Genomic DNA, 51,055 nt, shown 5'->3' with positions numbered 1-51,055 from the left:
CGGGCGGCGGTCGACCGGTGGCCCGCGGCCACCGGGCTGGTCCGGAGCCGGGTGCTCACCGCGCTGCTGGACGAGGTGCTCGACGGCGCCGACGGCCCCGCCGAGCTCGCCGTCGAGGTCGCCGGGATCACCCAGCACGACCTGTGCGCGGCCCTCGCCGACGAGGTGCGGCGCGGGCGCCGGGTGGCCCGGCTGGACCGCGCGGCCGGGCTGCTGGTCGAGCAGGCGCTCGACCTCGGCGTCGACCTGCCGCTGATCGGGTTGACCGGGGACACGTGGGAGCTGGCGCTGCTGGCCACCCGCCGCCGGGCGGTCGGCGACGCGCTGGCCGACCAGTGGCGCCGCTCCGGCGGAGGGTGGACGGCGGAGCACGGCGCGCTGCTCGGGCACCTGCTCGTCGCCGACCCCGGGTGGCTGGCGCGGCTGGGCGACGCCGTCCCGGTGGCGGTGCTGCCGCCGGTGCTGCGCTGGGCGGCGCTGCGGATGGACGTGCCCGCCGTCGAGGAGCTGGCCGCCGCGGTGGCGACCGGTTCCGCGGCCGGGCGCGGCTGGGCGCTGCGCGAGGTGGTGTTCGGCTCGGAGCTGCCGGCGTCGGACGTCGACGAGGTCCTCGGCCGGCGGCTGGAGCTGCTGCTGGTCGACGACGGCTGGCCGCGGGAGCTGGCCGAGTCCTTCGCCCGCAGTCGCGGTACCGACGACGCCGCCCCGCGCCGCCGCCGTCGCCGCGGCGACTGAGAAAGGACCTCCCTGCCCCCGCCACTCGCGAGCTCGCGGCGGGACCCTGCAGGGAGGCCGCCCGTCCTCCCCACCCTTCGCAGGCTCGGGGCGGGGCCGGGGACGGGGCCGCTCCGGAGAGGACGTCGGTCCGGCCCGCCGAGGCTGATCAGGGCCAGGGAATGCGGCTGCTGGGACGGCTGTGACTGCGCGGCCCTCGGCCAGGCGCGGGGCGGCCGCCATGTCGAGCTCTCCGCGTACTCTCGGCGCCGGCCGCCCCAGCACCGTGGCCCGCTCGGCGTCGAACTGCGCGGATCGGTCCGTCCGTCAGGGGCGCGGAGTTCCAGGCAGTGCACGTGCCGTTCGGCGGGAGGGGAACCCGGCGTGGACATGGCCCCGCACCCATCGCCGTGCCCGGTCGGCCCGGCCTGAGCATGCCGTCGGAAGGCGCCGTCCTCCAGGACCGCTACGAGCTCCGGTCCCTGCTCGCCACCGGGGGCATGGGGCAGGTCTGGCGCGCCCAGGACCTCGTCCTGGAGCGGCAGGTCGCGGTCAAGGTGCTGCGCAGCGAGTACACCGCCGACCCGGTCTTCCTCACCCGCTTCCGGACCGAGGCGCGGCTCTCGGCGGGGCTCACCCACCCGAACATCGCCGTCCTGCACGACTACGGCGAGGCCGAGGCGGCCGGCGGCGACCGGCTGGTCTACCTGGTGATGGAGCTCGTCGAGGGCGAGCCGCTCTCGGCGGTGCTGGCGCGCGAGGGGCGGCTGCCGCCGGAGCGGACGCTGGGCCTGCTGGGCCAGGTCGCCGCCGGGCTGGCCGCGGCGCACGCGGCCGGGGTGGTGCACCGCGACGTCAAGCCGGCCAACCTGCTGGTCCGCCCCGACGGCGCGGTCAAGGTCACCGACTTCGGCATCGCCTGGTCGGCGTCGAACGCCACGGTCACCCGCACCGGCCACGTCGTCGGGACGGCGCAGTACCTCGCGCCGGAGCAGGTGCAGGGGCAGAAGACCACGCCGGCCGCGGACGTCTACTCCTGGGGCATGGTGGCCTACGAGTGCCTCGCCGGCCGCCGCGCGTTCGACGGCCCCGAGCCGGTCGAGGTCGCCATGCGGCGGCTCTCGGCGGCACCGGACCCGCTGCCGGACGACGTCCCCGAGCCCGTGCGCCGGCTGGTCGAGGAGACCCTCGCTCGCGATCCGGCCGACCGGATCCCCGACGGCGCCGCGCTCGTGGCGGCGGTGGACGACGCCGTCACGGGCCGGACGTCGGCGCGGACGGCGGCGATCCGCGTGCTGCCCGCCGTCCTGCCGCAGCAGCCGGTCACCCGGCCGCTGTCGCTCGGGGCGGTCGCGGCGGCGGCCCCGGCGGACGACGACGTCGACGAGGAGGATCCCGGCCGCGTGCGCCGGCTGCTCGCGCCGGTCGTCGTCGGGCTGGTGGCGACGGCCCTCGTGGGCACCGGGCTGGTCCTCGGGTCGCGAGACACCCCGGCCCCCGCCGCGCCGCCGCCGGCGGCCGCGCCCACGACGAGCGCGCCACCGACGTCCGCGGCACCGAGTCCGACCGTCACCTTCGTCCGGGTGGACGCCGCCGACCACGTCGGACGGCCGGTCGCCGAGGTGCAGGCCTGGCTGACCGGCCTGGACCTCGCCGTCTCGCTGCGCGGCATCCAGACCGCCGACGTCCCCGCCGGCCAGGTCATCGCCCTCGATCCGACCGGCGAGGTGCCGGTGGGCACGACGGTCACGGTCACCCACGCCGTCGCCCCTCCCCCACCCCCACCACCACCGCCGCCCGCCCCCGTGCCGGCTCCGCAGGCGCCGGCCGAGACCGCGACCGGCGACGGGGAGGACGGCGACGAGGAGCGCGGGCGCGACCGGGACCGGGACCGGGACCGGGACCGGGACCGGGACCGCGACGACGACTGACCCCGGTCCGGCTCGACGGGTAATGCGCGTGCGGACGGCAGAGCGGCCTGTTCCACTGTCGCGACCGCACCCGAGAAGCGAGAGGACCATGGAGAAGATCAGCGACCGGCTGCTCAACTGGGCGTCGATCCTCGAGCCGACCACCCGCCTGCAGGCCGAGCGCACCGCCTCGATGCCGTTCATCCACCCGCACGTCGCGCTGATGCCCGACGCGCACCTGGGGCTCGGGGCGACCGTCGGCTCGGTGATCCCCACCGACCGCGCGATCGTCCCCGCGGCGGTCGGCGTGGACATCGGCTGCGGGATGATGGCCGTGCGCACCCAGTTCATCGGCGACGACGTCCGCGGCCGCAACCTGGCTCCGCTGCACGAGCAGGTGTCGCGGGCGATCCCGCTGTCGGCCGGCCGCTACAACAAGAAGCTGCGGGAGAGCGCGGTCGCGCGAGTCGCCGAGCTGCGCGACCTGCCCGGGGTGGCGCAGGCGGACGGGATCGCGCCGAACTGGCCGCTGCAGCTGGGCTCGCTCGGCTCGGGCAACCACTTCATCGAGGTCTGTCTCGACGAGGCCGACCGGGTGTGGCTGTTCCTGCACTCGGGCTCGCGCGGCGTCGGCAACCGGCTGGCGTCCAAGCACATCCGGGTGGCGCAGGACCGCTGCCGCGACATGGACCTGCCCGACCGGGACCTCGCCTACCTCGAGGAGGGCGAACCGGAGTTCGACGCGTACGTCGAGGCGCTGCACTGGGCGCAGCGCTTCGCCGCGCTCAACCGCGAGGAGATGATGGACCGCCTCGCCGAACAGGTGTCGCAGTTCCTGAGCGGGCGTGGCCTCGCCGAGGAGGTGCACCGGGCGCAGGTGGTCCAGTGCCACCACAACTACACCGAGCGGGAGACCCACTACGGCACCGAGGTGTGGCTCTCCCGCAAGGGTGCGATCTCCGCGCGCGCCGGCCAGTGGGGGCTGATCCCGGGCTCGATGGGGACGGCGTCCTACGTCGTGGTCGGCAAGGGCGACGTCGAGTCGCTGACCTCCGCGCCGCACGGCGCCGGCCGCAACCACTCGCGCGGCGCCGCCCGTCGGATGTTCACCCGGGCCGACCTGGACCGGCGGATGGAGGGCATCGCCTGGGGCCGCTCCGACGCGTTCCTCGACGAGCACCCCGACGCGTACAAACCGGTGGACGTCGTCATGGCAGACGCGGCCGACCTGGTGGAGGTCCGGCACACGCTGCGCCAGGTGGTCAACGTCAAGGGCGACTGAACGTCGCAGGGCACCGACCGCCTGCAGCAGCGCTGCCTCGCCGGGCACACCTGCTCGTGTTTAGTCTACTTGACTCGGTGTCGAGTAGACCCGACACTGGCCGGCATGGGACGGACCTCGGCGAAGGGACGGCGCAATGCGGTGCGCGCGGCCCGCACCGCGACGGGGCTCACCCAGGCCGAACTGGCCGGTGCCGTCGGGGTGACGCGGCAGACGGTGGTGGCGGTGGAGGCCGGGGACTACGCGCCCTCGGTCTACCTCGCACTGGCCATCGCTGCCCGCCTCGGCCGCACCGTCGAGCAGTTGTTCGGCGAGCAACCCGTGGCCGACCGGTCCGGGCAGGGGGCCGACGTGGAGGTGGGACCGTGAGCGCGGACGACGACGTGCAGCCCGGAGGCCGGGGCGGCTGGTTCATGCGTGCGGCCGGCGTAGTGGGCGACCTGGGGGCTCCCTTCTACGCGGAGGAGCGCCAGCGCGACGTCTGGAACGAGGCGTGCGCGGTCGGAGTGCAGGTGGCGCTGTGGTCGGGGCTGACCCTCGCTACCGCGATGGTGTGGCTGGGCGGGGCCACCGGCCTGCCGTACGCCTTCGCCGTCTTCGGGCTGGTCTTCGGGGTCACCTCGTGGGTGGTGGTCCTCTACGCCGAGCGGTTGGGTGTCCGCCTGGACAGCGCCGGGCACCTGCCCCGGCTCCGGCTCGTGCCCTACCTCGTGCTCCTCGTCGCGTTCCTCGTCGGTGTGGTCCGGGCCGCGCCGGCGGACGGGTTCCTCGGTGGCGTGGCCCAGGGCGCCGCGGTCGGCGGTGCGGCGGTGACCCTGTGGCTGCTCGCGAGCGGCCTGCGGGCCCGGCGTCGCACCCGGGACGTCCGGGCCTGACCGGAACCGGCCGGCTGGGTGGTGCACGCAGGCGTCCGCGTGCCGTCGCGTCCGGTTGCGGCAATCGCATTGCCCTCCGGCGGGCTCCCGGCATTCGTGTCGAGGTCGCGACCAGGCCTGTCCGTCGACCTGATCGCCGGACGCATCACGGTGACCGGGGATCTCGACCGCGCCGCCGCAGGGTCGTCGGCCTGCCGAGGACGCCGATGACGCCGTGCAGGAGGTCGCCGGCCCGGCCATCGGGCTCGCCGAGCGCGCCGGCGGCCGCGGCCACGTCGCCGGCACGGACCGGAGGACCGGTCGTCGCCTCCTCCTGGTCCTGCGGCTCGTGGGCATCGTCGACGACCCTCCGGCGGCTCGACCACCACCGACCTTCGCGGTCCGGTGTCAGTCGCCTGGCCGTCCGGAGTCAGGGGGACCCGACGAGCTGGGGCCGGTAGCGCTCCCGGGGATGCCGGGGTCGCGCTGCTCCTGGGACATCGTGCCGCCCTGCGCGGCCCGCGGCTCCTCGGCCGGGTCGGCGTCGACCTCGCCGGGCTCCGGGCGCTCACCGGGCAGGACGTCGTCGTCGGGTCGCTGGTTGGTGCCGCCGTACGGGCGTCCGGTCATGTTGCTCTCGGTCATCGCGGGCCTCCTCGTGTCGGGTCCTGTGCAGTACCCGGCCCCGGGGATGGTCACGCGGGCGCGATGACCCGAACCGGCTCGCCGCGGAGGAAGGCCGCGACGTCCTCGACGACCTCGCGGTAGAAGACCGTGTAGGTGTCGCGGGTGACGTAGCCCAGGTGCGGGGTGAGGACGGTGCGCTGCGCGTTGCGCAGCGGTGAGTCCACCGGCAGCGGCTCGCGGTCGTAGACGTCGAGGCCGGCGCCGCCGATGCGCCCCTCGTGCAGCGCCTCGACCAGGGCCGCCTCGTCGACGATCGGCCCGCGCGAGGTGTTGACGAGGATCGCGGTGGGCTTCATGCGGGCGAGCTCGTCGCGGCCGACCAGTCCGCGGGTGCGCTCCGAGAGCACCAGGTGCAGCGTGACGACGTCCGCGGTGGCGAGCAGCTCGTCGCGCTCGACGCGGCGGACCCCGGCCTCGGCGGCGCGCTCGTCGGTGAGGTTGTGGCTCCAGGCGACGACGTCCATCCCGAAGGCCTGGCCGATGCGGGCCACCCGCGTGCCGAGGCGGCCGAGGCCGACCACGCCGAGGGTGGCGCCGGCGAGGTCGGTGCCGACGGTGCGCTGCCAGCCGCCGGCGCGCACCCCGGCATCCTCCGTGGGCACGTGCCGGGCCACGGCCAGGATCAGCGCCCAGGTCAGCTCGACGGGGCCGGTCGGGTGCGCGCCGGTGCCGCAGACGGTCACACCGCAGTCGGCGGCCGCGGCCACGTCGATGGCGGCGTTGCGGGCGCCGGTGGTCACGAGCAACCGCAGCTCCGGGAGCCGCTCGAGCAGGCTGCGCGGGAACGGCGTCCGTTCGCGCATCGCGACGACCACGTCGAACCCGGCCAGCCGCGCGGCGACGGCGTCCTCGTCGTCGAGGTGGTCGGCGAAGCCGACCACCTCCGCCTCTCCTGGGAGGCGGGACCAGTCGGCGAAGTCGGCGGCGACGGCCTGGAAGTCGTCGAGGACGGCGATGCGCAGCACGTCCCCGAGCATGCCGGCGGCCCCCGCCCGATGAAAGCGGGGGTCGCCGTACCGTCAGCGGGGCGTGCTCAGCGCACGGGGCCGCGGCCGTAGCCGCGGCCGCCGCCCCGCTTCTTGTTCTGCTCGCCCATCTTGGCGATGAACTCCTTGATCTTGGCCTGGTTCTGGGGCTTGCGGGCCTCCTGGACGACCTTCGCCGCCAGCCCCGACGCCAGGACCTTCCTCAACATGCCGGCCATGGTGTGTTCCTCCTCTGTTCGGTTGCCCTGGTCGTGCCCGCCAGGGACCCGGTCCAACCACCCGGCTCGCACGGCCGTCCGTCGCCGTGCGGTCACGGTGCGTTCGGCCACTCCGGGGCCGCACGAAGTTCTCGTCGAGCCGCCGACCTGCGCCTTCTCCACGAGATCGGCTCCCCGGCGGGTCCGTTCGCGGAGGTCAACGCGGCGAGTCGGGGCCGTGGCGGCGGGCTGCCCGCACCCCCGCTCCGCCGTGGGGCCGCCCCGGCCGCCCCCTAACCTCGGTCGCCGTCCGGAGGCCCCTCGTCGCCGAATCGTGGTGACACCTCCGGAGACGCCGAACCGGGCGCCGGCACCGTGCCGGTGCCCGGACCGGGGACCCAAGGCAGCAACTGGGGTGGAGCGCGACTCGTCGCGCCGGGCGACTCCTCCGTCCGAACCCGTCAGCTAACCCGGTAGGCGGTCGTGGAGAACAGGAGAACCGTCGTCGATGACGACTGCACGCACGTCCACCGCCCGTCGCTCGTTCCGCGGCATCGCCGTCGCGACCATCGCCGGTGCCGGCATCGCCCTCTCCCCCCTGCCGGCCTCGGCCAACGCGGGGAGCGCGGGCGGTGGTGGTGGCGGCGGTGTCACCGCCACCGTGGCCGCCCCGGCCCCCGCTCCCAACGGCGCCGCCGAGAAGGCCGTCCAGACGGCGCTCGCCCAGGTCGGTGACCGGTACGCGTGGGGCGGCAACGGGCCCGACGCATTCGACTGCTCAGGGCTGACCAGCTTCGCCTACCGCGCGGCCGGCATCGACATCCCGCGCACCTCGCGGGCCCAGTCGAGGTTCGGCACCCCGGTCGCGAAGTCCGACCTGCAGCCCGGTGACCTGGTGTTCTTCTACCACCCGGTCGGGCACGTGGGCATGTACATCGGCAACGGCCAGATGGTGCACTCCTCGACCTACGGCCAGCCGGTCAAGGTCGTGCCGCTGGACTCGATGTACGGCTACAACAGCGCCCGCCGGGTCGCCTGACCGCCGGTCGCCCCGGCCGCCTGCCCGGCGGCCGGGGCACCTCGGGGCGCCTCCCCGGTCGAGCTCCCGCCGGGAGTCAACGACAGGGGTGCGGCGGCTCGTCGGCGGGCTGGAGGCAGAACACCGAGCCGGGCTCACGCGGCCAGGCGTGCAGGAACAGCAGGCCGTACCGCAGATTGAGCATCGCGTCGGGGCCGACGGCGGCGACCAGGTCGACCACCCGGCCGGCGTCGTGGTTGCGGTAGCGACGCAGCTCGGTGCCGCAGGCGACGGTGAGCACGTCGCCGACGGCACCCATGACCACGGCCGGGGCCCAGGCGTCGTCCGGGCTGCCGTCGGACAGCTGGAGCCGCACCGGGTGGACGGCGTGGCCGGCGGCGTAGCTGCTGCAGGTCGCCTGTCCGGACGCCCGACGGCCGGTCCCGAAGGAGGATCCGAGGTCGGGGTCGGGCATGGGGCGCTCCTTGCTCTCACCTGCGGGTCGGGCCCACGGGTGTCCAGGTAAGCACCCGGGAACCGCGTTCGACCCGCGGCACCGTCCGATCGGGCGTGGGCTTCCTCCGTGAGCGTGGGCGACGGCGGGACATGGTGACGCAGCGTGGCGGCGGCCGGGTCGCGGCGGCGCGTCACCGGGTTGCCGGTCGACGTGGACGCCGGTCGTCAGGGACGGCATCGACGTTCTCCGACTGGTCATCGTGGGCGGGGCCGTGGTCTTCGCGGCCGACGGCCGTTGGGAGCGGCGGCGCTGCTCGCCGCGCTGGGGAGCGTCACGCTCGTCGCACGGCTGGTGGACCTGCCGCGGTGGTGCACTCCATCCTGCCGATGCTCACGGCCCCGGTCGTCCACATCGCGTTCCCCGGCTGGACGTCGTCCCGGAAACCCACGACGAGACGCACCTGCAGCACTACGTGGGCATCGGTGCGGTCACCGCCGCCCCTGGGCATCGCCGTCGGGACGCTGTGGGAGCTGTACGAACGGCGGTCGGATGCATGGCTGGCGACGCAGCTCTCGGAGGGCAACGACGGCACCAACGGCGACCTGCTCCGCGACACCCTGGGTTCCCTCGCCGGGGCCGCGTTGCTGGTCGCGTGGGTCCGCTTCGGCTGGGGGTCGGTGCGGCGCATCCCCGGGGTCAACACCCACGAGGACGTCAGCGCCCGACGGGCCGGCCCGCGGTGGGCACCGGGTCGGAGGCCGACGCGCCCGACCCGCCGGAACCACGCCGGACGAACTGCGAGATGCCGAGGGAGGCTCGGGAACCGCGCCACGATGCTCGTCAGGAGGCCGCCGTGGACACCTTTCCCAGCACCTGCTGCAGGATTCCCGCGTGACCCCGCGCATGCACCGCTCCCACCGCGTCGCCGGCGCGCTGGTCGGCTCGGCCGTCGGCGACGCCCTCGGCGCGCCCTTCGAGTTCGGCCCGGCCGGGCAGTTCTCCGCGCGGTTCCCGCAGCCGGCCCGCGGCGTGCACACGGAGATGTGCGGCGGCGGGTCACTGGGCTGGCAGCCCGGCGAGTTCACCGACGACACGCAGATGGCGCTGCTGGTGGCTGCGTCGCTGGTCGAGCGGGGCGGTCTGGACGAGGCCGACCTGTTCGACCGGTTCCGGCGGTGGGCGGCGGCCGACCCGCCGGGCGTCGGCGTGCAGACCCGCGCCGTCCTCGGCTCCGGGCTGCCGTGGGACACCGCCGCGGCCGAGCACTTCCGCCGCACCGGCCGCGCGGCCGGCAACGGCTCGCTGATGCGGACGACGCCGGCGGCCATCCGGTTCTCCCGCGACGGTTGCCACGCGACCATGGACGCCGCGCGCCGCATCTCGGCGCTCACCCACGGCGACCCGTCGGCCGGCGAGGGCTGCGCGGTGTTCCACGAGCTGGTGCGGGTGGCGCTCGACGGCGGCGACCCGCTGGCCGCGATCCCGGCGGCGCTCGACGCCGTGGCCGACGAGCACCGCGATCGGTGGGCGACCGTGCTCGCGTCGGACTGGACGCCGGAGCAGGCGACCGAGTCCAACGGCGCGGTGTGGCCGACGCTCGGCCAGGCGGTGTGGGCGCTGCGACAGGGAAGCTCCGTCGCCGAGGTGCTCCGGCTGGTGGTCGACCTGGGCGGGGACACCGACACCGTCGCCGCGGTCGCCGGCGGGCTGGCCGGGGCGGTGCACGGGATGGGCGGCATCCCGATGCGCTGGTCGTCCGTCCTCCACGGGAAGGTGCCCGGCCACGGGGACGAGGTGTGGCGGCTGGCCGACCTGCAGCAGCTGGCGGCCACGCTCGACGGCGGCGTGCAGCAGAGCTACGACCCCGGGGTGATCCCGCGGATCGGACCGCGGGAGGTCCTGCCCGGCATCTGGGCGGGCAACCTCGACGGTGCCCGCTACAGCGACGAGGACTTCGCCGTCATCTCGCTGTGCCGGCTCGGCGAGCCGTTCCCCCACCGGACGCACCGGATGGCCTACATCGCCGACAACGACCACAACGCCGACCTCGACGACATGCTGGCCGACGTCCTCGACGACATGGCCGCGCTGCACGCCGAGGGCCACCGGCTGCTCGTGCACTGCCACGGCGGCGCCTCGCGGACCGGCCTGGTGCTGCGCGCCTGGCTGGTGCGTGAGGAGGGAATGTCGGTCGAGGCGGCGACGCGCCACGTCGCCGAACGCTGGCCGCACCTGGGGCTGTGGAACGACAGTTTCACCGCCGCGCTGCACCGGGTGCACGCGCTCAGCGCAACGGGCCGAGGCGGTCGGCGAGCTCCCGCTTGATCACTTTGCCGGTCGCGGTCAGCGGCAGGCTGTCGACCAGCCGCACCTCGGGCACCTTGTAGGGCGCCATGTTCTCCCGGCACCAGGCGACGACGTCGTCCGCCGTGTCGGTGGCCCCGGACGCCAGCATCACGAACGCGACGGCCCGCTCCCCGGTTCGTGGGTCCGGCATCCCGAGCACCCCGGCGCCCGCGATCCGCGGGTGCCGGCCGAGCAGGAACTCCACCTCGGTGGGGAAGACGCTCATCCCGTTGACCTTCAGCATCTCCTTGTGCCGGCCCAGGTACGACAGGCACCCGGACTCGTCCAGCTGCCCGCTGTCACCGGTGAGCAGCCAGCCGTCCTGGAGTACGTCGGCGGTGGCGTCCGGCCGGCCCCGGTAGGCGGTGAGCAGCGACGGCGACCGGACGGCGATCTCCCCCTCCTCCCCCACGGGCAGCAGGTGGCCGGTCTCCCGGTCGACGATCACGATGTCCGTGCCGGGAACCGGCAGCCCGCAGAAGATCGGCCGGGCGGTGAGGTCACGGTCCGCCAGCCCGCCGGTGAAGGTGTCCATCGTGTGCGTCTCGGTCATCCCGAACGCCGCCTCGCGCAGGATTCCCGGCGAGCCGGTGACCTGGGTGAACCGCTGGCGCAGCGCGGCGTCGAGCTTGGTCACGAAGGAGACGGCCAGCGGCGTCCGCAGCGAGGACAGGTCGCGGCCGTCGGCCTCGGCGCGGTCGAGCAGCGGGATCCACGAATCCACCGGCGCCACCAGCGTGGTGACCCGGTGCCGCTCGATCAGGTCCCACGCCTCGGCGACGTCCCACCGCGGCATCAGCACGCAGGTCGAGCCGTTCACCAGCGGCAGCAGCAGGGCGGCATCCTCCCCGGCGATCCAGAAGATCGGCAGGAAGACCAGCGAGACGTCGTCCGGTGGGGTGTTCATCGCGGTCAGCGCGCTGGCTGCGGTGTAGAGCATGTGTCGCTGCGTGTGCTCGCAGCCCTTGGGCAGGCCCGTCGTCCCGCCGGTGTAGTTCAGCGCGGCGAGGACATCGAGGTCGCCGGCATCGAGGTCGCCGTCGTCCCCGGGCCCCGGCAGGTCGTCGCGGGCCACGACCTCGGCGATCGCCGTCTCGTCGAACACCGTGCGGACGTCGTCGGTGCGTCCCGACTCGAAGACCTCGCGCAGCGCCGAGGCGACGACGGCGACCTGCGCGCCGGTGTCCTCCAGCTCGTAGCGCACCTCCTCGCCGCGGAACATCGGGTTGACCGGCACGTGCACGGCGCCCGCCTTGAGGATCGCGTGGAAGGCGAGCACGAACTCCAGGCTGTTGCCCATGAAGACCGCGACCCGGTCGCCCGGCCGCACGCCGTCCGCGACGAGGTGCGCGGCCAGCCGGTCGCTCTGCTCGTCGAGCTGCGCGTAGCTGAGCGTGCGGTCGCCGACCACGAATGCCGGCCGGTCGCCGCGCTCGCGTGCCCAGTGCCGCAGGTGCGCGGTCAGGGTGATCTCGCCGAGCGGATACCGGACCTCGCGGGGGACACCGGGCGGCCACACCTGCGCGCGGCGTCGCCGCAGGTCGGCGACGTGCGCGTCGATCTCGGCGCGGAACCGGTCGCTGAGGACGGTCATGGTCAGCTCCCCTCTGTGCTCCCGCTCACGTCTACACCGGCGCCGGGACGCACGAGGCGCTGGGGGTCACGGCTCAGCGGTCAGGAGTCCGGAACGCGCAGCGCGGCCCGGAGGCGCCGACGAGCTTGCGGTCGAGCGTCCACAGCGGCGCCTCGAGCTCCTCGGCCAGGGCGACGAAGGCGGCGTCGTAGGCGGTCACGGTCGGGTGCAGCTCCCAGACGCGGTCGCCTAACGCCTCGAAGGGAAAGACCATCGCCGGCAGTTGCAGGAGGTCCTGATGAGCCAGTGCCGCGACCTCCCGCCCGAGACGCTGGGCGAGGACCGCCCGCCGGAGCACGTTGGATGCCTCGACGTACAGGTGGGCCGGCGCCGCGAGGGCGTTGGCACGCAGGCCGTCCCGCGCCCACGTGCCGTCCGGGCCGTCGTCCACGAGCGCGGCGGCCACCGTGGAGGAATCGACCACGATCGTCACCGGCGATCTTCGTCCCGCAGCTCCAGGATCTCCTCGGCCGGCAGCCGGGTGCCGGTCGCCCGGACCCGGTGCTGGACCCGGTCCCACAGGTCGAGGGGGCTCGGCCGCCTGGCCAGCTCGTTCAGCTGGGCGCGGACGTACTCCTGCAACGACTGGCCGGCGCGGGCGGCGCGGGCCGCCAGCTCGTCGCGCGTCTCGTCGGGGACGTCGCGGATGGTCATCGACACGGGCACGCATGCATAATAGCAGCAATGGCGACAGAGTGCTGCTGCGAGGCTCACCAGGTGTCGACGTTCCGGCGCACCCGCCCGGCCGACCGCGGCGCGTCCGCGACCTCGCGGGTGAGCGTGGCGATCCAGCGGCGGGTGTCGGCGGGGTCGATGACGTCGTCGATCTCCCAGTGGGCGGCGACGTTGAGCCCCGTGCCGTTCTCGTACGCGGCGGCGACGGCTGCCTCGTAGGCGGCCTGCCGCGCCTCGTCGTCCTCGATCGCCGCCAGCTCGCGACGCATGCCGAGCCGGACCGCACCCTCCAGGCCCATCGGGCCGAACTCGCTGGTCGGCCAGCCGACGGCGAACCGCGGCACCTTCAGGCTGCCGCCGGCCATCGCCTGCGCGCCCAGCCCGTAGGCCTTGCGGACGACGACCGTGCCGATCGGGACCGAGAGGTTCGCACCGATGACGAACAGCCGGGAGAAGTGCCGCACGGTCGCCGTCCTCTCCGCCTCGGGGCCGACCATGAAGCCGGGGGTGTCGCAGAGCGACACGATCGGCAGCCGGTGGGCGTCGCACAGCTGCAGGAAGCGCGCGGCCTTGTCGGCGGCGTCGGCGTCGATGGCGCCGCCGAGATGGGTGGGCACGTTGGCGAGCACCCCGAGCGGCGCGCCCTCGACCCGGGCCAGCGCGGTGATCATCCCGGCGCCCCAGCCTTTCCGGAGCTCGAGGACCGACCCCTCGTCAGCGAGGGCGTCGAGGACCGCGCGCATGTCGTAGATCCGCTTGCGGTTCTCCGGCACCAGGTGGCGGGCCAGCCGTGGGTCGGGCGCCGTCCAGTCCTCCAGCGGACCCTGGAAGTAGGAGAGATACCGCTTCGCCGCCGCCACCGCGGCGGCGTCGTCGGCGACGCGGATGTCGACCACGCCGTTGGCGTGCTGGACGTCGATCGGGCCGATCTCGTCGGGGTCGACGACGCCCAGGCCGCCGCCCTCGATCATCGCCGGGCCGCCCATGCCGATGGTGGCGTCCTCGGTGGCGATGACGACGTCGCAGGTGCCGAGGAGCGCGGCGTTGCCGGCGAAGCAGCGGCCGCTGGCGATGCCGACGGTCGGCACCAGGCCGGAGAGCCGGCCGAACAGGGTGAAGGCCATGGTGTCGAGCGCGGAGACGGCCGGGTGGTCGACGTCGCCGGGCCGCCCGCCGCCGCCCTCGGCGAACAGGACGACGGGCAGCCGGCGCTTCTCGGCGAGCTCGAACAGCCGGTCCTTCTTGAGGTGGCCGCGCATGCCCTGGGTGCCGGCGAGCACGGTGTAGTCGTAGGACACGACGACGGCAGGGCTGCGCTCGCGGCCGACCAGGGCGCCGTTGACGTCGGCGAGCCCGCCGACGACGCCGTCGGCGGGGGTCTTGACCTGCAGCTCCTCCCGGCTGCGGCGGCGCTCCTGCGCGGCGAAGACGAGCGGGCCGTACTCGAGGAAGCTCCCCGCGTCGACGAGGTCGGCGAGGTTCTCCCGTGCGGTCCGCCGCCCGGCCGCGTGCCGGCGCTGCACCGGGCCCGGGCGGGCGGCGTCGAGGCCCAGCTCGTGCCGGCGCCGCACCTCGGCCAGGTCGGGTCGCTCGGCGTCGAGGTCGAGCGCTGCGGTCGCCTCCTGCCCCTGCCCGTCGGAGTGCTCGACGGTGGCGAGCAGCTGGCCCGGACGGACGGTGTCGCCCACGGCCACGGCGAGGCGGCGGACGGTGCCGCCGGCGGGCAGGGCGACGACGTGCTCCATCTTCATCGCCTCGAGCACGACGACGGCTCCTCCGGGCTCGACCGTCGTCCCGGCCGGCGCCTCGACGGCGACGACCGTGCCGGGAACGGGTGCGCGCAGCGCGTCGTCCGCGGACTCCGTCGACTCCTCCGGCTCCGCCTCGACGTCGGCGTCCTGCCCGGCGGCGGCGACCAGCGCGGCGGTCTTCTCGTCGACGAGCGTGGTGGTGGCCCGCCCGGCCAGGACGTCGGGGTCGGCGAGCAGCGCACGCAGGAAGGCGGTGTTGGTGGCCACGCCGCGGACGGCGAACTCGGCGAGCGCGCGCCCGGCGTGCCGGAGCGCGTCGGCGAGGTCGCCGTGCCGCTCGTGGACGACGACCTTGGCCAGCAGCGGGTCGTAGCGCAGGCTCTGCTCGGCGCCGACGCGGGCGGCGGTGTCGATGCGGATGCCCGGGCCGCCGGGGATGGACAGCGCGCCGAGCGTGCCGCCGGCGGCCACCACGGTGCCGTCGGCCGTGACGGTCTCGGCGTTGACCCGTGCCTGCACCGCCCAGCCGAGGGGGCGCGGCGGGCCGTCGGTGAGGCCGAGGTCGGCGAGGGTGGCGCCGGTGGCGACGCGCAGCTGCAGCCGGACCAGGTCGAGCCCGAGGGTCTCCTCGGTGACGGTGTGCTCGACCTGCAGCCGCGGGTTGCACTCCAGGAAGACGAAGCGCTCGGGGTCGTCGGCGGCGACGAGGAACTCGACGGTGGCCAGGCCGACGACGCCGGCCTCGCGGGCGAGGGTCGCGGCGGCGTGGTGCAGCTGCGTGCGCGTCCCGTCGGGCAGCCGGTCGGCGGGGGCGATCTCGACGATCTTCTGCCGATGGCGCTGGAGCGAGCAGTCGCGATCGCCGAGGACGGTCACCCGGCGCTCGGCATCGCCGAGGACCTGCACCTCGACGTGCCGGGCGCGCTCGAGGTAGGCCTCGGCGAAGACGGCACCGTCACCGAAGGCCTTCTCCGCCTCGGAGGCCGCCCGGGCGAGCGCGGCCGGGATGTCGTCGCCCGTCCGCACGACGCGGGTGCCGCGGCCGCCGCCGCCGGCGCGGGCCTTGAGCATCACCGCGCCGGTGTCGGCGAGCAGATCGGCGACGGTCGCGGCATCGACGCCGGCCGCGGTGCCGCGCAGCACCGGGACGTGCGCGGCCTCGGCGAGCCCGCGGGCGCGGACCTTGTCGCCGAAGAGGTCGAGGGTGCCGGGTGGGGGGCCGACGAAGGTGAGGCCGGCGGCGGCGCAGGCCTCGGCGAGGTCGGGGTTCTCCGACAGGAAGCCGTAGCCGGGGTGCAGCAGGTCGCAGCCGGTGGCCGTGGCGGCCCCGACCACCTGCGCGACGTCGAGGTGGGCGGCGGGGCCGGCGCCGGGCAGCGCGTAGCTGCCGTCGGCCGCGGCGAGGTGGGCAGCGTCGAGCTCGTCGGTGGCCGCGACCGCGACGCAGGACATGCCCTCGGCCGCGGCCGCCCGGGCGATCCGGACGGCGACCTCTCCGCGGTTGGCGATCAGCAGGCGGTGCGGGTCGGCCATCTCCCGATGTTCGCATGCCTGCGCGACCGTCCTGTGGCGGCGGTCACCCTCGCTCCGAGGAAGCCCGTGGCGCCTCTGACCGAGGGGCGACTGCGCGACGACCACCGGCTGCGGGAACCCCTTCGCCGCCGCGGTGATCGCCGGCGTCGTCGGCGCGCAGCCATCCACCTGAGCGGACGACTCAGGCAGCGAGCAAGCGGTGGACGAGCTGGATCGCGATCGAGCCCTCGCCGACGGCGGAGGCCACGCGCTTCACCGACCTGTGCCGGACGTCGCCGGCCGCGAGGACTCCCGGGACGCTGGTCTCCAGCGCCATCGGACGGCGACCGAGCGCCCGGAGCGCGTCGTCGCTGAGATCCGGTCCGGTCATGACGAAGCCGTCGGGGTCCCGCTCGACCGTCGGGGGCAGCCACTCGGTGTGCGGCCGGGCCCCGATCATCAGGAAGAGGGCGTGGGCGTCGACCGTCTCCTCCTCGCCGTCCGCGCGACGGCGCAGCACCAGGTGTTCCAGCCAGCCGTCGCCCCCGCCGTCGACGACCTCGGCGCCGGTGCGGACCTCGACGTTGGGAGTCGCCTCGACCTGACGGACCAGGTAGTGCGACATCCCGGCGTGGAGCGTCGCGGCCCGCACCACGAGGGTGACGCGCCGGGCGTAGCGGGCCAGGTGCAGGGCGGCCTGCCCGGCGGAGTTCGCGCCGCCGACGACGTAGACCTCCTGCCCCGACACGAGCGGCGCCTCCGAGGCGGCGGCGCCGTAGAAGACGCCCGCACCGTGCAACGCCTCGAGCGCCTCGACGCCGAGGCGACGGTAGCTGGCGCCCGTCGCCAGGACGACCGCGCGACCGGCCACGACCCCGCCGTGGGCCAGGGTCACGACGATGCGCTCGCGCTCCCGCCGCAGGTCGGTGACCCGCTGCATGAAGGCGAAGCGGGCGCCGAAGATCCAGGCCTGCTCGTAGGCGCGGCGGGCCAGGTCCCCGCCGGTGACGCCACGGGGGAAGCCGAGGTAGTTGCGGATCGACGAGCTGGCCGTGGCCTGCCCACCGAGACCACCCGAGTCGACGACCAGCGTGCGCAGCCCCTCGGAGGCGCCGTACACGCCCGCGGACAGGCCGGCGGGTCCGTTGCCGACGATCACCAGGTCGTACTGGTCCCCGTCCGGTTCGACGGTCGTCCCCGACGCCCTCGCGATGTCCGTGTCACTGGGGTCTTCCATGACCTTCCCGTCGGGCATGACGAGGAGCGGGAACCTCCTCTTCCCCGCACCGGCGAGGAGGGCGCGGCCCTCGTCGGAGCCGGCCAGGGAGAACCGGTGGGGCAGCGCGCAGCGCCCGAGCACCTCGCGCAGCTCGTACGCCCGGCCGGACCACGTCTCCCCGATCACGTCGATCGTGTGCGGAGCGCAGCGCCGCGCCTCCGCCCACGCGAGCAGGAAGCCCGAGACCGCTCGATGGAACTGCTCGTCCGGTGGTGGTGACGGCCGCACCAGGTAGTGGTCCATGCGCCCGCGCGCGATCGCCTCGAAGATCGCGTCGCCGGTGCCCGGGTCCCCGAGTCGGCCCCACGGGACGAGCAGGACCCGCTGGGCGTGCGGGAACAGCCGCCGCACCTCCCCCAGCAGGCCCGTCCCGGGTGCACCCGAGAGCACCTCGCCGGCGAGCACCAGGGCGACCTGCTCACCGGCCGCGGCGAGCTCCTCCAGCGTGGTGAGCGCCGCCCTCCCCGACCGCAGGCAGCAGACGCGGTAGTCGTGCGCGTACCGGTTGCGCAGTTCGCGCTCGACGTCGCACAGCTGGCCGGGGTCGTCATCGACGGCGATCAGCCAGGGGCCGCCGGCCCGGGACGGTGTGGTCGTCGGGCGGTCGTCGCCCATACCCTGGAACGTAGGAGCGGAGATCCTCCGTCACCAGGTTCGAAGGTCCCTGCGGACCGGGTCGGCTGCCTCGCTCGTGGAAACGCAGGGCCGGCGGGACGTTTCCGCGGGAACGTCCTCGCAGCCACTCGACCAGGCCGGCTCCTCCAGGTCCGGGGCTCCCCGATCGGCCCGGTTCTCCAGCCCACCTGCACCTCGGTCAGCGACGTCGAGGTCGCGATCAGGCGCACGTGGGCCGGCCGAGCGGGTACGGAGCCGTCGACGCGTCCGAACGAGGGGAACCCCATGCGCGCAGTGCAGTACCGGACCATCGGCGGCGAACCCGAGGTGGTGGAGGTGCCGACGCCGGAACCCGGTCCCGGGCAGGTCCGGCTGCGCGTGACCGCCGCCGGGCTGTGCCACTCCGACTGGTTCGTCATGGGCCTGCCCGCCGAGCGGTTCCGCTACGAGCTGCCACTGACCCTCGGGCACGAGGGCGCCGGGGTCGTCGACGCGCTCGGGGACGGGGTCACCGGCGTCGCGGTGGGCGACCCGGTCGCCGTCTACGGCCCGTGGGGGTGCGGGCTGTGCCACGCGTGCGCACGCGGTGCGGAGAACTACTGCCCGCGGGCGGCTCCGCTGGGCATCCGGCCGCCCGGGCTGGGCGCCCCGGGCGCGCTGGCCGAGTACCTGATCGTGGACGACGTCCGGCACCTGGTCCCGCTCGGCGACCTGGAACCGGTGGCCACCGTCTCGCTCACCGACGCCGGGCTGACGCCGTACCACGCGGTCGTCTCCAGCCTCGACAAGCTGCCCGCGGGGAGCACCGCGGTGGTGATCGGCGCCGGCGGCCTCGGACACGTCGGCATCCAGATCCTGCGCGCACTCACCGGATCCACCATCGTCGCGCTGGACATCAGCGAGGAGAAGCTGGCGTTGGCCGCGGAGGTGGGAGCACACCACGCGCTGCCGTCGGACGCATCCGCCGCCGAGGCGATCCGGTCGCTGACCGGCGGGGTCGGTGCGCAGGCGGTGTTCGACTTCGTCGGCGCCGCGGCCACCGTGGAGATCGCCCGGAAGGCGGTGGCGATGGACGGTGTCGTGCAGCTCGTCGGGATCGGCGGCGGGCTGTTGCCGACCGGCTTCTTCTCCACCCCGATGGGGGCATCGGTCCGCGCTCCGTACTGGGGCACCCGCACGGAGCTGATGGAGGTGCTCGACCTCGCGCGGGCCGGCGCGGTTCACGTCGAGGTCGAGGAGTACCGCCTCGACGAGGCACCCGAGGCCTATCGGAGACTGCACGAGGGCACGGTCCGCGGCCGGGCCGTCGTCGTCCCCGGGAACTGATCCGGGGGACTCCCATGGCCTGGACCGATGACCCGCCGATCCTGCTGCTGGACGTCGACGGCGTGCTCAACGCGGCCCGCGTGGACCTGCCCGAGGGCTGGGAGCGGGGGACGTTCAACGGCTACGTGCTCACCTGGGATCCCACCGTCACCGCCCGGCTGCGGGAGCTGCACGAGTCCGGCCGGGTGGAGATCCAGTGGCTGACCACCTGGACCACGGATGCCGACCGGCTGCTGGCCGAGCCGATGGGCCTGCCGCGCGGACTGGTGACCCACGCCCGCGCCGACGCGGCCCCGACCGGGTTCGCCGGTGCACTCGGCGGCCGGTCGGGCTGGTGGAAGCTGACCGCCGCCCAGGCCGTCGCCGAGGCCGAGCCGAACCGGCGGATCGTGTGGATCGACGACGACCTGGCGGTGCAGGCCGCCGACACCGGTAAGTGGCTGGCCGCCAGTCCGCACGTGCTGGTGGTCGCCCCCGACCTGTTCGTCGGGCTCACCCACGCGCAGCTGGACGAGATCGAGGCCTGGCTGTAATGGAAATCGGCGATTCCCATCGTTCGAGGCGGCCCGCAGGGGCCATGGATCCTCTGAGGGACGTCGACGGGCGGAGTTGACCGCCGACGGGTCCACGGTGTCCGGGGAACCGCCGCGCGCTGTTCGACGCAGTCCGCGCCGGCGGGAACTGATGCTGCGGAGTCCTCCGGCTGCGGGACGACGCGGAGGACCGCGCCGGGAGCAGGTGGGGGCGCGAGGACATGGACGCACTCGGTGCGTGGTGACGTCTACCGCCTCCGGAAGATGCCGGACGGAACGAGCAGCGCGCGCCCGGTTCACGGTCGTCGTCCAGTCCGAGGACCTCCTCCGGTCCACACCGCTCGCCGCGCCGACCTCGCGGTCGGCCCGGCCGCAGGTCTGCCGGCCGTCGAACACGATCGATGACGTACAGACTCAGATGCAGGTCAGACAGACCACCGCCGTCGCGCCCGAGCGCCTCGGGGACCCCGACCCGGTTGTCGTACGGCGCGGCCACCAGTACGTCGACCCGGCCGATCGGTGTACCCCCGCAGATATCGCAGCGAGTATTACCACTCGCGGTAAGAGTAAGCTGCCGCTTGTGCGGATCACGAGCAAGGGACAGGTCACCATCCCGCAGGCCATCAGGGACGCACATGGCCTCCTGCCCGAGACCGAGGTCGAGTTCGTCGTCGTCGACGGTGTGGTCACTCTGGTCAAGGCCGAGTCCAGACGCCCCGACCGGGCTGACCGGGCCATCGCGAACCTCGAGGGCAGCGCTCGAGCCGGCGTGACCACGGACGAGCTACTGGCGTTGACTCGTGAGTGAGCCGGGTCACGCCTTCCTGGTCGACTCCAACGTCCTGCTGGACGTCGCCTCGAGGGACCGGACCTGGCTGACCTGGTCCCGAGCCGCGCTGGCTGCGGCCCTGCGGTCGGGCCCGGTGCTGATCAACCCCGTCGTCTATGCCGAGGTCGCGACCGGGTACGACCGGATCGAGGACCTCGATGCCGCCGTCCCCGAGTCGACCTTCCGGCGGGCTGCGCTCCCCTACCCGGCGGGGTTTCTGGCAGCGCACGCGTTCGCGGCCTACCGGCGGCGCGGCGGTGCGCGACGGTCACCGCTGCCGGACTTCTACATCGGTGCCCACGCAGCCGTGGAGCGACTGACCCTCATCACGAGGGATGCGAGCCGGTACCGGACGTACTTCCCGAAGGTGGAGCTGGTCTCACCCGACTGAGCAGCGTGTCGCCGAGGCCTCGGATACCCCCCGCGACACTCTCGCGCCGACCGTCCTCCGTTGCAGCCGTCGCCGTCCCTTCCGGCGGTCCGGGCGGGGATCCGCCACCACCGTGGTCAGGCGGGAGTCGCACACCTCGGACCCGAGGGACCACTTCCTGCAGTCGAACCGCCTCGTGCCGGTGCGGGTGGTGACGGCCGTCCCAGGTGTCGGGCACTACGGCACGGTCACGACATCACCCCGGTCGTCCACCGGCCGACCTCACGATGGCCGGTCGGGTCTACGGCAGCCACCCGACTCGCGGGTCGATGGCCACCGGAGAACGGTCGCCATCTCGACCAGCCGGCAGAGGGCGTTGACCTGGCGGAGCTGCTCCGGCGTCCGCACCGCGGCGTCCAGCAGCTGCTCGCTCATGGCGAGAACGGCCAGCGCCTTGGCGCGGGAGACGGCGACGTCGAGCCGGTGCAGGTCGTAGAGGAACGAGACGCCGCGGGGCGCGTCCTCGGCCGACGTCGACGTCATCGAGTAGACGACGACCGGCGCCTCCTGGCCCTGGAACTTGTCCACGGTGCCGACCCGCGCGGCGTCCGGCAGCAACCCGCGGATCCGCGCCACCTGGTTGTTGTACGGCGCGATCACCAGCACGTCGTCCGGACCGATCGTGGACCGCTCTCCCGTGGCGTCGACCCAGCCGACGCCCTGCAGCGAGTGCCACAGCTCCGCGACGGCGACCACCTCGTCGTCGGACGCGGCCGCGGCCGGCTTCGTGTGCTCCACGAACCGCACGGCCAGCCCGCTGGCCCAGCCGTCCACCGCGATCCGCTCACGGCCGGCCGCCGACTCCAGCCGCCCCTCGTACGCCAGGTCGGAGACGAACGCGGTCAGCGCCGGGTGCATCCGGTAGGTGCGGTCGAGGAAGACGCCGCGGTCCTCCGGCACGGTGGCGTGCCCGTCGAGCAGGTGCTCCAGCGCGGAGAGCCCCGACTCGCCCGGGTGCACGGCCTGCGTCGGCTGCGCCAGCTGCTGCGGGTCGCCGAGCAGCACCAGCGACCTCGCCGACCGGGCGACGGCGACCGCGTTGGCCAGGGAGAACTGCCCGGCCTCGTCGACCACCAGGACGTCGACCGCCTCGGCCAGGTCCGGACGAGCCCAGAACCACGCCGTCCCGCCGACCAGGTCCGCCGACCCGTCGAGCAGCCGCGCGGCCACGTCGTCGCCGTCCTTCGACCACTCCACACCCGGCGCCCCGCAGGCCTGGGACTCCTCGCACTTCTGCAGCGCCGGCCGCTCGACCGCCCGCAGCACGTTGCCGATCACCGCGTGGGACGTCGCCGTGACGCCGACCTTCTTGCCCGCGTCGAGCAGCGCGCGGATCAGCCGCGACGCCGCCCGCGTCTTCCCGCTGCCGGGCGGCCCCTGCACCGCGAGCACCTCGCCGTCCAGCGCCAGGCCGAGCCGGACGACGGCGTCGCCGGCCTCCTCCCCCGGCAGCCGCCGGGTGTCCGCGGGGACGACGCGGTCGAGGAGCCGCTGCCCGAGACAGGACTGCCCGGCCAGGACGGCGGCCGCGGTGGCGGCGATGGCCGCGCGCATCTGCTCGTCGTTCAGGGGCCCCTCGGGGCCGAGCCCGCGCGGACCCGCCGGCACCTTGGTGCTCTTCACGACCACCCGCCCGGCGACGGGGTCGAGCTCGCGCACCTCGCCGACCCGCGCCCGGGTGTCGACGTCGAAGGCCGGCTTCCCGACCGACAACTTGGCGTCCTGGGGTGAAAAGGTGAACTCGTAGAGCTTGCTGCGCTTCTCGGTGCCGATCTCCACGCCGCCGGAGAGCCCCCCGAGCGCCGTCCGGTCCTCGACGAGCTGCTCGTCCTCGAGGTCGCCGCGGCTGAAGAACTCCCACCAGCCGGGCCGGGCCTCGCGGCGGTGCCACTGCACGAGGTCGCCGAGCAGGTCGTGGCCGCGGTCCTGCAGCTGCTCGACCAGCGCCAGCTCCGCGACCTCGGCGTCCGACCGCGGCGCCGGGACGGCGATCTCGACCACCGTCGGCCGCGGCTGCGGACCGTGCAGCGCCTCCAGCTCGGCCCGCTGCGTCTCCAGCCAGTCGTGCAGCTCGCGGGTGGAGTCGACGTCGTCCTTGTTGTAGTCCTCGATCGACTGCAGGCGGAGCGGGTCGCGGTCGATCAGCCACTTCTCGTACTCGACGACGCTGGACATCGCGTCGGCGACGTCGCCGGTGTGCGCGCGCCCGTAGAAGGCCTCGACCTTCTTGATCGAGTACGACTCCTTGCTGATCCGCATCGACTGCGTCACGACGGGATGGAGGTCGACGAACCGCTCGGCACGCAGCAGCTGGTCCAGCTCCGCCTCGCGGACCCCGTAGCGGCCGGTGAGCCGCTTGAGCGCGCTGACCTCGTAGGCGGCGTAGTGGTAGACGTGCATGCCGGGGTCGGCGCGCCAGGCCTCGACGACGCGGTCGACGAGGTCCTCGACCATGCGTCGTTCCTCGCCGCGGTCGTGCGACCAGAGGGCGGTGAAGCGGCCTTCCCGGTCCCCGAGACCGGCGAGGTACTCCAGACCCTCGCCGTCGCCCGCGAGCGGGTCGCCCTCGAAGTCGAGGTAGAGGTCGCCGGGGCTGGGCTCGGGGAGGCGCAGCAGGCCCTGGGCGGTCTGGGGCGGAAGCAGCGTGCGGGTGGGGACGCCGGCGGCGCGGCCGCGGAGCTGCTCGCGGGCCTGGTCGCGCAGCCGGTCGCGGGTGCCCCGGCCGATGCCGGTGGCCCTGAGCGTGTCGTCGTCGGCGTCGGCGAGGTCGACGAGCGTGGTGACGCCGACGTCGATCAGGGCGGCGCGCTGGTCGCGGCGCATGCCGGCGACGAGGCTGAGGTCGTCGCCGTCGCGCAGCTCGCGCTCGCACCGGGGCTGCCAGGTGCACTGGTCGCAGTGGCTGACCGGGACCGGGGCGGTGGGCGTCGGGTCCTCGATGAACCCCTCGAGCCGGGCGCGGGCGCGGCGGGCGTAGGCGGCGACGTCGACCAGCCGCCACGGGCGGGTCTCGCCGTCCCCGGTGACGACGCAGATGCGCTGCGGTTCTCGTCCCTGCAGCGTCGTGAGCCGGTCGGCGTAGGTGGCCATCTGCAGCAGCGCCGGCACCTTGACGCGGCGGGCGAGCTTGGCGTCGGCGACCTCGTAGGACCAGTCGCCGAGGTCGGACGGCACTGTCGTCTTCAGCAGGAAGTCGGCCTGGCCGCCCCAGGTGCCGTCGAACAGCGTCGCCTGGTGGACGACGTCGACGCCGGCGCGCATCGCCTGGAGCGTGGCGGCCTCGCTGCGGGTGTCGGCCAGCGTCGCGACGGTCAGCCCGGAGGCCTCCAGGGACTCCAGGTAGCGCAGTTCGTGCGCGATGCCGAGGTCGGCGACGAGCACCGCCTGGTCGCTCGCGCCCTCGGCCGGGGGGTCGAGGCGGCGCTCGGCCACCTGCAGGTTGAGCGCGGTGAGGTGGGAGCACTCCTGGTGCCGGGTCAGGTCACTGGGACTGAGGACCAGCCGCCCGTCGACGCGGTACACGGCGTCAGCCCTCGGCGGGCAGGGATGAGTGCGGCAACGTTCCCCCGGGCTGTTGCGGGCAGAGCGCAGCTGACCCTGCCACCCGCACCGGCGTCCGCGGAACTCCCGCGCCGACGGCCCGGCCGTGACCTCCGACGTCGGAGCGCCCGAGGTCGGCCGGAGATGGGGATCAGCTCGCCTCGGCCCGCTCGGACTCGACGAACGCCGCGGCGTGGGTCGTCTGGGTCACCGTGTCGGCGTCCCACGGGACCGTTGGAGAGGACGAGCTCCCCGCCACGCGGACCGTCGTGCTCACCGGGGACCTCGACGCCGTGGTCCGCTCCGGGGCGGGTCCGGAGTGGGATCAGGTCACCGCCGTGGACGCCGGATAGGTCTGTCACCGGATGCTCGGACGAGCAGCTCCCGATCGCCGACGTCGTAGACGATGCGGAAGTCGCCGGTTCGGACCCGCCACTCCCCGGCGCCGCCGACCAGCTGCCGCGCCCTCGGAGGACGGGGTTCCTCGGTCAGGAGGTCGATGGCCGCCTGGACCCGCCGGTGCCCAGGCGGGTCCAGCTTCCGCAGCTGACGGACGGCGGCAGGCGCGAGCCGGACCTGGTAGGTCACGCCATGCCCAGGTCGGCCTTCACCTGCTCCCAGGGCCCGGCTCGGCCGCCGTGTTGCGGAGCTCGGCACGCGCGGCTTCGGCATCGAGGATGTCGGACATGTCCTCGGCCAGCGCCTGCAGGCGTTCGAGGTCGTCCGCGGCGATCACGGCCGCCACCCGCCGGCCGCGACGGCTCAGACAGACCGGTTGATGGGGCGAGCGCGCCTGGTCGACGACGGCGGCAAGGTTCTTGCGCGCCTCGGAGACGCTGCGCTCGCTCAGGTCGGACATGTACGAACGGTATGTCCGCGACGATCCCTGACCGGCGAGTCCGGGTGGCGGGTCGCTCCTCCGGGCCTCGTGCGGAGCGTGGTGGACGACTGCGCGTCGAACGGGTCCGCGTCCGCCGGGGACGTCGAGCTGAAGCAGCCAGAACAACGCCTCGCGCAGTGGGTCGAGGTCGTCCTTCGCCATCAGGACGGCGGCCGCGCGACCGTGGCGGGTGATCGTGACGATCTCGTGCGACTGGATCCCCTGGACGAGCTGCGGCGTGCCGTGGTCGGCGCGCGGGCACTCGACGAGCTCGACGACGCTCCCGTGCCGGACGAGCCGTTCGCGCAAGCGCGGGTGCCCGAGGACGTCCGGAGCCGGGTGCCGAGGTGCGGGAGCTGGTCGACGGGTGCTGCGACGCGCTGCTCGACGCCGAGCACCGGACGGCGGCCCGCCGACTGCCGGCCGCGGTCGCGGAGGGCGATCCGAGCGTCTTCCGCCGCCGCGGCCGGGCGAGGCCGCTGCCGCCGCGATCTGCTCGGCTCGTGGCCACAGCGAACCGTTCAGCAGCAGCTCCGCAGGCACATCCATGGCCGGGCATCCCCCCATCAGCCGCGTACGGCCGTGCCGCAGGAGCAGCCCTGCGGCTTCTCGTGGGCGACGTCTCCGGTCGTGGGGCTGCTCAGGACGGGCCGGCAGTCGGGGTGAGACGCAGGGTCGCTCGCTTCAGCCGGATGATGAGCCGCATCCCACCGGAGCGCGCCAGCTCGTGCTGCCGCGCGCGCAGCTGCTCGCCGAGCTCCTCGAGGCGGTCCTCCCCCAGCGCATGCGAGTGGGGGAACATGCGCTGCTCCTCCTCCATCGTGTGGTGGCGCAGGGTCTTCTCCAGCATGCGGACCTCGGGGACGAACTCGGGATCGTCCACGGCCATGCGCATGACCGTGGCCAGCTGGTCGTCGATCTGGCGGTGCTCGGCGTGCGCCAGCGACAGCAGTGGCGAGACGTTCCGGACCGCGGGGTAGAACAGCTCGTCCTCGATCTGGGTGTGGATCTCCAGCTGCCGCAGGAGCTCGTCGCGCAGCTGCCGCCGCCGCTCGGTCTCGGCGTCCGTGGTCTCCGCCAGGTCGCGGAGCAGGCCGCGCAGCACGTCGTGGTGAGCGGTCAGCACCTCGTCGGCCTTCATCGCGACGCCTCCTCGACCGCCGTGGTCGCCGTCGGTGTCCGCCAGCGTGCCCGGCGGCGCACCTCCACCCGGCCGTCGTGGATGCGGGTGTCGTAGCAGGGCAGCGGCGCGGTCGACGGTCCCTGCGCAGGCTCGCCGGTGTCGAGGTGGAAGCGCGAGCCGTGCCACGGGCAGACCAGTTCGCCGCGGTGCAGCCACCCCTCGCCCAGCGGGCCGCCCAGGTGCGGGCAGCGGCCGCCGACCGCCCGCACCTCGCCGCCGGTCGCCACGAGCACCAGCGGCACGCCGTCGACGTAGACGCCGACGGGCCGGCCCTCCGTGAGGTCGGCGACCTCGGCGACCGGGGTGAACCGGCGGGGGTCCCGCCTGCTTTCGGAGTGGTCGACGCCGAGCCGGTGTCGGTAGGACAGCACACCGCCGAGGTAGCCACTGGCGAGGACGACGGCGTAGCCGGCGGCTGCGGTCAGCCGCGCCCGGGTCGCCCGGCCGCGGGTCCGGTCGGCCAGCGACCAGGTGTAGAGCGCCAGCGCGGTGCCGTTCAGCGTGCCGTGGACCAGGCCGACCCGGCGGGCCTCGTCGTGTGCGTGCTGCCAATCGGTCAGGCCGGTCGCCGCCGAGGCCACCGCGCCGGCGACCCCGAGGCGGATGACGGCCCGCGCGGCCTGCCCGGTGCCGGGGCCTCCGCGTCCGGCGGCGTCCAGACCGTCGAGGACGGCCGCGGCGCCCCAGGAGCCGATCGGCACGGCGACGAGGAACGGGTGCAGCGGGTGGCCGAGCCAGACGCCGTGCAGCACGTCCTGCAGCCGCCGGGCGTACCGGCCGGAGAGCAGGAAGGTCAGCGAGATCGCGTGCTCGACCTGGTAGCCGGGCGCATCGAGCACCTGCCACCGCTCGACGGTGCCGACCGCCCGCTCGAGCAGCGTCCGCACGCTCACCGGTCCGCACCTCTCGGTCGCATTGCGGGCACCTGCCCAGCCGGCGGGCGTCGAAACGGCCGGTCGGCGTCTCCAGCTGCGGTGATGACCTCGGCCCCGCTGTGCGGTACCGGACCATCGGGAGCGGCCCGAATGTGGTGGAGGTCCCCCACTCCGGAGCCGGGTCCCGGGCAGACCCGGCTGCGGACGACCGCCGCCGGGCCGTGCCACTCGGACGGATTCGTCACGGACGTTCCGGCCGGGCGGTACGGCTCGGACGAGGCGCCGGAGACCTACCGCAGGCTGCACGAGGACGTGGTCGCGGCCGCCTCGCCGTCTACGGGAACCGGCCGGGCGGGTCCGCGGCACACCCACTCGTCGTGGGACGACGGAAGCCCGGCGAGTACCCGTACGACTACACCGCCGGGGACGACCGGCGGTTCGCCGACCAGTAGTCGGCGGGGAGCCGTGCGCGCGCACGACCGGATGTCGGGCCACGGTTACCGTCTGGACCATGGAGCACGATGCCGCAGCGCCGTCCACGACCCGGCGCACCGAGGCGGAGGCGCTGCGCAACCTGCCCGCCGTCCTCCAGCTGTGCCAGGCCGGGAAGCTCCGCTGCAGCGCGACCACCCGCCGTCCCTCCGCCGCGACGGTGCGCACCGTCGCGGAGACCCTGGTCGCGGGTGACTTCCACCCCGACGACGCGATCGCCGCCTTCGCCTGGCCGCTGCTGGTGCAGGCCGGTGGGCTGGCGCGGCTCGATGGCACCCGGCTGGAGCTGACCCCGCGCGGCCGACGGGCACTGGGTCAGCCGGCGCACGAGGTGATCGGCGACATCTGGGCACGCTGGCCGAAGCACGCAGCGATCGACGAGTTCAGCCGGGTGGAGGCGATCAAGGGCCAGAAGGCGGCCGGGGCGCTGAGCGCGGCCGGCCCCCGACGCCAGGCCGCGACCGCCGCCCTCGCCTCCTGCCCGCCCGGGGAGTGGCTCGGGGTGGACGACCTCTTCCGGGTGGTCGGGCGAGCCGCGCCACAGCTGTCGATCGCCCGGTCCGAGCGCGCGCTGTGGAAGCTGTACCTCGAGGATCCGGAGTACGGCAGTCTGGGGTACGACGGCTTCCACGAGTGGCCGATCGTCGAAGGCCGGTACGTGCTGGCGGTGCTGTTCGAGTACGCGGCTCCACTGGGGCTGCTCGACGTGGAGTACGTGCCGGCCGAGGGCGCCCGCGACGACTTCCGGCACCTGTGGGGTGCCGACTGGGTGCCGGCGCTGAGCCGCTACGACGGGCTGCTGGCGGTGCGGCTGACCTCGCTGGGCGCCTACGCCGCCGGTCTCGCGCCGACCTACGTCCCCGCCCCGGTGGTCCGCGAGCGGGTACTGCAGGTGCTGCCGAACCTCGACGTGGTCGCCGTCGCCGACCTCGACCCCGGCGACCGGCTGGTGCTCGACGCCTTCGCCGTCCGCACCGCCGACCGGGTGTGGACGGTGTCGATGGCCGGCCTGCTGTCCGCCGTCGACGCCGGCCGGCAACCCGGTGAGTTCACCGACTTCCTGTCCGCCCGCGCCGTGCACGGTCTCCCGGCGGCGCTGCGCACACTGGTGGACGACGTCAACGCGCGCACGCGGCAGGTCCGCGACCTGGGCCTGCGACACGTCCTCGAGTGCGCCGACGAGCAGGTGGCGACGCTGCTGGAGCGCGACCGGTCGCTACGGGGGCTGTGCACCCGGATCGGCGCGCGGCACCTGCTGCTCGACCCGGCCGGCGAGGAGAAGGCGCGGACCGCCCTCCGGAAGCTCGGTCACCCCCTCGGCCCGGCGACGCGCTGACCCGAGGTGGCTGACGCGCTGCCGCGCGTGGAGCAACGCTCACGCCGCTCCACGCCGGCGGCCGGGCCGCCCGTGGCCGGACGTCGCGGCCCCGGTCCGCGCTCGCGTTCTTTTCCCGCGGAATCGCAGCGTCCTCGCGGGGACGACTCCACCACCGCGCTGGGGCGCGGGGGGGTCAGTCCGACGCCGGCGGACGGTAGGCGTGGGCACGGTGGGCGATCCGCACGGCGAGGATCCGCCGGTCGCTCTCGTCCACCTCGATGAGCACCCGGTAGTTTCCCCGCCGCGCACTGCGCAGCCCGGACAGAGCGCCGGTCAGTGGCTTGCTGAGGCGAAGCGGGTTCTCCGGGAGGACCAGGGTGACGAACTCGACGATCGCCATGGCGATGTTGTCCGGGAGCTCACGGAGCTGCCGTCTCGCCGCTGAGGCGACCTCTACCGTGAACGGCTCGGTCACTCGGCGAGCCCGAACTCGGCCCTCAGTTCGTCGCCCGACACGGTGCGCCCTTCACGCTGCTCGGTCCGGGCGTCGTCGACGTCGGTACGGACGTCGGGCTGGGACAGCCAGAACAACGCCTCGCGCAGTGAATCGAGGTCGTCCTTCGCCATCAGGACGGCGGCCTCGCGGCCGTGGCGGGTGATCGTGACGATCTCGTGCGTCGTCTCGGCCGCTTCGACGAGCGCCGACAGCTTGTCCTTGGCCTCACTGAGCGGGATCGACGGCATGGAGGCATTCTAGCCGGGATTTTGGCCAGTTCGCCTTGAGCCGCCGACCTGCCCGGTCGCCGTCGGTGAGCTGCCCCGGGGCCATGGCGGCCAGGCCGGCGAGGCAGGGACGGTGTGGCCCGGCGGTCGCGCAGGGCGCGGACGCCCGGTTGGGCGCCCGGGGCGATCAGCGGGCGTCCGCCTCCGGGTCCTGCCGCGCTGCGGGTGCGGGCCGCTGCGGTCGAAGACCGGGATCGAACCGCTGGGTCTGCTCCAGCTCGCCTTCGTCCGCGGCGGCGTGCCGCGCGATCCGAGGCATGGTGAACTCGGCCGTCTCGTCGAGCAGGTGCTTGCCCACGCGCCGTCCCTCCGTGGTCGGTTTCGCCCAGCGTACGGACGGTGACCGGCCCGTCGCAGGCCTCGCGGCGAAAATCCAGGTGGCCTGGTGCCAGTGGGACGACTGTGGCGATCGGTGCCCCGGCAGGCCGTCGCCACCTCGACCAGCCGGCCCAGCGCATCGACGTGACACGACCGCTCCGGCGTCCGCGCCATGGCGTCGGGCGGCTCCTCACTCATGACGACGGCCGACGTCGTCGCGCCGTGACGGTCGCGACGAACACTCCCTTCGGAAGTGGAGGGTCCTGCGCTCCCGGATGCGCCGGTCGGGCCTCCCGCACCATCGTCGACACGGCCGGACAGGACCGGGTCGGCGAACAGGACGCGCCCACCGCTGCGCAGGCCGGCGAGCGGACGTGAGAACTCGGTCGGCAGCTCGGGTGGCGGCGGAGAGGGCGGCGTCGACTACCCGGGCATGCCGATCACGTAGTCGAAGTTGCCGACACCCACCGACCGCTCCAGTTGCCGCACGACCCGAGCGGCGTCGTCGTGCGGGCCGGCGATGAAGAAGGGTTTGCCGTGCCGGCCGAAGCGGATCGCGCCGGGCCCCTCCCAGGAGCCGAGATGACCGCGGGTGTCGGCGAAGTCCGCCTCCGCGGCGGGTTCGAAGCCCAGGCCGCGGGCGTACTCCACAGCTCCGAGCACCAGGTGTTGCGCCAGCTCCAGCGGCGCCGCCACCGGTCGCTCCCCGAACACGGCGAAGAAGTCGTAGACGATCCTCGGCAACGAGGACCGGTATGTCACGTCCGGGCCCAGGTCGTTCTTGACCCCGAGGCAGTAGACGTCGACCAGCCAGGCACACACGCTCACCCGATCCCGCCCGGCCTCGCGGGCCACGAGGACGCCGACCAGCCCGGAAGAGGGCGCGTCCTCGGCCGGCTCCGCCGGCCACTCGGGATGGCCCGAAACGGTCAGCCCGGCGCTCCAGCCGGGGCTCACCCAGCACTCCACGACCGGCCGCGTGGTGGGGTCGACGGTCTCCGCCGCGGCGATCTTCCGGACCAGGTGCGTGACCCGCGCCGGCGGCAGCCCGACCGTGCGGGCGATCTGCTTCGGGGTCAGCCCCCGCTGCCGCAACTCGCGGATCCGCTCCAGGTCTTCTCCGGCTCCTTCACCCATGGTCGGAGTCAAGCAGGCCCGGCCACGGCCCGGAACCAGGGCGCGAGGACGGCGGAGGTGACCGCGTGCTGCGGGAGGCCGAGTCGGAGGCGTTGCGGAGCTGGCGCCGTGGGCTTCCGCCGGCACCGAGTTGGCGACGAACGTACTGGTCGGGCTGGAGATCGCCCGCACGCTGCCGTGCGGTCGCCGTCCCTGACCGGACCTGCCGGTCAGGGACGGCGGCGCTGGCGGGTGTGCCGGTCGTGGAGCTCGAGCAGCTCGTCGGTCGCGGCCGGGTCGAAGGCGTCGGGGTCGTAGTCGTCGCCCAGCCACTCGAGCAGCTCGGCGTCCTCGTCCTCGGCGCCGGCGGGGTCGGCGAGGACGTCGAGCAGGTGCTGGTAGCCGGGGACGCCGCCGCAGTCCTCCGGTGGGCAGGCGCGGGCGCCACCCAGGCAGCGGGGCCGGTCCGGGCCGGCCGGCACCGGCCGCCGCCCGATGCGCAGGTCGTGGTCCCAGCCATCCCCGAAGTCGTACTCGTAGCGGAACCGGTCGACCCGGGCCGCCACGTCCCGGACCGTGGTGGTCTCCTCGTCGCCGAGGTCGCCCATGAAGTCCTCGACGTCGCCGTAGAAGACGCCGTCGACCTCGAACAGGTGCAGGTGGTAGTCCTCCCAACCCATCGCGGTCTGCAGCACCGCGTGCAGCTCGCGCAGCGTCAGCGACGGAGGGACAGCGAGCCGCCGCCACACCCGCGGCCGGGTGTGCCGCAGGGTGACGGTCAGCTCCACGGCCTGCCCGTCCTGGTCGCTCACCTCCCGCGTCGGGCTCGAACGGGAGACGGCGGCCGGCGCGGACGGCCCCTCGGACGGGGCCAGCAGCGCCGCGCGGGCCAGGGCGACCGCCTCGGGGGTCGGCGGTGGAACGGGATCGGGCCAGCGCCGGCGTCCGAGCAGCCCGAGGCGCTCGAACACGGTCCGGGTCGGCCGGGCCAGGTGTAGGGCGTCGCCGGCCATCGGCGGTTGCCCGGTGCGGCTGTCACCCCAGCCCAGCACCGCCAGACCCTCGGCGATCACCTGGTCCGGCTCCGCCCGGGCCGCGGCGACGGTGAGCAGGTAGAGCACTCCGGCATCGCGCTCGGGATCGGTGCGGCCTACCGGCAGGTGGGCGGCGAGGTGCTGCCAGAGGCCGGTCGGGTCGTCGGCGAGCCGGCGGCCGGCGACGGTCGGCCGCAGCGTGCCGCGGTACTTGCGGAGCAGGCCCAGTCGTTGCGCCGAGTCGCGCAGGTCGAACACCGGGAGGGTCTGGTCCTCCCGGTTCTGCTTGCCGATCCAGTCCTCGGCCCAGCCCAGGTGTTGCATCGTCTCGCTGACCAGGGCGGGTGGCAGGTAGCTGGCCTGGGTCAACCGGACGCCGTCGCCGACGCGGGACAGCAGCCAGCGGTAAGGCTCGACGACGCCGGCGTCCGGCAGCGCCGGTGCGGCGCCGTCGAGCGCCGCGTCGTCGACCAACCGGAGCATCGGCACCGACCGTGTGGCGCGCAGGCGCTCGACCAGGTCTGCGACGAAGGAATGCACGTGCTGAATCCTCGCAGAGGCGGAGCGATCGGCGAGGTCACGCCCTGCCCGTGAGCCCGGGCTGTCGTGTGCTTCCGTCGGCCGGGTCGACCGTCGGCACCATCCGGTCGATGACCGGCGGGGTGAGGGTGCAGGCGGTGTTCGACTTCCTCGGCGACGCGCCTCCTCTCCTCGCCTCGTCCCGAACACGGCGTCGGGACGGTCGTTGACGGAAGCTCCGGTCGAGCGCCTGTGGAAACCCGGAGATGGGGCCTCACCGGCTGAAACGGTGTGCGGCATGACCGATCCACCGTCCGCGGGGGCCCTGGCCGGTCCACCGCCACGACGCGCTCTGCGGAGCCGCTCGCTCCGCCGTTCTCCATCCGGTCCGGCCGGGACCGGACAGCCGGCCTGTCGCCCCCTCGGCGGCGCTTCGCGACGTCTCGCCCCGGCCGGACCAGTGGCCGTTCGTGGACCGGTCCGCCCGCACGGCGGACGTCGCGAGCCGTCCGCCGCTGCGCTCGGGAGAACCGCTGCCACTCCGGGCCTGGGAGTGGCGTGGTGATCCCGGATCCGCAGTGGTACGCCGCCCATCCGTACGCGGCTCCGGCGCAGCCGACCGGGCAGCCGGGGCCTGCACCATGGGCTTCGCACCCGGGTCCGGACGCGGGACGGAGACCCCCGGGCGGCTCCCCGCCCCGGAACCAATCCCCGGCCGGAGCCGGGCCGATCGGCGGGCGTGGTCCGCGGTGGCGCAGGACCCTGCTCGTCGGGGCAGCAGTCCTCGCCGTCCTCGTGTCGGTCGCCATCGCCCTGCTCAGCGGATCGTCCTCCGGGCCGGTCGCAGCCCGAGAGGCCGCCCGGGCCTATGTCGAGGTCCAGATCCATGAGGACTTGGCGGCCGAGTGGGACATGCTGTGCCGTGCAACAGCTGTCCTGGCAGTCACCTGAGGACTTCGCCCGGCATCGGGTGGCGCTCTTCGCGGACTTCGAGCTGTTCCACGGCGACACTCCCCCGACCTTCGGCGGAGCCCGTTACGTCGACGAGGCGTCGGCCTACCTCGTCCAGGTCGGCGTGGCGGCGCACGATGGGCCGGACCAGTTCGAGGTGATCGTCGTCGAGGAGCGCGGCGCCCTCTGCATCGGCGGTCTCCGCTGACGTCATCGCCCGGTCCGGACCACTCCGACGAGGGACTGGGCTCCCCGCACCACCAGTTGTTCGACCGAGGAGTGCTCGGCCTGGCCGACGACCCCGCCGTCGTGGTGTCCCAGCGGTCGACCGGGTGGGCGCTCCAGGCGGTGCCTGCGTGCCCGACGTCGACGCGGCGCTGGGAACCTCGTGGGCGCTCGCCGACGAGAGCGAAGCCGGTACCCCTCGACTACACCGATCCGGCCCGAGGCCTGATCGCGACCTGCCAGGGCCCGCAGGGGATCGGGGAGGTGAGCCTCGCCGACCTCGCGTTCCCGCCGGACACCGGAACGGCCTGGATCCACGCGGCCTACCGTTACCACCTCCGCCTGCCGCCGTTCCCGGCCCGGCCACGCCCGGACTGGACCTGGCCGACCTGACCGCTCTCACCGCCGGCCGACGTAGGCGGCCAGCCGTTGACCGACCGGGGTGATGTGAGGTGGGGACGGGACGGCCGCGCGAAGTGGTCCGCCTTGACCGAGCGCAGCAGCTCCTCCCCGTCGCGGGTCCAGTCGAACCGCGGCCGCAGCCGGAATCCGCACCAGCCACGGGATCGGGGTGGAGATCCGCTGGCCGCTGGCCGAGGACACCGCCGGTTCGGCCGCCCGGATCGAGGAACTGGTGCGGACCCGGGCCTCGGCCCGCTCGGCCGATGCCAACACCGAGCTCAGCGAGCTGCTGCGCGCCCGGGTGGAGGAGCAGCTGCGCAGCGACCCGGCCCAGGGCTACGCCACCGCACTGCGCGCGGCACTGGACCACCGGTCCTGGCACACCGTCGAGGTCTACATCCTCGGGCCCACCGCCGGGGAGGGACGGCGCATCAGCCGCCGGGCCCGGCTCTCCCAGGGCGAGACGCGGGTGGTCAGCTACCTGGCGCTGTTCGCCGCGGCCGACGCGTTCTTCGCCGGGCTGCCCGACGCCGAGGCGCTGCGGCTGATCCTGCTCGACGACGCGTTCGCCAAGGTCGACGAGCGCACGATCGGCGAGCTCATGGCCCAGCTGGTCCGGCTCGACCTGGACTTCGTGATGACCGGGCACGCGCTGTGGGGATTCGGACCGGGTGTGCCGTCGCTGGACGTCTACGAGGTCCGCCGGGCCGAGGGGACGTCCGCGATCACCACGCGGGTGCCCTGGGACGGCACCAGCCGGCACGTGTACGGATGAGCGACCCCGCCGTCCCGCTGTGGGCGGAGCTGCGCGACCCGGCGCTGACACCGGTGTGGGCCGTCGTCCGCCGGCGCCTGGAGGTCACCGGCCTGGAAGCCAGCGGCAACGTTACCGTCTCGCTCGACCACGTCGCGGCCGACCTGCTCGGCGGAACGCTCGGACGCCGGCTGCGGGCCGGGCGGAGACTGCTCCCCTTGGCCGCCTGGACGCGGCGCTGCGGCGCTCCCCCGTGGCGTCGTCATTGGCGGACGTGGTGACCGCGCTCGGCGGGCCGCTGCGGAACCGGCCGGCGGAGAAGCGGGTCGCGGCGCACCGTGTACGTCCGGCGCCTCACCCGACCACCGAACCGGAGCATCCGGGCGGCGGCACGGGCTGGCACAGGCGATGCCGAACGGCGTCAGGCGCCCGGGGCGGCAGCCGGGATCAGCGCGGCGTGATGCAGAGCCGGTCGGCGATCTCCTGTACGTCGGCGCGGCCGGCGGCGACATCCATCACGAGTCGGAAGGCGCTGTCGTCGTCGAGGTCCGGGACGTGGGTGTTCAGGTCAAGGAAGACCACGGTCGCCAGCCAGCTCAGCCTCTTGTTGCCGTCGACGAGGGCGTGGTTGCGAGCAGCGAGTGCAGCAGGGCGGCGGCCTTGAGCGCCAGGATCGGGTAGGCGCCGTGGCCGAATGCCAGGGCTCGGGGGCGGGCGGCGGCGGAGTCGAGCAGACCCACGTCGCGGACCGGTCCGGTGCTTGGTACCACCCGCGTGATCGGATTGCTCCGCCGGGCCGTTCCTGGACGCCCCACTCAGGACGTCGATCACGAGCCTGGGAGCGCCCGTTCCTCAGCCTCCGGCGTACCGCCGCAGATGTTCGGTCCGTCCACGCATGGGTCCGAGCCGACCAGCGGCCCGTCCTGGCGGACCGCAAAGCTGAGCCACGCGCGCTCCCGGGCGACGACCGGCCCCTTTCCCGGCCCGGCCACGCCCGGACCGGACATGGCCGACCTGACCGCTCTCACCGCTGACGGGCGTAGGCGGCCAGCCGCTCACCGACCGGGGTGATGGTGGGCAGCCGCGGCCGCGCGAAGTACTCCGCCTTGACCGAGCGCAGCAGTTCCTCCCCGTCCCGGGCCCAGTCGAACCGCGGCCGCTTCAGCAGCCGACGGAAGAGCACGCCCGCCTTGTCCGGGTCCCGGTCGGCCAGCCGGCGCAGCACCATCGGCTCGACGCTGTCGTCGTGCAGGTAGGCCAGCACCTGCTCCCGGTACGCGCGGCGGCGTAGCAGGTCCGGATCGGCGAAGGCCTGCTCGACCAGGCCGAACTCCTCGTAGAAGCCCAGCCCGTCGTCCTCGTCGTGGATGAGTGCCACGGTCTCGGCGTCGACCAGGTCCGGCGGCAGCTCGACCACCCGGGCGGGACTCCGGCCGATGTGGCGCGCCTTCTCCGGGTCCTCCCGCAGGATCTCCTCCTGCCGGAACGCGGAGAACTCGTCGAGCCGCTGCTGCGCCCGGTCCCCCGGCACGACCACGAGGTCGGATCCGAAGAACCGGACGAAGCGCTGCCGGTCCACCCGCTGGAGTTCCCACGCCAGGGCCAGCTTCTCCGCGTTGCGGAACGCCAGCTCGGGCGAGCGCACCGAGATCTGCAGCGCCACCTGGACGGCGACGTCCCGCTCGGCCGGCCGCAGAACGCTCGTCGGGCCGCTGAAGACCCACTCGTCGCCGACCGCCACCAGGCGGGTGAGCAGGAACGACCGCTTCGGCATCCGGCGGAACACCGACCGCCCGGCCGTGGACCGCGTCCGGTACGTCAGGTCGTCGACCAGGTTGGCCAGGACCAGCGCGGGCCCGTCGCGGCCCTTCACCTCGAAGACCCCGGTCACCACGTCGTGCCAGCCGAGCAGCATCTGCCGCTCCGCCGGCGACAGGTCGGGGCGCGCGTCGACGAACTGCTCGACGATGCTGCGGCCGTTGCGGAAGCGGTGCTCCAGCAGGAAGGTGTCCCACAGCAGCATCGCGCGGTCCTCGTCCCACGCCTCCGCTCCGTCGCCGTGCTGGGCGACGAACTCGCGGAAGGCCCGGTCGTAGCGCGTCTGCTTCGAGAAATCCACCAGCTGCCGCTTCAGCTGACCGGCCCGCTCGACCAGGTCCTCTGTCACGAAGCGACCTCCACGAAGGGTGGTGTCCACGGTCGCGCCCCACCCTATGACCCGTCCGCATCCCTCGACCGTGGAACTCGGAACGCCACCCGCTGATCCCGCTGAGCGTGTCGCACCCATCTCCTACGCTCGGGCCGTGTCCGTGGCCGACCCACTCGCGCGTCTGCGTGCTGCCGTCGACGACGGGCGCCTCGACGAGCTGGCGCGACGGCACGGCGTCAGCCTGATCACCGTCTTCGGCAGCGCCGTCCGCACCCCGGAGAGTGCCCGGGACCTCGACGTCGCCGTGTCCCTCGCCGCAGGGACGCACGGACTGCTGGCGCTGGTGGGCGACCTCGCCGACCTGACCGACAGTGACGACGTCGACGTGCTGGTCCTCGACGGGGCCTCGCCGACGGCGCGGTTCGCGGGACTCGTCGGGGCGCAACCGCTGTACGAGGCATCGGCGGGCCTCTTCGCGCGCACCCAGATGGCTGCGGCGCTCGAATTCTACGAGACGGCGTGGCTGCGCGACCTCGACCTGCACCGGCTGGCGGGTTCGTGACCCCGCGCCCGGTCGACGTCGCCTCGGTCCAGGCGAAGCTCCGGTCGCTCGACGATCTGCTGGGCGCGCTGCGCCTGGTAGGGGAGGTCGACGGTGGCCGGCTCGGACAGGACGTGCTGCTCCGCCTGGCGGTGGAACGCGCCCTGACCCAGGCCGTCGACCTGGTCGTGGCGGTGTGCAGCCACGTGCTGGCTGCCGAGACGGCGACGGTTCCGACGACGTACCGCGACGCCGTCCGCGCCGCGGGCGAGCACGGCCTGATCGGCACCGAGCTGGCCCGCTCGCTGGCGGCCGCGGTGGGCCTGCGCAACATCCTGGTGCACGAGTACGCCCGCGCGGACCTCTCGATCGTCGCCTCGGCCGTGCCCGTGGCGCGGCTAGACCTGGCGGACTTCGTCCGGCAGGTGGCGGGTTGGGTGCAGGGCCGCAGGTGATGCGCGGGCCGGCGGAATGCGCGTGCCGTCGCGCGCCGGTGCCCCACCATGCCGGTCGTGACGATCGAGCCCCGCCCTCGGCAGTGGCTGCCGCCGTCGCCCGAGCAGCAGGGCGCTGCCGCGGCGTCGGTTGCGGCTGATCCAGGTCCGCTTGCTTTCCGCGACGACGAGCAGGATGACCGTCTCGGCGACGAGGACCGCGCCGCCGAGCACGTCGATGACGCGACCGACGGTGCCGAGCACGCCCTCGGCGAAGGTGAGGAACATGGCCGGGATCGCGGCGTGCGCGGCGACGAGCACCGGCACGGCCAGGCGCTCCTGCCATCGCTCCTCGCGTGCACTCATCGTCCCTCGGGCTGGGGTCGGTCGGACGGAGTCCCCGGCGATGCGATCAGGGCTCGATCACGCGGACCGGTGACCCGGCGAGCCAGGCAGCGACGTCCTCCCTCGCCTCGCGGTAGAAGCGCGCGTAGGTATCCCGGGTGACGTAGCCCAGGTGCGGGGTGAGCACGGCGCGGCGCAGCTCGCGCAGCGGATGGTCGCGCGGCAGCGGCTCGGTGTCGAAGACGTCGAGGCCGGCGCCGGCAATGGTGCCGGTGCGCAGGGCGTCGATCAGCGCCTGCTCCTGCACGATCGGCCCTCGGCTGGTGTTGACCAGGACGGCGGTGGGCTTCATGCGCGCCAGGTCGGTTGCCGTGACCAGGCCGCGGGTGCGCTTGGACAGCAGCGTGTGGATGGTGAGGACGTCGCTGGCGGCGAGCAGCTCGTCCTTGCCGACCCGCCGTGCGCCGTGCTCCCGGGCGTGCTCGTCGGTGAGGTTCTCGCTCCAGGCGATGACCTCCATGCCGAACGCCTGGCCGATGCGGGCGACGTCCGACCCGATGCGGCCGAGGCCGAGGACGCCGAGGATGGCGCCGTGCAACGTCGTCCCGAGGGTGTGCTGCCAGCCACCGGCGCGGACGGCGGCGTCCTCCTGCGGCAGGTGCCGAACGGTGGCGAGGATGAGCGCCCAGGTGAGCTCGACGGTGTTGCGGTAGTCGGCACCGGTCCCGCAGACGGGGATGTCACGCTCGGCTGCGGCAGCGACGTCGATGGATTTGTTCCGCATGCCGGTGGTGACGATCAGTTTCAGCTGGGGCAGCCGCTCGAGAAGGCTCCGGCGCAGCGGAGTGCGCTCGCGCATGGCGACGACGACGTCGAACGGCGCCAGGCGGGCGGCGAGGGCGTTCTCGTCGGTGACGTGGTCGGAGAACTCGACGACGTCCGTGGGCTGCGGAACCTGTGTCCAGTCGGCGAGTTCGGCGGCGACGGCCTGGTAGTCGTCGAGGATGGCGATGCGGAGAACGGCGTCGCTGGTCACGACCCCGGTCTACCCCACCGCGGCCGCGCGACCCCAGCGCGGCCGGACGTACCGAGCTGCCCGGCCGCTCGCTGGTCGTCGTCTGGATGAAGGACCACCGGCTGTTGCGAGTTGCCTCGGCCGGCTCGCTGCTCCTGTGCTGCGTCCCGGACTTCTACGAGCACACGCGGGCGCCGGTCCCGCGAGGCGGTGCTCGTGGCCACGTAGGTCGGCGTCCCACACGCCGGCCTGCCCTGACGAGGGGCGGCCTGGAGCAGCAGATGCTGGTGCGGCCACTGCTGCTCACCGGGCGCCAGTGGCGCCGACAGATGGCCCGCCGCGTCGCCGAGCCGAGGTCCTTCCGCGCCGCCATCGTTCACTGCGGTTAACGTTCCCGGCAGGTGACCCGCGTCACCGCACCGTTCCGACTTCCGCGACAGGCAGGCAGGCCGATGCTCTACACCGCCTACGAGATGAACCGTCGAGTTGGGGCGCCCGTCGTCGCGGCGTCCGGGCTGACCGCCCGGGCGCTGCACGCGCTGCCCGCCCCGCTGGCCCGCACGCCGGCCGTCCGGCACGTGCGGGCGGCCTGCGACATCCTCGCCAAGGCCCGGCCCACCCACGACCGCCCGGCGTTCGGCATCAAGACCGTGCCGGTCGGCGGCCGCGACGCCGACGTCGTCGAGCGCCCGACGCTGACGACGCCGTTCGGCACCCTGCTGCACTTCGCCAAGCCGTCGGTGACCGGCCAGCCCCGCGTGCTCGTCGTCGGCCCCATGTCCGGCCACTTCACGACGCTCATCCGGCCGACGATCCGCACGCTGCTGTCCGACCACGACGTCCACGTCATCGACTGGCACAACGCGCGGGACATCCCTGCGGAGCACGGCGCCTTCGGGCTGGACGAGTACATCGAGCACGTCATGCAGGCGCTGCGCCACCTCGGCCCCGACACCCACGTCGTGGCCGTGTGCCAGCCCGCCGTCCCCGTGCTGGCCGCCGTCGCGCTGCTCGCGGCGGCGGGCGACCTCGCGCAGCCCAGCAGCGTCACCCTCATGGCCGGCCCGATCGACACCCGCATCAACCCCAACCGGGTCAACACCTCGGCCGCCACCAAGCCGCTCTCCTGGTTCGAGCGCCGGGTCGTCGACACCGTGCCGCGCTGGTACCCGGGCGCGGGACGGCGGGTCTACCCCGGCGTCGTGCAGCTGACGGCCTTCATGTCGATGAACCCCAAGCGGCACGTGAGCGCGCACCTGCGGATGTACCGCGACCTCGCGGCCGGCAACACCGCCGCGGCCGAAACCATCCAAGCCTTCTACGACGAGTACGGCGCGGTGATGGACGTGCCCGCGGAGTTCTACCTGGAGACGGTCGGCCGCATCTTCCAGCGGCACGACCTCGCCACCGGCCGCTTCACCTGGCGGGGCCGGCCCGTCGACCCCGGCGCCATCCGCAGCACCGCGCTGCTCACCGTGGAGGGCGCGAACGACGACATCTGCTCCCCCGGCCAGACCGAGGCGGCCCACCGGCTGTGCACCGGCATCCCCGAGGAGCGCACGCGCCGCCACCTGCAGAACGGGGTGGGCCACTACGGCGTCTTCAGCGGATCCCGCTGGGAGGCCGAGATCTACCCCGTCATCCGGGCGTTCATCGAGTCCGCCCGCACCCGCGAGGAGTCGACGGCAGGCTGACCCGCCCGGCGCGGCGTCGGCGTCGCGATCAGCACGCCCGCCTGGGTCCTGTGGAAAACCCCGGCTCGGCCTCTCCGCGCTGCCACGGTGTGTCGCGTGACGACACCATTCCTCGCCGACGTCCCTGTCCGCTCGTCCCTCGCGCTGACCCGCCGCTGGGTCGCGCTGCTCGCGCCGCTGTCCTTCTCCGACCGGACCCTGTGGCTGGCGTGGTTGGGCCCCGACGGTCGGCAGTCGCCTGTCCTGGCTCCCGTGGAGGACATCCCGATCGGGGCCGACTGGCACCTGGCGGCCGGGCTGCTCGACGTCCACTCCGAGGTGGCGCGCTCGATCCTCGGTGACGACGTCCACCTGGCCATGGCGCTCACCCGCCCCGGCGAACCCGTCCCCACCGAGGACGACGACGAGTGGGCGGGCGCTTTCCACGAGGTCCTCGACAGCGCGCTCGACGGCACGTGGAGCCTGCACCTCGCCGCCGGTGGGCGGGTCGAGCCCCTGGTGCAGAGCCCGGGCTTCTTCGTGCGCGTCGGCCGCGCGACGGCCCGCGGCGTCGAGGACGGCCTCCGGTGACGCCCCAGCAGGGCTGGTCCCCCGACGGCCGCGACCACCCCGCCTGGCCGCCCCCTTCCGTCGCCGGCTCCGGAGAGTGGCCGGCGCCGAGCGGTCCGGCAGCTCCGGCGCCGGACGCACCCGCCTCGCGCCGACGACGCACGGGACTCGTGGCCGTCGGCGCGACCGTCCTCGCCACCGTGGCGACACTGGCCGGCGTCGTCACGCACCGCGCTCCCACCTCGGGTCCGGACTCGCCACGAGAAGTGGTCGAGGCCTTCGTGACCGCGGGCCTGAGCCACGACTGGCGGGCATCCTGGGAGCTGCTCTGCCGTAGCGAACAGCTGGAGCTGGGATCCCTCGACCGCTACGTCTTCGTGCAGGAAGCAGCTGCGGCCATGCTCGGGCGGCCGGACAACGAGGGCACGACCGTCGTCGTCGGTGCGGCCCGCCCCTATGCGTACGTCGACCGGGAGGCCCGTCTCGTGGAGGTGCAGCTCGCCCGGGCCGACGAGACGCACGAGATGCAACTCGTCGTCGTGCGGGAGGACGACGGCTTCCGCGCCTGCGGCCAGCGGTGAGCGCCGGTGAGGAGGACGGGGTCCTTCTCCGAAGGGTGGGGAGGACTGGGGTCCGTGCTCAGACCCCAGCGGGCACGCGGTCGGTCGGGCGCCGACGGGCGTTGCGGACGACGGTGCGGGCCAGGCGCATCGGCCCGGTGTCCCACGGGCGCAGGAGCTCCGGAGCGGCCTCGGCCGGCGCCGTGGCGGCCAGTTCGGCTGCCCGCACCGCAGCGGCCCGCTCCGCCCGAGCCGCCGCATCGGCGGCCTCGCGGCGGGCGATGATCGCCTGCTTCTGCCGGTCGATCCGCTCCTTCTCCGCCATCACGAGCATCTCCTCGCGCGCCGCCGCCACGGTCAGCCGCGACTCCTTCTGCAGTTCCTCGATCTCCACGTCACCGGAGTCGCGCAGCGCCGCCAGCTTGTCGTAGGCCGACGGCGGGCCGAAGTTCAGCAGCAGTTTCATCAGCACCGGCAGGACCTCGATGCTCATGAACAGCAGCGACAGCATCAGCTGGGCCGCCGCGAGCGTGGCGTTGCGGTCGCCGAGCCGGTCGAGCGCCTCGAGTCGCATGAGGATCCCGTCGGCGTCCTCGTTGGTCGCGTCGAACGCCGCCTGCAGCCGAGTCTGCTCCGCGGTCAGCCGCGCCAGCTCCGCGCGGTCGCTCGCCAGCGACGCCGACGCCAGCTCCGCGCTGCGCCCCTGCGCCGCCGACGCGGCAGCCACCGCGGCGTCCAGCGAGGAACGAGCCGACGCGACCACCGCCGCCTGCGCGTCCGCGGCCGCCCGCGCCTCGACGTACGCCGTCCCCGTGCCGGCCTCGCCCGTGCCGCACGTGCCGTCCAGCTCGCACTGCGCCTTGGCCTCCAGCTCCCGCTGCGTCGCCAGCGCTGCGTCGTAGGCCTCCTGGCGCGCCGTCACGTCGCCCTGCACCGCCGCCAGCTGCGGGTCGGCGACGCCGCCGCTGGCCACGATCGACTCGCCGAGAGCCACCCGCTCGCGGAGTTCCGGCAGCCCGTCGAAGCGGGCGTCGGTCTCCAGGGACGAGCGGTAGGCGCCGGCCGCCTCGGCCTGCATCGCCTCGACCTCGGTGTCGATCTCGGCGGAGAACACCTGCAGCGTCAGGGGTGTCGCGATCACCACGCCCAGCACCAGCGCCAGCCCCACCCGCGGCACGGCCAGCACGAGGTTGCGCTTCAGCGATGCGTCGTGCGCCATCCCGACCAGCAGCATCCGGTCGAGGTTGACCACGACCGCGCCCCAGCCCAGGCCGACCAGCAGCGCCAGCGGCCACCACACACCCAGCGCCATCGCCACGGCGAACGCCATCGACACGACGGCGAGGCCACCGGTGCTCAGCAGGACGCCGCCCAGCGCGACGAACCGCGGCCGCGCGCCGGGCGCCGCCTCCAGCACATCGGGACGTGCGCCGCCCAGCACCGCCAGGCCATCACCGAGTCGTCGCTGCACAGCCGTCATTCCGAGCCACTCCCGGACGACGGGGGTCGCGGACATTCCGCCGTCCTCCAGCGCTATCGGCAGGAAGGAGGCGCAACGGGACGGTGTCCCCGGTCCCCTGCCCGAGTTGCCGCACCGGCCGGCCCGGCGGACGCTCGGCGTCTGTCGACCCCGGAGCCGTCATGCCCCGCGTCCGCCGCACCGCCGCGGCCCTCGTCGCCGTCCTGGCCACCGCCGCCTGCACCGGCGGCGGCGAGACGGGCCCGACGCAGCGCACCGGCCCCGACGGCGCCCCCGCCCTGCTCGGCACCGTCGACCTCGACGCCGCCGTCGACGGCGCCACCCGCCTGCGCGACCTCGCGGCCGTCCCCGGTGGCGCTCCCGTCGCGCTGCTCGGGGACGGCGACTCGCGCGGCTGGCTGGTCGAGGTCGCACCCGGCGAGGACGGCCCGGCGGCGATGACGGTCCTCGAGATCCCCGGCGTCGGGGCGGACGCCGAGCTCGCCGTCCTGCCCGACGGCACGTACCTCGTCGCGGGCACCAGCCCGACCGCCGGATACCAGCTGCTCACCGTCCGGCCCGATGGACAGGCCACCATCACCGGGCTCGGGCTGCGCCCCGACCGCGCGGCCACCGCCCTCTCCCCCGACGGGCGCATGCTCTACGCCGCCCTCGCCCTGGCCGATGTCCGGCCCGCCCAGCTCTACGCGGTCGACCTCACCGCCGGCGTCGTCCACACCACCGCACCGGTCGTCCCCGACGGCACCGTCACCGCGCTCACGACCCGCCCGGACGGCGGCCTCGCCGCCCTCGTCGAGGCCGACGGCCGCGCCCTGCTCGTCCGGTACGACGCCGACCTCCGGCCGGTCGGCGAGCCGGTCGACCTCGCGCCCGACGCCCCCGTCAGCTCCCCCGCCGACCTGGACGTCACCGCCGACGGCACCGCGGTCGCCACCGTGCACGTCGGCGACGCGCGCAGCCGCGGGCGGCTGGTCACCGTGGTGGACGGCGAGGTGCGCAGCTCCGTCGAGCTGGACGGCACCGGCGACTCCGCCCTCGACGTCGTCGTCTCCCCGGACGGCCGCTCCGCGTGGGTGCCCCTGGCCGACCTGTCCTTCCCCGCCGAGCTGGTCACCCTCGACCTGGCGAGCGGTGAGCGGATCGCCGCGGTGCCGCTCTGCCCCGGCGCCGGCGTCCTGGGCGACGTCGCGCCGGTCGGCGAGGACGCCGGCCTCGTCGTCACCGGGTCGTGCATCGACGGCGACGCTCCCACGGCCACCGCCTTCCTCGTGGGCTGAGGCTCGGGACGGCGAGCCGACGCGGTCCGCGAGCTCGCCGGTGACCTCCGGGAGCGCTCGCTGGTTCTCGATGGGACGGGTGCGGCTGGAGGAGGTCCGCCAGTCACCGGGCTCCCGGAGGATGACCTGGACCAGACCGCCGTCCGGGGGTTGACCGGCCGCTGACCGCACCCTCCACCATTTCCCACGGGTGACGTCGCCCGACCGGGTCCGCTGTCCCCAGACCGGCCGCCGGACGGCGCGAGCCTGGCTATCCTCCCCGCCGTGCATGATCGACTCCGGGCGGCGATGGCGACCGCACTGCTGGGGACGGCGCTGCTGTCCGGGTGCTCCAACCGGCAGGAGGCCAGCACCACCCTTCCCGCGCCCAGCGCATCGGCCCCTACCACCGCCGAGGCTCTCCCTCCGCTCGGCCCGCCGGACCTGCCCATGCCGGCCGCAGCCCGGAAGCAGACCCCGGAGGGCGCGGAGGCCTTCCTCCGCTACTACATGGAGGTCTACAACCACGCGCAGCGGACGCTGGACCCGACGTGGATGCGCGACCTCAGCAGCGGCTGCGGAACCTGCGACAGGATCGCCGACGACATGGACGCAGATTCGGCTGCCGGCTTCACCTACCAAGGTGGCGAGGTCCGCGTCGATGCCATATCCCTCCCGGCTGTATCCGGTGACGAGGCGCAGATTGCTCTGGTGATCACTCAAGCACCGCTCGCCGTGATGAACGAGGGCATGCCTATTGACGGTTTGACCTTTCCTGAGCGCTCAAGCCCGGGCAGCGGGGCCATCCTGGTCTGGGACCGGGCACAGTCAACGTGGCGGGTATCCCAGTGGGACGTGCAGTGATCAGGCGTAGGTCAACGCTCGCCATCGCAAGCCTCGCCATCTTCGTTGGCGGTATACCTCAGCAGGCTTTCGCCGAAGTGCCCTGCCGCGGCGGCGAATGCCCTGATACCACGCTCGATCAAGGGGCCGCCGAAATCAGGAGCAGTGACGTGTCGCCGCCCGGCGCGAGTGGGATCCGCGTAGCCAGCAACGCGGCTTCTGCCGGCCCGGTTCTCTACACCTGGCGGCTGCGGACTCCCTGCACGGCGGAGGACGCTGCCACCGTCTCCTGCGACTCGCGGACACGCGCCTGTCCTCCGGTCGAGGGCCGAGTGATCCAGTTCCTCGTCGTCCAGCGGCAGCGGCTCGCTCAGCCGGACGGCAACCCCGTGGAGGACGTCCCGCCACCCTCGGGCACCGCGACCGGAGCCCCCTACGGGCCGTGGATCACCGACGGCGGGTCCTGCGTCGACGTCACCGACCTCAACCCGCCGCCGTCCCCGGGCGAGGTCTTCCAGTACTTCCAGCGGCTACCGCTCCCGGAGTTGGAGACGAGACACCAGCCACCCGGCAACGCGCTCTCCGGTCTGCCGGTGATCTTCTACACCGACTCCCCGGCCACCCAGACGTTCACGGTCGACATCCGCGGCTTCACGGTCATCATCGACGCCCGCGCCGAGCGCTACACCTGGCACACCGGCGACGGTCCGCCGATCACCAGCACCGACCCCGGCCGCCCCTACCCGGACCACACCGTCGAGCACGACTACGACTCCGGGCGCTACACCGCCCGGCTGACCGTCACCTGGGGCGCCACCTTCACCGTCGACGGCAGCGCCCCGGCCGACGTCCCCGGGACCACCACCACCGAGGGTCCGCCGGTCACCTTCGACGTCCTCGAGGCCCGGCCGGTCCTCACCAACCCCTACGACTGACCCACAGCGCCCACGCGGCAGCTGCGTTCGCCGCCGAGCAGGCCTGCCTCCTCGCCCCCCCGGTCACCGCCTGGTCGAGAGGGTGGCGCAGCAGACGGCGGGCATCAGTCCGCCGTCCCGGAACCAGGTGAGGGCCGCGGTCAGCCCTTCATCGACCGGACGGCCAGCGCGGCGGCACCGTAGGCGGCCGAGCTGACGACCGCCCGCAGCGTGGTCGGCCGTCCGGCGCCCTTCGCCGCCGCCAGCGCGGTGACCGCGTCGATGGCGTTCATGGCGGCCACCGCGGCCAACCCGCGGTCGACCTCCTCGTCGGTGCGGGCGGTCAGCGCCAGGCCGGCGACGGCCAGCGCCCGGCTGCCGAACAGCCGCTGCAGCTGCAGGCCCGCCGGGGTGACCGGCACGCCGTACGCCCCGGCGACCGCCCTCGGCGCGACGACGCTGAGCAGCCCGAAGGCCGCCCCCGTGGCGCCCAGCGCCCTCGCCAGCTGCTGCTTCGACATCCCCGCGACCGTCGTCGCCATGGCGAACCCCCTCTGCACCGGCCCGGACGGCTCGGCGCACCGTCTGCCCGGAGTTAACCAGCACGGACGCCGACCCGCAGTGTCACGCACCCCGCCCGCGCGAGCGGCTCTTGTTAGCGTCGCAGCCATGGCTGTCGACCCCCGCGGTGCGGACCTCAAGCGCTTTCTCCAGGAGGACCCGGGCGGCCCGGTGGTGATGCTCAACCTGCTCCGCTTCGCCGACGGCGGCCGCGAGTCCTACGCGGAGTACGCCGCGGCCCTCTCCGAGACCTTCCTCCCCCGGTACGGCGGCGAGGTGCTCTACGCCGGGGACGGCGGCACCCCGCTCGTCGCCGAGCAGGGCCAGGACTGGGACGCCGTGCTCCTCGTCCGCTATCCCTCCCGCGAGGCCTTCAGCCGCATGGTCGCCGACCCCGAGTACCAGCAGGTCACGCGCCTGCGCACCGAGGCGCTCACCGAGGCCGTGCTCCAGCCGACCACCGCCTGGTAGACGCCGGGCCAGGAACTCCGCGCGTGCCTCCCGACGTCGCCATCACCCACCGGCCCACGACCTGGGGGGTCATGCGCAGCCGGGCCACCGGCACGCCGCGGGACGGCGTCCCCGAGGTCGTGGTCGTCCCGGGCCTGGCCGTGGCCGACTACCTCCGGCCGGCCGTGTGCGAGCTCGGCGCCTGGACCCGCGCCCACCTGGTCGAGCTGCCCGGCTTCTCCGGCAGCGGAGAGCCGCCGCACCCGCTGGACGTCGGCCAGTTCGCCGACGCCGTGGTGCAGTGGCTGGCCGCGAGCGGCCTCGAGCGGGTCGTGCTCGCGGGGCACTCCAGCGGCACCCAGGTGGCCGCGCGGGCCGCGGCCGTTCGTCTCCGGAACGTTCGGGCGCTGGTGCTGGCCAGCCCCACGATCGACCCGCGCTTCCGCAGCATGCGGCGGGTGCTGATGGCCTGGCGCCGGAACCACGAGCTGGAGCCGCGAACCCTCGACGAGCAGCACACGCCGGAACGGCAGCGGGCGGGCCTGCGCCGGGTGCGGCACGCGCTGAAGGTCCACCTGGCCGACGCCCTGGAGGACGCCGTCCCCCGCGTGCCGGTCCCGGTGCTCGTGCTCCGCGGCGACCAGGACCGGCTCTGCACCGAGGAGTGGGCACGCGAGTTGAGCGGCCTCGCCACCGACGGCCGGTTCTGCTCGGTGCCCGGCGCGCACAGCTTCGTCTGGACGGCGCCCTCGGCCTGGTCCGCCCCCGTCGAGGGCCTGGCGCGCCGGCTGCCCTGACCCGGCTGCCCCGGGGCGAACCCGGTCGCTGCCCGGCCCGGTTGGCGTCCAGGGCAGGCTGTCGCGCGGCAGCGCCACGTCACGGCGCCGCCGAGCGGTGGCCGTCCGGGGCGGGCGGCCGCGCGACGACCGTGACCGGACGAGGAGGCCCCGACCCCGGTGGATGAGCTGCACCTCACGTACGCCCTCGTCGGCAGCCTGGCCGTGGTGCTCGCCGCCCTGTCGACCCGCATCCGCGACCTGCCGTTCAGCGAGCCGCTGGCCGCCCTGCTCCTCGGCGTGCTCGTCGGCCCGCAGCTGCTCGGCGTCGTCGAGCTGGGGGACGACGTGCGGTCGAGGCTCCTCCTGGAGGCCGCGCGGGTCCTGCTCGCCGTGTCCCTCATGGGCGTCGCCCTGCGCTATCCGGTCCGCCGGCTGAGGCCGGTCGTCCCGCCCACCGCCGTCCTGGTCACCGTGGCGATGGTCGCCATGGCGGCCGTGTCGGCCGGGCTCGCCTGGCTGATCCTGGGCGTCCCCCTGGCCCTGGCGGCCCTCATCGGCGCCTGCACCTGCCCCACCGACCCCGTCCTCGCCTCGAGTGTCGTGACCGGGCAGCCGGCGGAGGAGCACCTCCCGGTACGCATGCGCCAGGTGCTCTCGGTCGAGTCGGGCGCCAACGACGGCCTCGCGCTCCCGCTCGTCGTCCTCGGCATCGCCCTCGCCGCGCACGGGTCGCTGGGACACGCCGCCCTCGACGGCCTCTACCAGGTCCTCGTCGGCGTCGGCGTCGGTGTCGCCACCGGCCTGGTCGCCGGGCGGGCGATGAGCTACGCGGCGGGCCACTCGGACGTGGACCGCGGTTCCTCGCTGGTCTTCACGCTGGTGCTGGCCGTCGCCGTCCTGGGCATCACGCGGATCCTCGACGCCGACGGCGTGCTCGCGGTCTTCGTCGCCGGCCTGGCCTACAACTACGCCGTCGCCGAGGACCAGGTCGGCCCGCAGGACACCATCGACGAAGCGGTCAACCGCTACCTCGTCCTCCCGCTGTTCCTCCTGCTGGGCACCGAGCTGCCCTGGTCGGACTGGGCGGAGCTGGGCTGGGGAGCGGTGGTGCTGCCCGTCGCCGTGCTGCTGCTGCGGCGACCGCCGGTGCTCCTCGCGCTGGCCCGCCCGCTCGGGCTGCGGCTGCGGGACGCCGTGTTCCTCGGCTGGTTCGGCCCCGTCGGCGTGAGCGCGCTGTTCTACGTGACGTCGAGCGCGGAGGAAGGGGTCACCGACCCTCGGCTGTGGGCGGCCGTCAGCCTGGTGGTGACGGCGAGCACGGTCGTGCACGGTGTGAGCTCCACCCCGGGACGCCACCTCTACCGCCGGGCCGCGGACCGCTGACCGCCGCCCCGCCTCGGAGCCTCCTGGGTGGTCGATGGCACCCAGGACGGCGGAGGCCGGGACGGGCCGCGGCCGGTGAGGCCGAGCGGCGTGTCGGCGCGTGTCCCCCTGGCAGCACCTGACGACCGAGACGGTCGAGAACCGCATCATCACGCCGTAGTCACCCGCTCACCCTAGGGTGAGGCTGGTCTGGCGACCGCCCACCACCCCCGGGAGAGCCCATGCGCCGCACCACCGCAACCGCCGGTGTCCTCGTCACCGCCGTCCTGACCCTCGGCCTCACCGGCACCGCGAACGCCGCGACCGACCGCGACTGCCCCGACTTCGCCAGCCAGGCCGAGGCCCAGGCCGCGTTCGACGCCGTCCCGGGCGACCCCGAGCGCCTGGACGCCGACGACGACGGCATCGCCTGCGAAGAGCAGCAGTACGCGCCCACGGCCTCGGCCAGCGGCCAGACCGGCACCGGCGGCCCGCAGGTCTCCACCCGCCCGTCCGGTGCCGTCGCCGCCGGTGACGGCAGCGCCGGCGAGGACGGCAGCGCGCTGCCCTACGTCCTCGGCGGCGCGGCCCTGGCCGCCGCCGGTGGCGCAGCCGTCGCGGCCCGTCGCAGCTCCCGCACCTCCGCCTGACCGGCGGGCCGTGCCGCAGCGCCCGACCTCCGCCCGCCCCGGTCCGCAC

The 51,055-nt window shown here is 74.4% G+C and carries 55 protein-coding genes, 1 pseudogene and 1 riboswitch; of the genes and pseudogenes, 29 read left to right on the top strand and 27 right to left on the bottom strand.

All coding sequences use genetic code 11. The features are described from left to right. The 5 genes from E4P41_RS21980 to E4P41_RS07915 form a co-directional block, all read left to right on the top strand. Window positions 1-735: hypothetical protein (locus E4P41_RS21980; RefSeq protein WP_167760972.1), on the top strand; the 735-nt coding region annotated here is incomplete at its 5' end. A gap of 413 nt (window positions 736-1,148) precedes the next feature. Further along, window positions 1,149-2,645: a serine/threonine-protein kinase gene (locus E4P41_RS07930; protein ID WP_135140353.1), complete on the top strand. Its 1,497-nt coding sequence runs from the start codon at window positions 1,149-1,151 to the stop codon at window positions 2,643-2,645. A gap of 88 nt (window positions 2,646-2,733) precedes the next feature. Beyond that, complete coding sequence (locus E4P41_RS07925; RefSeq protein WP_135140352.1) at window positions 2,734-3,906, top strand: RtcB family protein; 1,173 nt, start codon at window positions 2,734-2,736, stop codon at window positions 3,904-3,906. A gap of 105 nt (window positions 3,907-4,011) precedes the next feature. After that, the gene (locus E4P41_RS07920) at window positions 4,012-4,275 is read left to right on the top strand and encodes a helix-turn-helix transcriptional regulator (protein ID WP_135140351.1); all 264 of its coding nucleotides are present in this window, start codon (window positions 4,012-4,014) and stop codon (window positions 4,273-4,275) included. Further along, window positions 4,272-4,781 carry a hypothetical protein gene (locus E4P41_RS07915; protein ID WP_135140350.1) on the top strand — a complete coding sequence of 170 codons (510 nt, stop codon included), beginning with the start codon at window positions 4,272-4,274 and terminating at the stop codon, window positions 4,779-4,781. Before E4P41_RS07920 ends, E4P41_RS07915 begins: the two co-directional genes overlap by 4 nt. Before the next feature lie 387 nt (window positions 4,782-5,168). Here the strand turns inward: E4P41_RS07915 and E4P41_RS07910 are convergent, their stop codons facing one another. From E4P41_RS07910 to E4P41_RS21975, 3 genes are all read right to left on the bottom strand, one after another. After that, window positions 5,169-5,405, bottom strand: a complete 237-nt coding sequence (locus E4P41_RS07910) for a hypothetical protein (RefSeq protein ID WP_135140349.1) — start codon at window positions 5,403-5,405, stop codon at window positions 5,169-5,171. Between the two features lie 50 nt (window positions 5,406-5,455). Beyond that, a complete protein-coding gene (locus E4P41_RS07905; protein WP_209307592.1) occupies window positions 5,456-6,412 on the bottom strand; it encodes a D-2-hydroxyacid dehydrogenase family protein in 957 nt (318 codons plus the stop codon). A gap of 68 nt (window positions 6,413-6,480) precedes the next feature. After that, entirely contained in the window at window positions 6,481-6,651 is a 171-nt protein-coding gene (locus tag E4P41_RS21975; RefSeq protein WP_167760971.1) for a hypothetical protein, read from the bottom strand. A 322-nt stretch (window positions 6,652-6,973) separates the two neighbouring features. Then, a riboswitch (cyclic di-AMP (ydaO/yuaA leader) is annotated at window positions 6,974-7,126 on the top strand. Between the two features lie 12 nt (window positions 7,127-7,138). Here E4P41_RS21975 and E4P41_RS07900 point away from each other — a divergent pair. Beyond that, a complete protein-coding gene (locus E4P41_RS07900; RefSeq protein WP_135140348.1) occupies window positions 7,139-7,669 on the top strand; it encodes an NlpC/P60 family protein in 531 nt (176 codons plus the stop codon). Window positions 7,670-7,745: 76 nt separating this feature from the next. Here the strand turns inward: E4P41_RS07900 and E4P41_RS07895 are convergent, their stop codons facing one another. Beyond that, entirely contained in the window at window positions 7,746-8,123 is a 378-nt protein-coding gene (locus E4P41_RS07895) for a hypothetical protein (RefSeq protein ID WP_135140347.1), read from the bottom strand. 873 nt (window positions 8,124-8,996) lie between these two features. Between E4P41_RS07895 and E4P41_RS07890 the strand changes: the two genes are divergently transcribed. Then, window positions 8,997-10,430: an ADP-ribosylglycohydrolase family protein gene (locus tag E4P41_RS07890; RefSeq protein ID WP_135140346.1), complete on the top strand. Its 1,434-nt coding sequence runs from the start codon at window positions 8,997-8,999 to the stop codon at window positions 10,428-10,430. On the opposite strand, the gene E4P41_RS07885 is transcribed toward E4P41_RS07890, so the two are convergent. From E4P41_RS07885 to E4P41_RS07865, 5 genes are all read right to left on the bottom strand, one after another. Continuing rightward, window positions 10,390-12,045, bottom strand: coding sequence for an AMP-binding protein (locus E4P41_RS07885; protein ID WP_135140345.1), 1,656 nt, complete (start codon window positions 12,043-12,045; stop codon window positions 10,390-10,392). The two genes, E4P41_RS07890 and E4P41_RS07885, sit on opposite strands and share 41 nt — an antisense overlap. 73 nt (window positions 12,046-12,118) lie before the next feature. Next, complete coding sequence (locus E4P41_RS22635) at window positions 12,119-12,517, bottom strand: type II toxin-antitoxin system VapC family toxin (RefSeq protein ID WP_135140344.1); 399 nt, start codon at window positions 12,515-12,517, stop codon at window positions 12,119-12,121. Beyond that, window positions 12,514-12,750: a hypothetical protein gene (locus E4P41_RS22630; RefSeq protein ID WP_135140343.1), complete on the bottom strand. Its 237-nt coding sequence runs from the start codon at window positions 12,748-12,750 to the stop codon at window positions 12,514-12,516. Before E4P41_RS22630 ends, E4P41_RS22635 begins: the two co-directional genes overlap by 4 nt. Window positions 12,751-12,794: 44 nt before the next feature. Then, entirely contained in the window at window positions 12,795-16,043 is a 3,249-nt protein-coding gene (locus E4P41_RS07870; protein ID WP_135140342.1) for a carboxyl transferase domain-containing protein, read from the bottom strand. Window positions 16,044-16,224: 181 nt separating this feature from the next. Beyond that, complete coding sequence (locus E4P41_RS07865; protein ID WP_135140341.1) at window positions 16,225-17,916, bottom strand: FAD-dependent oxidoreductase; 1,692 nt, start codon at window positions 17,914-17,916, stop codon at window positions 16,225-16,227. A gap of 285 nt (window positions 17,917-18,201) precedes the next feature. On the opposite strand from E4P41_RS07865, the gene E4P41_RS07860 reads away from it, so the two are divergent. The 4 genes from E4P41_RS07860 (at window position 18,202) to E4P41_RS07845 (ending at window position 20,995) form a co-directional block, all read left to right on the top strand. After that, a complete protein-coding gene (locus E4P41_RS07860) occupies window positions 18,202-19,242 on the top strand; it encodes an NAD(P)-dependent alcohol dehydrogenase (RefSeq protein ID WP_135140340.1) in 1,041 nt (346 codons plus the stop codon). A 14-nt stretch (window positions 19,243-19,256) separates the two neighbouring features. Beyond that, window positions 19,257-19,775: an HAD domain-containing protein gene (locus tag E4P41_RS07855; protein ID WP_135140339.1), complete on the top strand. Its 519-nt coding sequence runs from the start codon at window positions 19,257-19,259 to the stop codon at window positions 19,773-19,775. A 238-nt stretch (window positions 19,776-20,013) separates the two neighbouring features. Continuing rightward, the gene (locus E4P41_RS22625; RefSeq protein WP_209307591.1) at window positions 20,014-20,583 is read left to right on the top strand and encodes an AbrB/MazE/SpoVT family DNA-binding domain-containing protein; all 570 of its coding nucleotides are present in this window, start codon (window positions 20,014-20,016) and stop codon (window positions 20,581-20,583) included. Continuing rightward, window positions 20,576-20,995: a PIN domain-containing protein gene (locus E4P41_RS07845; RefSeq protein ID WP_135140338.1), complete on the top strand. Its 420-nt coding sequence runs from the start codon at window positions 20,576-20,578 to the stop codon at window positions 20,993-20,995. The genes E4P41_RS22625 and E4P41_RS07845 overlap by 8 nt, the downstream gene beginning before the upstream one ends. 261 nt (window positions 20,996-21,256) lie before the next feature. Here E4P41_RS07845 and E4P41_RS07840 read toward each other — a convergent pair whose 3' ends face one another. The 6 genes from E4P41_RS07840 to E4P41_RS07820 all read right to left on the bottom strand — a co-directional run bounded on the left by E4P41_RS07840 (window position 21,257) and on the right by E4P41_RS07820 (window position 27,530). Next, on the bottom strand, window positions 21,257-24,556 hold the full coding sequence (locus E4P41_RS07840; RefSeq protein WP_135140337.1) for a TM0106 family RecB-like putative nuclease: 3,300 nt from the start codon (window positions 24,554-24,556) through the stop codon (window positions 21,257-21,259). A 169-nt stretch (window positions 24,557-24,725) separates the two neighbouring features. Further along, complete coding sequence (locus tag E4P41_RS23595) at window positions 24,726-24,851, bottom strand: hypothetical protein (protein WP_280659768.1); 126 nt, start codon at window positions 24,849-24,851, stop codon at window positions 24,726-24,728. Window positions 24,852-24,904: 53 nt separating this feature from the next. Beyond that, window positions 24,905-25,162: a type II toxin-antitoxin system RelE/ParE family toxin gene (locus E4P41_RS07835; RefSeq protein WP_135140336.1), complete on the bottom strand. Its 258-nt coding sequence runs from the start codon at window positions 25,160-25,162 to the stop codon at window positions 24,905-24,907. A gap of 19 nt (window positions 25,163-25,181) precedes the next feature. Then, on the bottom strand, window positions 25,182-25,433 hold the full coding sequence (locus E4P41_RS07830; RefSeq protein WP_209307590.1) for a type II toxin-antitoxin system Phd/YefM family antitoxin: 252 nt from the start codon (window positions 25,431-25,433) through the stop codon (window positions 25,182-25,184). Between the two features lie 661 nt (window positions 25,434-26,094). Beyond that, window positions 26,095-26,595 carry a hemerythrin domain-containing protein gene (locus E4P41_RS07825; RefSeq protein ID WP_135140335.1) on the bottom strand — a complete coding sequence of 167 codons (501 nt, stop codon included), beginning with the start codon at window positions 26,593-26,595 and terminating at the stop codon, window positions 26,095-26,097. Further along, complete coding sequence (locus E4P41_RS07820; protein WP_167760969.1) at window positions 26,592-27,530, bottom strand: Rieske 2Fe-2S domain-containing protein; 939 nt, start codon at window positions 27,528-27,530, stop codon at window positions 26,592-26,594. The genes E4P41_RS07825 and E4P41_RS07820 overlap by 4 nt, the downstream gene beginning before the upstream one ends. A 493-nt stretch (window positions 27,531-28,023) precedes the next feature. Here E4P41_RS07820 and E4P41_RS07815 point away from each other — a divergent pair, with 493 nt between their 5' ends. After that, window positions 28,024-29,340, top strand: coding sequence for a helicase-associated domain-containing protein (locus E4P41_RS07815; RefSeq protein WP_135140333.1), 1,317 nt, complete (start codon window positions 28,024-28,026; stop codon window positions 29,338-29,340). Between the two features lie 175 nt (window positions 29,341-29,515). Here E4P41_RS07815 and E4P41_RS07810 read toward each other — a convergent pair whose 3' ends face one another. The 5 genes from E4P41_RS07810 to E4P41_RS22620 form a co-directional block, all read right to left on the bottom strand. Continuing rightward, on the bottom strand, window positions 29,516-29,797 hold the full coding sequence (locus tag E4P41_RS07810; RefSeq protein ID WP_135140332.1) for a type II toxin-antitoxin system RelE/ParE family toxin: 282 nt from the start codon (window positions 29,795-29,797) through the stop codon (window positions 29,516-29,518). Further along, window positions 29,794-30,066 (bottom strand): type II toxin-antitoxin system Phd/YefM family antitoxin, encoded by a 273-nt coding sequence (locus E4P41_RS07805; protein WP_135140331.1) that lies wholly within the window; start codon window positions 30,064-30,066, stop codon window positions 29,794-29,796. Before E4P41_RS07805 ends, E4P41_RS07810 begins: the two co-directional genes overlap by 4 nt. Window positions 30,067-30,232: 166 nt before the next feature. Further along, complete coding sequence (locus E4P41_RS21965; RefSeq protein WP_167760968.1) at window positions 30,233-30,403, bottom strand: hypothetical protein; 171 nt, start codon at window positions 30,401-30,403, stop codon at window positions 30,233-30,235. Window positions 30,404-30,846: 443 nt separating this feature from the next. Next, window positions 30,847-31,560 carry a helix-turn-helix domain-containing protein gene (locus tag E4P41_RS07800; RefSeq protein ID WP_209307589.1) on the bottom strand — a complete coding sequence of 238 codons (714 nt, stop codon included), beginning with the start codon at window positions 31,558-31,560 and terminating at the stop codon, window positions 30,847-30,849. Window positions 31,561-31,769: 209 nt separating this feature from the next. Then, window positions 31,770-33,113, bottom strand: coding sequence for a plasmid pRiA4b ORF-3 family protein (locus E4P41_RS22620; protein WP_209307588.1), 1,344 nt, complete (start codon window positions 33,111-33,113; stop codon window positions 31,770-31,772). A gap of 901 nt (window positions 33,114-34,014) precedes the next feature. Between E4P41_RS22620 and E4P41_RS07790 the strand changes: the two genes are divergently transcribed. The 5 genes and pseudogenes from E4P41_RS07790 (at window position 34,015) to E4P41_RS23090 (ending at window position 35,705) form a co-directional block, all read left to right on the top strand. Next, the gene (locus tag E4P41_RS07790; protein ID WP_135140330.1) at window positions 34,015-34,251 is read left to right on the top strand and encodes a hypothetical protein; all 237 of its coding nucleotides are present in this window, start codon (window positions 34,015-34,017) and stop codon (window positions 34,249-34,251) included. 11 nt (window positions 34,252-34,262) lie between these two features. After that, window positions 34,263-34,367, top strand: a pseudogene (locus E4P41_RS23780) (restriction endonuclease); the annotation flags it as partial. A 165-nt stretch (window positions 34,368-34,532) separates the two neighbouring features. Beyond that, window positions 34,533-34,661, top strand: coding sequence for a hypothetical protein (locus E4P41_RS23590; protein ID WP_280659758.1), 129 nt, complete (start codon window positions 34,533-34,535; stop codon window positions 34,659-34,661). Between the two features lie 178 nt (window positions 34,662-34,839). Then, window positions 34,840-35,445, top strand: coding sequence for an SbcC/MukB-like Walker B domain-containing protein (locus tag E4P41_RS07780; protein WP_209307587.1), 606 nt, complete (start codon window positions 34,840-34,842; stop codon window positions 35,443-35,445). Further along, entirely contained in the window at window positions 35,442-35,705 is a 264-nt protein-coding gene (locus E4P41_RS23090) for a hypothetical protein (protein WP_245177178.1), read from the top strand. Before E4P41_RS07780 ends, E4P41_RS23090 begins: the two co-directional genes overlap by 4 nt. Before the next feature lie 166 nt (window positions 35,706-35,871). On the opposite strand, the gene E4P41_RS23585 is transcribed toward E4P41_RS23090, so the two are convergent. The 3 genes from E4P41_RS23585 to E4P41_RS07765 form a co-directional block, all read right to left on the bottom strand. Continuing rightward, window positions 35,872-36,006: a hypothetical protein gene (locus E4P41_RS23585; protein WP_280659754.1), complete on the bottom strand. Its 135-nt coding sequence runs from the start codon at window positions 36,004-36,006 to the stop codon at window positions 35,872-35,874. Between the two features lie 14 nt (window positions 36,007-36,020). Next, window positions 36,021-36,194, bottom strand: a complete 174-nt coding sequence (locus E4P41_RS23085; RefSeq protein WP_245177177.1) for a hypothetical protein — start codon at window positions 36,192-36,194, stop codon at window positions 36,021-36,023. A gap of 254 nt (window positions 36,195-36,448) precedes the next feature. Further along, a complete protein-coding gene (locus tag E4P41_RS07765) occupies window positions 36,449-37,591 on the bottom strand; it encodes a hypothetical protein (protein WP_135140328.1) in 1,143 nt (380 codons plus the stop codon). Between the two features lie 136 nt (window positions 37,592-37,727). Between E4P41_RS07765 and E4P41_RS07760 the strand changes: the two genes are divergently transcribed. Further along, entirely contained in the window at window positions 37,728-38,135 is a 408-nt protein-coding gene (locus E4P41_RS07760; protein ID WP_135140327.1) for a hypothetical protein, read from the top strand. After that, complete coding sequence (locus E4P41_RS07755) at window positions 38,132-38,569, top strand: DUF86 domain-containing protein (protein ID WP_167760967.1); 438 nt, start codon at window positions 38,132-38,134, stop codon at window positions 38,567-38,569. The genes E4P41_RS07760 and E4P41_RS07755 overlap by 4 nt, the downstream gene beginning before the upstream one ends. On the opposite strand, the gene E4P41_RS22615 is transcribed toward E4P41_RS07755, so the two are convergent. Beyond that, window positions 38,513-38,875 carry a hypothetical protein gene (locus tag E4P41_RS22615; protein ID WP_209307586.1) on the bottom strand — a complete coding sequence of 121 codons (363 nt, stop codon included), beginning with the start codon at window positions 38,873-38,875 and terminating at the stop codon, window positions 38,513-38,515. The genes E4P41_RS07755 and E4P41_RS22615 overlap by 57 nt on opposite strands. 85 nt (window positions 38,876-38,960) lie before the next feature. Continuing rightward, a complete protein-coding gene (locus E4P41_RS07745) occupies window positions 38,961-39,929 on the bottom strand; it encodes a D-2-hydroxyacid dehydrogenase family protein (RefSeq protein WP_135140325.1) in 969 nt (322 codons plus the stop codon). A 431-nt stretch (window positions 39,930-40,360) separates the two neighbouring features. Between E4P41_RS07745 and phaZ the strand changes: the two genes are divergently transcribed. The 3 genes from phaZ to E4P41_RS07730 all read left to right on the top strand — a co-directional run bounded on the left by phaZ (window position 40,361) and on the right by E4P41_RS07730 (window position 42,732). Then, window positions 40,361-41,602: a polyhydroxyalkanoate depolymerase gene (phaZ, locus tag E4P41_RS07740; protein ID WP_135140324.1), complete on the top strand. Its 1,242-nt coding sequence runs from the start codon at window positions 40,361-40,363 to the stop codon at window positions 41,600-41,602. Between the two features lie 96 nt (window positions 41,603-41,698). Further along, the gene (locus tag E4P41_RS07735) at window positions 41,699-42,172 is read left to right on the top strand and encodes a hypothetical protein (RefSeq protein WP_135140323.1); all 474 of its coding nucleotides are present in this window, start codon (window positions 41,699-41,701) and stop codon (window positions 42,170-42,172) included. Between the two features lie 149 nt (window positions 42,173-42,321). Then, window positions 42,322-42,732, top strand: coding sequence for a hypothetical protein (locus E4P41_RS07730; RefSeq protein ID WP_135140322.1), 411 nt, complete (start codon window positions 42,322-42,324; stop codon window positions 42,730-42,732). A 58-nt stretch (window positions 42,733-42,790) separates the two neighbouring features. Here E4P41_RS07730 and E4P41_RS07725 read toward each other — a convergent pair whose 3' ends face one another. Next, complete coding sequence (locus E4P41_RS07725; RefSeq protein ID WP_245177176.1) at window positions 42,791-44,227, bottom strand: DUF4407 domain-containing protein; 1,437 nt, start codon at window positions 44,225-44,227, stop codon at window positions 42,791-42,793. A 125-nt stretch (window positions 44,228-44,352) separates the two neighbouring features. Here E4P41_RS07725 and E4P41_RS07720 point away from each other — a divergent pair, with 125 nt between their 5' ends. The 3 genes from E4P41_RS07720 to E4P41_RS07710 all read left to right on the top strand — a co-directional run bounded on the left by E4P41_RS07720 (window position 44,353) and on the right by E4P41_RS07710 (window position 47,225). Beyond that, window positions 44,353-45,468, top strand: coding sequence for a hypothetical protein (locus E4P41_RS07720; RefSeq protein ID WP_135140321.1), 1,116 nt, complete (start codon window positions 44,353-44,355; stop codon window positions 45,466-45,468). 264 nt (window positions 45,469-45,732) lie between these two features. Continuing rightward, window positions 45,733-46,311, top strand: a complete 579-nt coding sequence (locus tag E4P41_RS07715; RefSeq protein WP_135140320.1) for a DUF6318 family protein — start codon at window positions 45,733-45,735, stop codon at window positions 46,309-46,311. 311 nt (window positions 46,312-46,622) lie between these two features. Further along, window positions 46,623-47,225, top strand: coding sequence for a hypothetical protein (locus E4P41_RS07710; RefSeq protein ID WP_135140319.1), 603 nt, complete (start codon window positions 46,623-46,625; stop codon window positions 47,223-47,225). Window positions 47,226-47,365: 140 nt separating this feature from the next. Here E4P41_RS07710 and E4P41_RS07705 read toward each other — a convergent pair whose 3' ends face one another. Further along, the gene (locus tag E4P41_RS07705; RefSeq protein ID WP_135140318.1) at window positions 47,366-47,746 is read right to left on the bottom strand and encodes a hypothetical protein; all 381 of its coding nucleotides are present in this window, start codon (window positions 47,744-47,746) and stop codon (window positions 47,366-47,368) included. Between the two features lie 127 nt (window positions 47,747-47,873). Between E4P41_RS07705 and E4P41_RS07700 the strand changes: the two genes are divergently transcribed. The 4 genes from E4P41_RS07700 (at window position 47,874) to E4P41_RS07685 (ending at window position 51,006) form a co-directional block, all read left to right on the top strand. Then, window positions 47,874-48,236: a DUF1330 domain-containing protein gene (locus tag E4P41_RS07700; RefSeq protein ID WP_135140317.1), complete on the top strand. Its 363-nt coding sequence runs from the start codon at window positions 47,874-47,876 to the stop codon at window positions 48,234-48,236. Between the two features lie 23 nt (window positions 48,237-48,259). Further along, window positions 48,260-49,012 (top strand): alpha/beta hydrolase, encoded by a 753-nt coding sequence (locus E4P41_RS07695; RefSeq protein WP_245177175.1) that lies wholly within the window; start codon window positions 48,260-48,262, stop codon window positions 49,010-49,012. Window positions 49,013-49,171: 159 nt separating this feature from the next. After that, window positions 49,172-50,377, top strand: a complete 1,206-nt coding sequence (locus tag E4P41_RS07690) for a cation:proton antiporter (RefSeq protein ID WP_135140316.1) — start codon at window positions 49,172-49,174, stop codon at window positions 50,375-50,377. 221 nt (window positions 50,378-50,598) lie between these two features. After that, window positions 50,599-51,006 (top strand): excalibur calcium-binding domain-containing protein, encoded by a 408-nt coding sequence (locus E4P41_RS07685; protein ID WP_135140315.1) that lies wholly within the window; start codon window positions 50,599-50,601, stop codon window positions 51,004-51,006. Window positions 51,007-51,055 lie beyond the last annotated feature (49 nt).

The organism is Geodermatophilus sp. DF01-2 (assembly GCF_004571065.1).
Classification (GTDB): Bacteria; Actinomycetota; Actinomycetes; order Mycobacteriales; family Geodermatophilaceae; genus Geodermatophilus.
Note: the sequence above shows the minus strand (reverse complement) of the source record. Positions and strands in the feature narration are given on the sequence as shown.

Excerpts from the sequence above, each read along its gene's own strand:
- E4P41_RS07930 (WP_135140353.1), top strand. The coding sequence starts at position 1,149 with ATGCCGTCGGAAGGCGCCGTCCTCCAGGACCGCTACGAGCTCCGGTCC.
- E4P41_RS07925 (WP_135140352.1), top strand. The coding sequence starts at position 2,734 with ATGGAGAAGATCAGCGACCGGCTGCTCAACTGGGCGTCGATCCTCGAG.
- E4P41_RS07920 (WP_135140351.1), top strand. The coding sequence starts at position 4,012 with ATGGGACGGACCTCGGCGAAGGGACGGCGCAATGCGGTGCGCGCGGCC.
- E4P41_RS07910 (WP_135140349.1), bottom strand. The coding sequence starts at position 5,405 with ATGACCGAGAGCAACATGACCGGACGCCCGTACGGCGGCACCAACCAG.
- E4P41_RS21975 (WP_167760971.1), bottom strand. The coding sequence starts at position 6,651 with ATGGCCGGCATGTTGAGGAAGGTCCTGGCGTCGGGGCTGGCGGCGAAG.
- E4P41_RS07900 (WP_135140348.1), top strand. The coding sequence starts at position 7,139 with ATGACGACTGCACGCACGTCCACCGCCCGTCGCTCGTTCCGCGGCATC.
- E4P41_RS07895 (WP_135140347.1), bottom strand. The coding sequence starts at position 8,123 with ATGCCCGACCCCGACCTCGGATCCTCCTTCGGGACCGGCCGTCGGGCG.
- E4P41_RS07885 (WP_135140345.1), bottom strand. The coding sequence starts at position 12,045 with ATGACCGTCCTCAGCGACCGGTTCCGCGCCGAGATCGACGCGCACGTC.
- E4P41_RS07870 (WP_135140342.1), bottom strand. The coding sequence starts at position 16,043 with ATGGCCGACCCGCACCGCCTGCTGATCGCCAACCGCGGAGAGGTCGCC.
- E4P41_RS07865 (WP_135140341.1), bottom strand. The coding sequence starts at position 17,916 with ATGGGCGACGACCGCCCGACGACCACACCGTCCCGGGCCGGCGGCCCC.
- E4P41_RS07860 (WP_135140340.1), top strand. The coding sequence starts at position 18,202 with ATGCGCGCAGTGCAGTACCGGACCATCGGCGGCGAACCCGAGGTGGTG.
- E4P41_RS07855 (WP_135140339.1), top strand. The coding sequence starts at position 19,257 with ATGGCCTGGACCGATGACCCGCCGATCCTGCTGCTGGACGTCGACGGC.
- E4P41_RS07830 (WP_209307590.1), bottom strand. The coding sequence starts at position 25,433 with ATGTCCGACCTGAGCGAGCGCAGCGTCTCCGAGGCGCGCAAGAACCTT.
- E4P41_RS07825 (WP_135140335.1), bottom strand. The coding sequence starts at position 26,595 with ATGAAGGCCGACGAGGTGCTGACCGCTCACCACGACGTGCTGCGCGGC.
- E4P41_RS07815 (WP_135140333.1), top strand. The coding sequence starts at position 28,024 with ATGGAGCACGATGCCGCAGCGCCGTCCACGACCCGGCGCACCGAGGCG.
- E4P41_RS07805 (WP_135140331.1), bottom strand. The coding sequence starts at position 30,066 with ATGCCGTCGATCCCGCTCAGTGAGGCCAAGGACAAGCTGTCGGCGCTC.
- E4P41_RS07800 (WP_209307589.1), bottom strand. The coding sequence starts at position 31,560 with ATGGGTGAAGGAGCCGGAGAAGACCTGGAGCGGATCCGCGAGTTGCGG.
- E4P41_RS23090 (WP_245177178.1), top strand. The coding sequence starts at position 35,442 with ATGAGCGACCCCGCCGTCCCGCTGTGGGCGGAGCTGCGCGACCCGGCG.
- phaZ (WP_135140324.1), top strand. The coding sequence starts at position 40,361 with ATGCTCTACACCGCCTACGAGATGAACCGTCGAGTTGGGGCGCCCGTC.
- E4P41_RS07725 (WP_245177176.1), bottom strand. The coding sequence starts at position 44,227 with ATGTCCGCGACCCCCGTCGTCCGGGAGTGGCTCGGAATGACGGCTGTG.
- E4P41_RS07720 (WP_135140321.1), top strand. The coding sequence starts at position 44,353 with ATGCCCCGCGTCCGCCGCACCGCCGCGGCCCTCGTCGCCGTCCTGGCC.
- E4P41_RS07705 (WP_135140318.1), bottom strand. The coding sequence starts at position 47,746 with ATGGCGACGACGGTCGCGGGGATGTCGAAGCAGCAGCTGGCGAGGGCG.
- E4P41_RS07700 (WP_135140317.1), top strand. The coding sequence starts at position 47,874 with ATGGCTGTCGACCCCCGCGGTGCGGACCTCAAGCGCTTTCTCCAGGAG.
- E4P41_RS07685 (WP_135140315.1), top strand. The coding sequence starts at position 50,599 with ATGCGCCGCACCACCGCAACCGCCGGTGTCCTCGTCACCGCCGTCCTG.